The organism is Microlunatus speluncae, from assembly GCF_009299835.1.
Taxonomy (GTDB): Bacteria; Actinomycetota; Actinomycetes; order Propionibacteriales; family Propionibacteriaceae; genus Microlunatus; species Microlunatus speluncae.
In genome coordinates this window covers 115343-171381 of sequence record NZ_VKCZ01000011.1, presented here as the reverse complement: position 1 = coordinate 171381, position 56039 = coordinate 115343, and the positions used below count along the sequence as shown (strand labels likewise).

58 protein-coding genes (2 of these 58 running past the window's edge) are annotated in these 56039 nt (G+C 70.5%); 38 read left to right on the top strand and 20 right to left on the bottom strand.

Going from position 1 to position 56039, the window contains the following annotated elements; all coding sequences use genetic code 11:
- On the bottom strand, positions 1-91 hold the beginning of the coding sequence (locus FNH24_RS15215; protein WP_152363042.1) for a phosphotransferase enzyme family protein. The gene continues 932 nt to the left of window position 1, outside the view; the window shows 91 of its 1023 coding nt (coding positions 1-91); the start codon lies at positions 89-91; its stop codon lies beyond the left edge, outside the window.
- A gap of 64 nt (positions 92-155) precedes the next feature.
- A complete protein-coding gene (locus tag FNH24_RS15210) occupies positions 156-1436 on the bottom strand; it encodes a citrate synthase (protein ID WP_152363041.1) in 1281 nt (426 codons plus the stop codon).
- A gap of 339 nt (positions 1437-1775) precedes the next feature.
- Here FNH24_RS15210 and rplM point away from each other — a divergent pair, with 339 nt between their 5' ends.
- The 5 genes from rplM to FNH24_RS15185 all read left to right on the top strand — a co-directional run bounded on the left by rplM (position 1776) and on the right by FNH24_RS15185 (position 6495).
- Positions 1776-2219 (top strand): 50S ribosomal protein L13, encoded by a 444-nt coding sequence (gene rplM / locus FNH24_RS15205; protein ID WP_152363040.1) that lies wholly within the window; start codon positions 1776-1778, stop codon positions 2217-2219.
- Positions 2220-2236: 17 nt separating this feature from the next.
- Positions 2237-2755 (top strand): 30S ribosomal protein S9, encoded by a 519-nt coding sequence (gene rpsI, locus FNH24_RS15200; protein ID WP_152363039.1) that lies wholly within the window; start codon positions 2237-2239, stop codon positions 2753-2755.
- Between the two features lie 10 nt (positions 2756-2765).
- Entirely contained in the window at positions 2766-4118 is a 1353-nt protein-coding gene (gene glmM / locus FNH24_RS15195; protein WP_152363038.1) for a phosphoglucosamine mutase, read from the top strand.
- A gap of 126 nt (positions 4119-4244) precedes the next feature.
- Entirely contained in the window at positions 4245-5147 is a 903-nt protein-coding gene (locus FNH24_RS15190; RefSeq protein WP_152363037.1) for a class I SAM-dependent methyltransferase, read from the top strand.
- A gap of 73 nt (positions 5148-5220) precedes the next feature.
- Positions 5221-6495: an ankyrin repeat domain-containing protein gene (locus FNH24_RS15185; protein ID WP_152363036.1), complete on the top strand. Its 1275-nt coding sequence runs from the start codon at positions 5221-5223 to the stop codon at positions 6493-6495.
- On the opposite strand, the gene FNH24_RS15180 is transcribed toward FNH24_RS15185, so the two are convergent.
- On the bottom strand, positions 6482-7312 hold the full coding sequence (locus tag FNH24_RS15180; protein WP_217428239.1) for a MerR family transcriptional regulator: 831 nt from the start codon (positions 7310-7312) through the stop codon (positions 6482-6484). The two genes, FNH24_RS15185 and FNH24_RS15180, sit on opposite strands and share 14 nt — an antisense overlap.
- 90 nt (positions 7313-7402) lie before the next feature.
- Between FNH24_RS15180 and FNH24_RS15175 the strand changes: the two genes are divergently transcribed.
- Complete coding sequence (locus FNH24_RS15175; protein ID WP_152363035.1) at positions 7403-7852, top strand: mycothiol transferase; 450 nt, start codon at positions 7403-7405, stop codon at positions 7850-7852.
- 24 nt (positions 7853-7876) lie between these two features.
- On the opposite strand, the gene FNH24_RS15170 is transcribed toward FNH24_RS15175, so the two are convergent.
- The 6 genes from FNH24_RS15170 to coaA all read right to left on the bottom strand — a co-directional run bounded on the left by FNH24_RS15170 (position 7877) and on the right by coaA (position 14166).
- Positions 7877-9472 carry an extracellular solute-binding protein gene (locus FNH24_RS15170; RefSeq protein ID WP_152363034.1) on the bottom strand — a complete coding sequence of 532 codons (1596 nt, stop codon included), beginning with the start codon at positions 9470-9472 and terminating at the stop codon, positions 7877-7879.
- A gap of 1 nt (position 9473) precedes the next feature.
- Positions 9474-10370 (bottom strand): CBM96 family carbohydrate-binding protein, encoded by an 897-nt coding sequence (locus tag FNH24_RS15165; RefSeq protein ID WP_152363033.1) that lies wholly within the window; start codon positions 10368-10370, stop codon positions 9474-9476.
- A gap of 78 nt (positions 10371-10448) precedes the next feature.
- Positions 10449-11702, bottom strand: coding sequence for a hypothetical protein (locus FNH24_RS15160; protein WP_161606146.1), 1254 nt, complete (start codon positions 11700-11702; stop codon positions 10449-10451).
- 37 nt (positions 11703-11739) lie between these two features.
- The gene (locus FNH24_RS15155) at positions 11740-12852 is read right to left on the bottom strand and encodes a LacI family DNA-binding transcriptional regulator (RefSeq protein WP_161606145.1); all 1113 of its coding nucleotides are present in this window, start codon (positions 12850-12852) and stop codon (positions 11740-11742) included.
- A 135-nt stretch (positions 12853-12987) separates the two neighbouring features.
- Positions 12988-13176 (bottom strand): hypothetical protein, encoded by a 189-nt coding sequence (locus tag FNH24_RS15150; RefSeq protein ID WP_152363030.1) that lies wholly within the window; start codon positions 13174-13176, stop codon positions 12988-12990.
- 27 nt (positions 13177-13203) lie between these two features.
- Positions 13204-14166 (bottom strand): type I pantothenate kinase, encoded by a 963-nt coding sequence (gene coaA / locus FNH24_RS15145; protein ID WP_152363029.1) that lies wholly within the window; start codon positions 14164-14166, stop codon positions 13204-13206.
- 109 nt (positions 14167-14275) lie between these two features.
- Between coaA and glmS the strand changes: the two genes are divergently transcribed.
- Together glmS and FNH24_RS15135 are read left to right on the top strand one after the other, a co-directional pair.
- The gene (gene glmS / locus FNH24_RS15140; protein WP_152363028.1) at positions 14276-16150 is read left to right on the top strand and encodes a glutamine--fructose-6-phosphate transaminase (isomerizing); all 1875 of its coding nucleotides are present in this window, start codon (positions 14276-14278) and stop codon (positions 16148-16150) included.
- A 10-nt stretch (positions 16151-16160) separates the two neighbouring features.
- Entirely contained in the window at positions 16161-16511 is a 351-nt protein-coding gene (locus FNH24_RS15135; protein WP_152363027.1) for a holo-ACP synthase, read from the top strand.
- A gap of 99 nt (positions 16512-16610) precedes the next feature.
- Here the strand turns inward: FNH24_RS15135 and FNH24_RS15130 are convergent, their stop codons facing one another.
- A complete protein-coding gene (locus FNH24_RS15130) occupies positions 16611-17402 on the bottom strand; it encodes a hypothetical protein (RefSeq protein ID WP_152363026.1) in 792 nt (263 codons plus the stop codon).
- Positions 17399-17962, bottom strand: coding sequence for an RNA polymerase sigma factor (locus FNH24_RS15125; protein WP_152363025.1), 564 nt, complete (start codon positions 17960-17962; stop codon positions 17399-17401). Before FNH24_RS15125 ends, FNH24_RS15130 begins: the two co-directional genes overlap by 4 nt.
- A 121-nt stretch (positions 17963-18083) precedes the next feature.
- On the opposite strand from FNH24_RS15125, the gene FNH24_RS15120 reads away from it, so the two are divergent.
- Genes FNH24_RS15120 through FNH24_RS15105 form a run of 4 tightly spaced genes read left to right on the top strand, consistent with a single transcriptional unit; the run spans position 18084 to position 20864 of the window.
- Positions 18084-18353: an AbrB/MazE/SpoVT family DNA-binding domain-containing protein gene (locus tag FNH24_RS15120; protein WP_152363024.1), complete on the top strand. Its 270-nt coding sequence runs from the start codon at positions 18084-18086 to the stop codon at positions 18351-18353.
- The gene (locus FNH24_RS15115; RefSeq protein ID WP_152363023.1) at positions 18350-18751 is read left to right on the top strand and encodes a type II toxin-antitoxin system VapC family toxin; all 402 of its coding nucleotides are present in this window, start codon (positions 18350-18352) and stop codon (positions 18749-18751) included. Before FNH24_RS15120 ends, FNH24_RS15115 begins: the two co-directional genes overlap by 4 nt.
- A 23-nt stretch (positions 18752-18774) precedes the next feature.
- The gene (locus FNH24_RS15110; RefSeq protein ID WP_152363022.1) at positions 18775-20184 is read left to right on the top strand and encodes a sensor histidine kinase; all 1410 of its coding nucleotides are present in this window, start codon (positions 18775-18777) and stop codon (positions 20182-20184) included.
- The gene (locus FNH24_RS15105; protein ID WP_152363021.1) at positions 20181-20864 is read left to right on the top strand and encodes a response regulator; all 684 of its coding nucleotides are present in this window, start codon (positions 20181-20183) and stop codon (positions 20862-20864) included. The genes FNH24_RS15110 and FNH24_RS15105 overlap by 4 nt, the downstream gene beginning before the upstream one ends.
- On the opposite strand, the gene FNH24_RS15100 is transcribed toward FNH24_RS15105, so the two are convergent.
- Genes FNH24_RS15100 through FNH24_RS15090 form a run of 3 tightly spaced genes read right to left on the bottom strand, consistent with a single transcriptional unit; the run spans position 20865 to position 23826 of the window.
- A complete protein-coding gene (locus tag FNH24_RS15100; RefSeq protein WP_152363020.1) occupies positions 20865-21647 on the bottom strand; it encodes an ABC transporter permease in 783 nt (260 codons plus the stop codon). It lies immediately after the preceding gene.
- On the bottom strand, positions 21644-22579 hold the full coding sequence (locus FNH24_RS15095; RefSeq protein WP_152363019.1) for an ABC transporter ATP-binding protein: 936 nt from the start codon (positions 22577-22579) through the stop codon (positions 21644-21646). The genes FNH24_RS15100 and FNH24_RS15095 overlap by 4 nt, the downstream gene beginning before the upstream one ends.
- Entirely contained in the window at positions 22576-23826 is a 1251-nt protein-coding gene (locus FNH24_RS15090; RefSeq protein ID WP_152363018.1) for an alpha/beta hydrolase family protein, read from the bottom strand. The genes FNH24_RS15095 and FNH24_RS15090 overlap by 4 nt, the downstream gene beginning before the upstream one ends.
- Before the next feature lie 133 nt (positions 23827-23959).
- Here FNH24_RS15090 and FNH24_RS15085 point away from each other — a divergent pair, with 133 nt between their 5' ends.
- The 10 genes from FNH24_RS15085 (at position 23960) to FNH24_RS15040 (ending at position 35495) form a co-directional block, all read left to right on the top strand.
- A complete protein-coding gene (locus tag FNH24_RS15085) occupies positions 23960-24490 on the top strand; it encodes an EXLDI protein (protein ID WP_152363017.1) in 531 nt (176 codons plus the stop codon).
- A gap of 130 nt (positions 24491-24620) precedes the next feature.
- Positions 24621-25580 carry an ATP-binding cassette domain-containing protein gene (locus FNH24_RS15080; RefSeq protein ID WP_152363016.1) on the top strand — a complete coding sequence of 320 codons (960 nt, stop codon included), beginning with the start codon at positions 24621-24623 and terminating at the stop codon, positions 25578-25580.
- Positions 25577-26359: an ABC transporter permease gene (locus FNH24_RS15075; RefSeq protein WP_152363015.1), complete on the top strand. Its 783-nt coding sequence runs from the start codon at positions 25577-25579 to the stop codon at positions 26357-26359. Before FNH24_RS15080 ends, FNH24_RS15075 begins: the two co-directional genes overlap by 4 nt.
- Positions 26360-26794: 435 nt before the next feature.
- Positions 26795-28282: a bifunctional ADP-dependent NAD(P)H-hydrate dehydratase/NAD(P)H-hydrate epimerase gene (locus tag FNH24_RS15070; RefSeq protein ID WP_152363014.1), complete on the top strand. Its 1488-nt coding sequence runs from the start codon at positions 26795-26797 to the stop codon at positions 28280-28282.
- 15 nt (positions 28283-28297) lie between these two features.
- On the top strand, positions 28298-29326 hold the full coding sequence (locus tag FNH24_RS15065; RefSeq protein WP_152363013.1) for a S66 family peptidase: 1029 nt from the start codon (positions 28298-28300) through the stop codon (positions 29324-29326).
- A 9-nt stretch (positions 29327-29335) separates the two neighbouring features.
- Positions 29336-30466, top strand: coding sequence for an alanine racemase (gene alr / locus FNH24_RS15060; protein ID WP_152363012.1), 1131 nt, complete (start codon positions 29336-29338; stop codon positions 30464-30466).
- A complete protein-coding gene (locus FNH24_RS15055; protein ID WP_152363011.1) occupies positions 30466-31608 on the top strand; it encodes an alpha/beta fold hydrolase in 1143 nt (380 codons plus the stop codon). Before alr ends, FNH24_RS15055 begins: the two co-directional genes overlap by 1 nt.
- Positions 31609-31623: 15 nt before the next feature.
- Positions 31624-32691 (top strand): LacI family DNA-binding transcriptional regulator, encoded by a 1068-nt coding sequence (locus FNH24_RS15050; protein WP_152363010.1) that lies wholly within the window; start codon positions 31624-31626, stop codon positions 32689-32691.
- 113 nt (positions 32692-32804) lie between these two features.
- Positions 32805-34442: an extracellular solute-binding protein gene (locus FNH24_RS15045; RefSeq protein WP_152363009.1), complete on the top strand. Its 1638-nt coding sequence runs from the start codon at positions 32805-32807 to the stop codon at positions 34440-34442.
- Positions 34443-34490: 48 nt separating this feature from the next.
- Positions 34491-35495: a prenyltransferase/squalene oxidase repeat-containing protein gene (locus FNH24_RS15040; RefSeq protein WP_152363008.1), complete on the top strand. Its 1005-nt coding sequence runs from the start codon at positions 34491-34493 to the stop codon at positions 35493-35495.
- Between the two features lie 147 nt (positions 35496-35642).
- Here the strand turns inward: FNH24_RS15040 and FNH24_RS15035 are convergent, their stop codons facing one another.
- Together FNH24_RS15035 and FNH24_RS15030 are read right to left on the bottom strand one after the other, a co-directional pair.
- Entirely contained in the window at positions 35643-36275 is a 633-nt protein-coding gene (locus FNH24_RS15035; protein ID WP_152363007.1) for a GNAT family N-acetyltransferase, read from the bottom strand.
- Between the two features lie 565 nt (positions 36276-36840).
- Positions 36841-37689, bottom strand: a complete 849-nt coding sequence (locus tag FNH24_RS15030; RefSeq protein WP_170304505.1) for a hypothetical protein — start codon at positions 37687-37689, stop codon at positions 36841-36843.
- 105 nt (positions 37690-37794) lie between these two features.
- Between FNH24_RS15030 and FNH24_RS15025 the strand changes: the two genes are divergently transcribed.
- Positions 37795-39177: a DEAD/DEAH box helicase gene (locus tag FNH24_RS15025; RefSeq protein ID WP_170304504.1), complete on the top strand. Its 1383-nt coding sequence runs from the start codon at positions 37795-37797 to the stop codon at positions 39175-39177.
- Between the two features lie 68 nt (positions 39178-39245).
- On the opposite strand, the gene pdxR is transcribed toward FNH24_RS15025, so the two are convergent.
- Positions 39246-40640: a MocR-like pyridoxine biosynthesis transcription factor PdxR gene (gene pdxR / locus FNH24_RS15020; protein WP_152363004.1), complete on the bottom strand. Its 1395-nt coding sequence runs from the start codon at positions 40638-40640 to the stop codon at positions 39246-39248.
- A 45-nt stretch (positions 40641-40685) separates the two neighbouring features.
- On the opposite strand from pdxR, the gene FNH24_RS15015 reads away from it, so the two are divergent.
- The 10 genes from FNH24_RS15015 (at position 40686) to FNH24_RS14970 (ending at position 50518) form a co-directional block, all read left to right on the top strand.
- Positions 40686-41147, top strand: coding sequence for a carboxymuconolactone decarboxylase family protein (locus tag FNH24_RS15015; protein ID WP_152363003.1), 462 nt, complete (start codon positions 40686-40688; stop codon positions 41145-41147).
- Between the two features lie 64 nt (positions 41148-41211).
- Positions 41212-42168: a tRNA (adenosine(37)-N6)-threonylcarbamoyltransferase complex ATPase subunit type 1 TsaE gene (tsaE, locus tag FNH24_RS15010; protein ID WP_246186910.1), complete on the top strand. Its 957-nt coding sequence runs from the start codon at positions 41212-41214 to the stop codon at positions 42166-42168.
- Complete coding sequence (tsaB, locus tag FNH24_RS15005) at positions 42155-42829, top strand: tRNA (adenosine(37)-N6)-threonylcarbamoyltransferase complex dimerization subunit type 1 TsaB (RefSeq protein WP_246186909.1); 675 nt, start codon at positions 42155-42157, stop codon at positions 42827-42829. Before tsaE ends, tsaB begins: the two co-directional genes overlap by 14 nt.
- A complete protein-coding gene (locus FNH24_RS15000; RefSeq protein WP_152363002.1) occupies positions 42826-43365 on the top strand; it encodes a GNAT family N-acetyltransferase in 540 nt (179 codons plus the stop codon). Before tsaB ends, FNH24_RS15000 begins: the two co-directional genes overlap by 4 nt.
- The gene (gene tsaD, locus FNH24_RS14995; RefSeq protein ID WP_152363001.1) at positions 43362-44414 is read left to right on the top strand and encodes a tRNA (adenosine(37)-N6)-threonylcarbamoyltransferase complex transferase subunit TsaD; all 1053 of its coding nucleotides are present in this window, start codon (positions 43362-43364) and stop codon (positions 44412-44414) included. Before FNH24_RS15000 ends, tsaD begins: the two co-directional genes overlap by 4 nt.
- A 7-nt stretch (positions 44415-44421) precedes the next feature.
- Entirely contained in the window at positions 44422-45621 is a 1200-nt protein-coding gene (locus FNH24_RS14990; protein ID WP_152363000.1) for a THUMP-like domain-containing protein, read from the top strand.
- Positions 45622-45694: 73 nt separating this feature from the next.
- Positions 45695-46741: an aldo/keto reductase gene (locus FNH24_RS14985; protein ID WP_217428238.1), complete on the top strand. Its 1047-nt coding sequence runs from the start codon at positions 45695-45697 to the stop codon at positions 46739-46741.
- A 166-nt stretch (positions 46742-46907) separates the two neighbouring features.
- Positions 46908-48023 (top strand): family 43 glycosylhydrolase, encoded by a 1116-nt coding sequence (locus FNH24_RS14980; RefSeq protein ID WP_161606144.1) that lies wholly within the window; start codon positions 46908-46910, stop codon positions 48021-48023.
- Between the two features lie 40 nt (positions 48024-48063).
- Complete coding sequence (locus FNH24_RS14975; RefSeq protein WP_152362998.1) at positions 48064-49062, top strand: DUF402 domain-containing protein; 999 nt, start codon at positions 48064-48066, stop codon at positions 49060-49062.
- A gap of 343 nt (positions 49063-49405) precedes the next feature.
- Positions 49406-50518, top strand: coding sequence for a magnesium and cobalt transport protein CorA (locus FNH24_RS14970; RefSeq protein WP_343031801.1), 1113 nt, complete (start codon positions 49406-49408; stop codon positions 50516-50518).
- A gap of 36 nt (positions 50519-50554) precedes the next feature.
- Here FNH24_RS14970 and FNH24_RS14965 read toward each other — a convergent pair whose 3' ends face one another.
- Complete coding sequence (locus tag FNH24_RS14965) at positions 50555-51313, bottom strand: AraC family transcriptional regulator (RefSeq protein ID WP_161606143.1); 759 nt, start codon at positions 51311-51313, stop codon at positions 50555-50557.
- Between the two features lie 144 nt (positions 51314-51457).
- On the opposite strand from FNH24_RS14965, the gene FNH24_RS14960 reads away from it, so the two are divergent.
- The 4 genes from FNH24_RS14960 (at position 51458) to groL (ending at position 54756) form a co-directional block, all read left to right on the top strand.
- Positions 51458-52234 carry a phytanoyl-CoA dioxygenase family protein gene (locus tag FNH24_RS14960; RefSeq protein ID WP_246186908.1) on the top strand — a complete coding sequence of 259 codons (777 nt, stop codon included), beginning with the start codon at positions 51458-51460 and terminating at the stop codon, positions 52232-52234.
- Between the two features lie 71 nt (positions 52235-52305).
- Positions 52306-52674, top strand: coding sequence for a hypothetical protein (locus FNH24_RS14955; protein WP_152362996.1), 369 nt, complete (start codon positions 52306-52308; stop codon positions 52672-52674).
- 154 nt (positions 52675-52828) lie between these two features.
- Positions 52829-53125: a co-chaperone GroES gene (gene groES / locus FNH24_RS14950; RefSeq protein WP_152362995.1), complete on the top strand. Its 297-nt coding sequence runs from the start codon at positions 52829-52831 to the stop codon at positions 53123-53125.
- Positions 53126-53145: 20 nt separating this feature from the next.
- Positions 53146-54756 (top strand): chaperonin GroEL, encoded by a 1611-nt coding sequence (gene groL, locus FNH24_RS14945; protein ID WP_152362994.1) that lies wholly within the window; start codon positions 53146-53148, stop codon positions 54754-54756.
- Positions 54757-54861: 105 nt separating this feature from the next.
- On the opposite strand, the gene FNH24_RS31965 is transcribed toward groL, so the two are convergent.
- Entirely contained in the window at positions 54862-55011 is a 150-nt protein-coding gene (locus FNH24_RS31965) for an alpha-galactosidase (RefSeq protein WP_217428237.1), read from the bottom strand.
- Positions 55012-55358: 347 nt separating this feature from the next.
- Between FNH24_RS31965 and FNH24_RS14935 the strand changes: the two genes are divergently transcribed.
- Positions 55359-55841: an NUDIX hydrolase gene (locus tag FNH24_RS14935; RefSeq protein ID WP_152362993.1), complete on the top strand. Its 483-nt coding sequence runs from the start codon at positions 55359-55361 to the stop codon at positions 55839-55841.
- Between the two features lie 83 nt (positions 55842-55924).
- On the opposite strand, the gene FNH24_RS14930 is transcribed toward FNH24_RS14935, so the two are convergent.
- Positions 55925-56039 carry the 3' portion of an MFS transporter gene (locus tag FNH24_RS14930; protein ID WP_217428236.1) on the bottom strand. 1382 nt of this gene lie beyond the right edge of the window, so 115 of the gene's 1497 nt are visible here — the last part of the coding sequence; its start codon lies off the right edge, out of view; the stop codon is at positions 55925-55927.

Here is a 56039-nt window from a genome sequence, read left to right as displayed (position 1 = left end):
AGAGATCCTGCCAACCCCAGTCGGGTCCGTCGTAGTACTGCGTGCCGTCCGGCGAGATGGTCGCCCGCGGCAGGTGATCTTGATGCTCCACCCGGTCGAGCTTGTCAGGTGCACCGGGTCAACGGCCACTCGGTTGTACGGGGCCGAATTGAGCCTCAGCGCTGATTCATCGGGATGAACTCGCGCTTCCGCGGCCCGGTGTAGATCTGCTTCGGCCGGGCGATCTTCTGCTCCGGATCGGTGACCAGCTCCGACCACTGGGCCAGCCAGCCCGAGGTGCGCGGAATGGAGAACAGCACCGTGAACATCTCCGGCGGGAACTCCATCGCCTCGTAGATCAGGCCCGAGTAGAAGTCGACGTTCGGGTAGAGCTTGCGGGAGACGAAGTAGTCGTCCTCCAGCGCGATCTTCTCCAGCTCCTGGGCGATCTTGAGCAGCGGGTTGACCCCGGTCACCTCGAAGACGTCGTCGCAGGCCTTCTTGATGATCGTCGCCCGCGGGTCATAGTTCTTGTAGACCCGGTGGCCGAAGCCCATCAGCCGCTCCTTGCCCTCCTTCACCCCGGCGATGAAATCCGGGATGTTGTCGGTGGAGCCGATCCGGCGCAGCATCCGCAGCACGGCCTCGTTGGCGCCGCCGTGCAGCGGGCCGTAGAGCGCGGCGATGCCGGCGGCGACCGAGGAGTACGGGTCCACCTCGGTGGAGCCGACGGCGCGGACCGCGTTGGCCGAAGCGTTCTGTTCATGATCAGCGTGCAGGATGAACAGCACCTCGAGGGCCTTCACCAGCCGCTCGTCGGCGTGATACTCCGGCTCGCTCATCTTGAACAGCATGGCCAGGAAGTTCGCCGTATAAGAGAGTCCGTTGTCCGGGTAGACGTACGGCTTGCCCTGCTGATGCCGGAACGCGAAGGCGCCGAGGGTCGGCATCTTGGCGATCATCCGGGTGATCTGCAGCTGCCGGTTGCCGGCGTCGTCGATGTTCACGGCTTCGGGGTAGAAGGTGGACAGGGCGCTCACGCCTGCCATCAGCATCGCCATCGGGTGCGCGTCGTAGCGGAAGCCCTGGATGAACTGCTTCAGGTTCTCGTGCACGAAGGTGTGGTACGTGACCTCGTGGGTCCACTGGGCCAGCTGATCGGAGGTCGGCAGCTCACCGTTCAACAGGAGATAGGCGACCTCGAGGTAGCTGGAGGACTCGGCCAGTTGCTCGATCGGGTAACCGCGGTACTCGAGGATCCCGGCCTCACCGTCGATGTAGGTGATCGCGCTGCGGCAGGAGGCGGTGTTGACGAATCCAGGGTCGTACGTCGCCAGCCCCGGCTGCCCGTCGACGGCGATCTGCTTCAGGTCCGCGGCCCGGATGGTGCCGTCGGTGATCTCCAGCTCATAATCCTTGCCGGTGCGGTTGTCCCGTACGGTGAGCGACTCGGTCATGAGCGACAACCTACGCGGGCGTAGCGGCGAGTGGCCAGCGGGGGACGGCGGATGTGCGCTGGCTCACGCGACGCCGCTTCCCCCTCGTTCCGACGCCACTTCCCCCTCGTTCCCGACGCCGCTTCCCCCTCGTTCCCGACGCCGCTTCCCCCTCGTTCCCTGAGCCTGTCGAAGGGTGTTCCGGGGTCGTTTTGACCGGCGTTGCCCAGGGCCGGTAATCTAGCCTGCTGTTGCGCCATCGCGCGCTCAATTCCCTGCATCGAGCAACCTCGGTCCGCTGATGATGCGCGCAGGGTTTTCGTCAGCAGCACACCAGAGAGAGATTGGCAGGGCGAGGCAGTGTCCACGTACAGTCCCAAACCGGGTGAGGTCACCCGTGAATGGCATGTCATCGACGCCGATGATCTCGTGCTGGGCCGGCTCGCCGTGACGGCGGCAACGCTGCTCCGCGGGAAGCACAAGCCGACCTTCGCGCCGCACGTCGACGGGGGAGACTTCGTCGTCGTCGTGAATGCGTCCAAGATCGCGCTGACCGGTAACAAGCGCGAGGACAAGATCAGCTACCGGCACTCCGGTCGTCCGGGTGGGCTCAAGTCCATCTCGTACGGCAAGCTGCTGGACACCGATCCGCGCAAGGCGGTGGAGCAGGCCGTCTGGGGCATGCTGCCGAAGAACCGGCTGTCCCGGAAGCTGATCAAGAAGCTCAAGGTCTATTCCGGTCCGGAGCATCCGCACACGGCGCAGAAGCCGCAGCCGTTCCAGATCACCCAGATCAGCCAGTGACGACAGAAAGCTCGACCGTGTCTGAAACCGTGACCGAGACCACCGCCGACGAAGAGGTTCGCCCCTTCACCGAGGGCGACCGCGAGATCGCCTACCGCTCCGAGGCCAACCCTTCGGCTTCCGGACCGACCAGCCGTCCCGCCGTCGTGGCTCCCGGCTCGGCCACCGGCCGCCGCAAGGAGGCCATTGCCCGGGTCCGGATCGTTCCGGGCAGCGGCACCTGGACGATCAACGGCCGCACGTTGGAGGAGTACTTCCCCAACAAGGTGCACCAGCAGATCGCTTCCGAGCCGTTCGGCACGGCCGGTGTCGAGGGCTCCTACGACGTGATCGCTCGCGTTCACGGTGGCGGCATCACCGGCCAGGCCGGTGCGGTGCGGCTCGGCGTGGCCCGTTCGCTGAACGCCGTCGACGCCGAGGCCAGCCGGTCCGCGCTGAAGAAGGCCGGCATGCTGACCCGGGACGCCCGGATCAAGGAACGGAAGAAAGCCGGCCTCAAGAAGGCCCGTAAGGCTCCTCAGTACAGCAAGCGCTGAGCCTCATCGCATGGGGCGACTTTTCGGGACCGACGGGGTCCGGGGCAAGGCCAACGCGGAACTGACCGCGGAGCTGGCCCTCGACCTGTCGGTCGCCGCGGCTCATGTGCTCGCGGAGAGCGGTGCGTTCGGCGGACATCAACCGTCCGCCGTCGTCGGCCGTGATCCGCGGGCCTCGGGGGAATTCCTGGAGGCGGCCGTCGTGGCCGGCCTGGCCAGCGCCGGGGTCAACGTGCACCGGCTCGGTGTGCTGCCGACCCCCGGCGTGGCCTACCTGACCCGGGCGACCAAGGCCGATCTCGGCGTGATGCTCTCGGCCAGCCACAACCCGATGCCGGACAACGGGATCAAGTTCTTCGCCCGCGGCGGCGAGAAACTGGACGACGCGGTCGAGGACGCGATCGAGGCCCGGCTGCGGGAGACCTGGCAGCGGCCGACCGGCGCCGACGTGGGCCGGGTCGCGGACGACCCGGGTCTGACCGCGTCGTACATCTCCCATCTGGTGCAGACGGTGGACCCGGTGCGGTTCGACGGGATCAAGGTCGTCGTCGACTGCGCCAACGGCGCCGCTCACCTGGTCGGGCCTGAGGCGTTCAGCGCGCTCGGTGCGACCGTGATCCCGCTGCACGCCGAGCCCAACGGCAACAACATCAACGAGAACTGCGGTTCGACCCATCCCGAGCAGTTGCAGCGCGCGGTCGTCGAGCACGGCGCCGATCTCGGGCTCGCCCTCGACGGTGACGCTGACCGCTGCCTGGCGGTCGACGCCGACGGGGCGTTGGTCGACGGTGATCAGATCCTGGCCATCCTGGCCGTGGCGTTCGCCGAGCAGGGGCGGCTGGCCGGCAACACCGTCGTCGCCACCGTGATGAGCAATCTCGGCCTGGTGCAGGCGATGAAGGCCGCCGACATCGCCGTACAGCAGACCCGGGTCGGCGACCGCTACGTGCTGGAGGCGATGAAGGCCGGCGGCTACATCCTCGGCGGCGAACAGTCCGGACACGTGATCTTGTCCGAGCACGCCACCACCGGTGACGGGGTGCTGACCGGGTTGCAGCTGGTGCGCCGGATGGCCACCAGCGGCCATTCGCTGGCCAAGCTGACCTCGGTGATGACCCGGATGCCGCAGGTGTTGATCAACGTCCCGGGCGTGGACAAGACCCGCGCCGACACCGACCCGACCCTGAGTCGCGCCGTCGCCGACGCGACCGCCGAGCTCGGCACCACCGGCCGGGTCCTGCTCCGCCCCTCCGGCACCGAGTCCCTGGTCCGGGTGATGGTCGAAGCCGAGACCGCCGACCGCGCCAACGCCGTAGCCGAACACCTCGCCTCGGTCGTCCGCACCACCCTGACCCTCCCCTAAACCCGCCGACCCGCCACTTGTGCACGCGGTTTTGCGGCGTGTCGGAGCACAAGTGACGTCTCGACCCCGGGGGGTGGGGCCGGATATTCGCTGGAGACCGCGCCGAACCGCCGTTAGGTTCCACTCGTGGTCTACCAGCATCCGCTTGCGTACGTTCTCGGGCTCGAGGGCCTGGCCCTGCTGCGCGGCTGGGCCGGTGACTTCGACCGGGAGTTCGTCGAGGCCCGGCTGGCCGAGGTACGCCGACTGGTCGCCGACGAGGCCCTGACCGGGGACGTCGGCGTCGAGGCGGCGCTCGGGGACAGCGTGACCGGCTATCGCCAGTGGGCCGCGAGTTACGACGAGCCCGGCAACGGTTGTTTCGCCGCGGACGAGGCGGAGGTCCTCCCGTTGCTGGACGCGCTGCCCGCCGGTGTCGCCCTGGACGCGGCCTGCGGCACCGGCCGCTACGCCGGGCACCTGGCCCGGCGCCAGCATCGGGTGATCGGGGTGGACAGCTCGGCCGCGATGCTGGAGCAGGCCCGGGCGCGGCTGCCGGAGGGGGACTTCCGGCTCGGCGAGCTTGATCGACTTCCGGTCGCCGACGACAGCGTCGAGCTCGTGATCACCGCACTGGCGCTGTCGCATGTCGCCGAGCTTGGTCCGGTGCTGGCCGAGTTCGCCCGGGTGCTGCGGCCCGGCGGTCAGTTGATCATCTCCGATGTGCATCATGAGCTGGTGTTCCGCGGATCTCTCGTGCACGCGCTCGGACCCGAGGGTGAGCCCGGGCTGGTGCCGACCTATCGGCATACTCCGGGCGACTTCCTCCGGGCCGCGTTGCCGCACGGCTTTCAGGTGTTGCGCTGCGAGGAGCCGCTGATCCGGACCGGCGACGACCCGCCGCCGGCGACTCCGTCCGAGGTGATCACCGGGACCTGGGACGTGTGGCCCTGGTCCCTGATGGCGATCGTTCCCGAAGCCAGCCACGCCGCCTGGGACATCCCCGGGGTGATCATCTGGCAGTTCGAACTGGGGCGGCCACGGGGCTAGCCGCGGCGGCGGACCATGGGTTCAAGAGACACGCCCTAGCATGATCGGCAACGACCGAGTGGCGGAGGAAGCGATGAGGACCAGGGCCGAGGCCAGCATCGAGGTCGACGTCGATCCGGAGACGGCGTTTCGGATCTTCACCGAGGAGCTCGACCTGTGGTGGGTGCGCGGGCCGATCAACCACTACGACTCCTCCCGGCTGGCCGAGCTGCGGATGGAACCCGGTGTCGGTGGCCGGGTGCTCGAGGTTTACGCCGACGGCACGGTCAGCGGGCGGGAGGTGATCACTGTCTGGGAGCCCGGATCCCGGCTCTGTCTGCAGGGCCCGGACACCCAGATCGACATCCTGTTCGAGCCGATCGCCTCGGGCTGCCGGATCCAGGTCGCGCAGTATCTGCGTCCCGACGGCGACCCCTCCAAGGCCGGCTTCGGCTGGGCCAACATGCTGCGCACGTACGACGCCTGGACGCGCCGCCGTGATCATGCCCCGCGGGTGCCCCGGGAGGTCGACCGGCTCGGCTTGGCCTTGCACTACGAGGATCCCGCTGCTGCCGCCCGCTGGCTCCGCCGGGTGTTCCAGCTCGGCGACTGGGACGTCGACCGGGCGCCGGCCGAGGGCGAGTCGCCGGACTGGATCGAGTTCCATGTCGGCAATGCGTCGGTCATGCTGTTCGGTGCCGCCGGCCGTGATCACAACACCTGGGTCTACGTCGATGATCTTGCCGCGCACTACGCGCAGGCCAAGCAGCACGGGGCGAAGATCATCACCGGGCCGCGCAGCCACGGCTCGACGACGTATCAGGCCGAGGACCTGGCCGGCCACCGCTGGACCTTCGTGCAGGCGCGGCCGACGATGCGGCTCGGGCCGGGTCCGTTCGCGGAACTGGCCGAGGCGGTCACCGGGGCCGACGGCGCCGCGGCGCAGCGCCTGATCGGGCAGGTCGACCCGCGATCAACAAGTCTGCTGCTGCACCGTTTCGCTCGCGCCGGTGATGCCGCCGCGATCCGGCTGCTGCTCGAGGCCGGTGCGGAGGTGGATGGGCTCGACGACACCGGCGCCACCGCGCTGCACCTCGCCGCCGCGGCCGGTCACCTCGACTGCGCCACCGCGCTGATCGACGCCGGCGCCGAGCTGGACCTTCGTGATCATGAACACGCCTCGGCACCGGTCCGCTGGGCCAGGGATTCCGGGCAGCACGCGATGGTCCGGTTGTTGCTCGACCGGGGAGCCCGGCTCAACGCCGCCGATGCGGCGGCGCTGGGCCTCGAGCACGTGCTGGCCGGATTCGCCGCCGACGTGCCCCGCTCGAGCGCCAGCACGCGGCCGACTCCGATCAGTGGGCCGTGAGGCCGTACGCCAGCTCGATCGCGGTCGGGGTGCCGGCCTGGTCGGTCAGACCGATCTGGCGCAACAGCCCGACCTCGAGGTCGACCCCGCGCCGCTCCGCCTCCTCGAACAGGGCGACGGCCGCGGGGTGCAACGCGTCCTCGGTCGCCTCGGTGCCGTTGTGCTGCCAGGTGGCGACCAGTTCGTCGCGTTCCGGCAGGATGCCCGTCTCGACCCGGTGACCGTCCAGGGCGAAGTCGGCATCCGGTTGCCGCGCCACCGGCCAGCACAGCACCAGCTCGGCCCGTTCCGGCTCGCGGGCCGACCTGATCGTGGTCCAGAAGCTGCCGGTCGGCGGATTGCCGGTCTCGGCCAGCCGCTGCCACAGGGCGGCGAAGGCCTGGTTCGCCGCATCGTCGTCATCGCCTTCGGTCGCGTCGTCGGCGGCCAGCTCGATCAGGACCCCCGCGTACGGCTGCGGGGCCGCGGTCCGGAACTCGACCGGCACCACGACGTCCATCCCGGCCAGCACCTGCCGGGATCGGTCGGCGGCCCGGTCCTCGGCCTCCCGCGCGGCGACGACCCGTTCCCGGTGCTGTTCCAGCAGCTCGACCGCCCGATCCGGCGCGGCCACGGCCGAGGCGACCTCGGCCAGCGGCACGTCGGCATCCCGCAGCGCCTTGATCATCATCGCGTCCCGGAGCTGACTGGCGGCGTAGCGCCGGTAGCCGGAGTGCGGGTCGACCTCGGCCGGCGCCAGGATGCCGCGCTCGTCGTACAGGTGCAGGGCCTTGACGGTCAACCCGGCCCACTGGGCGAACTCGCCGATGTTCAACATGTCGTCCATCCTCTCGTTGGTGATTCGAGGATCCGGCCTCCTCCTGGAGGAGGGTCAAACCGCAGGGCTCCGACGGTACATTGAGTGATCGTGATCACCGCCGAACATCGCCTCCTGCTCGAGTATCTCCAGGCGCAGCGCGACAGCGTCCTGGCGATCGTCGCCGGGCTGGACGAGGAGGGTCGGCATCGCTCGGTGGTGCCGAGCGGCTGGACGCCGGCGAGCATGATCATGCATCTGGCGGGTGCGGAACGGTACTGGTGCGAGGGCCTGGTGGCCGGTGCCGCCGTCGGTCCCGATCCGGTCGGCGTCCCGCCGGAGCGGGTCTATCGGGAACAGTGGGTCCGGTCGGACCAGGCGCTGACCGGGTCCGTGCTCGACGACCTCCCGCGCGGCGAGGTGCCGGAGCACCACCGTGAGTTGGCGCGTACGGTCCGCACCGTGCTACTGCACCTGATCGAGGAGACGGCGCGCCATGCCGGCCACCTGGATGTGGCTCGGGAGTTGATCGACGGCCGCACCGGGCTCGGCCCGCGCTGACTCTGCGGCCCGTGCCGGCCGGGGTCAGCGTCGCTGCAGGGCCTCCTGATAGTCGCGGCGTTGTTGATCACCGGTTTCCCGGCGCCAGCGATCGACCGCGGCATCCCATTCTGACAGGGGTTTGCGGCCGATGACGATCTGCGTCTGCAGGTCGTTGATCGCTCGCCGGGCGGAGGAGCCGCTGGTCGAGGAGGTGTCGGAGAAGAGGCCCTCGGTCGGGTTCTTGACCCCGGTCGGCAGCACGGCCTTGAGATAGTCGTACTGCTGCTGCACGATCTCCCGGTCGCCCGGGGTGTAGATCACCGCCGAGGACTGCCCGCCCAGATAGTTGAGGCCGGTCGGCAGGTCGGTCTTGGCCGCGGCGGTGGCGATGGGATCGGAGCCGGTCAGCGTGTAGTGGGTGCCCTCGACGCCGTAGTTGATCAACAGCTCGCCGCTGCTGCCGAACGGCGACGCGACGAAGTCGGCGAACCGCAGGATCTCCCGGACCCGCTCGTCGCTCGCCTTCTTGATCGCGACGAACGCGGTGTAGCCGGCCACACTGAGATGCTTGGCGGCCGGCCCGCCGCCGTCCCATTTCGGCAGCGTCAGCGCCCCGAGCCGCCAGTCCGGATTGACCCGGGCGTACGTACCCCAGCCGGAGAACGACTGCAGATAGAGCGACGTCTGGCCGCCCTGCCACCAGGTGTAGTTCTCGGCCCCGGCGGAGGGGGAGTCGGGATGCACGTACTGCTTCCGGAACAGCTGCAGGGTCAGGTCGAGCGCCTGCTTCATCTGCTCGGTCTCGTAGGCATGGGTGAAGGTCTCGCCCTCCAGCGCCCAGTCGTTCGGCGCGCCGACCATCTCCAGCATCGCCGGCAGGATCCAGCCGGCCAGGTTGGCGCCGAGGGCGAAGACGGCCCGGCCGGGATCGCTCAGCTGCCGGCAGAGGTCGAGGAAGTCCTGCCCGTCGCGCAGTTCCGGGGCCGCGGTGATGCCGTGCCGCGCGAACAGGTCGCCGCGGTAGCTGCAGATCCTTCCCGCCGGCGGCCGGGGTTGCGCGATGCCCCAGAGCCGGCCGTTGACCTGGCCGATCTTCCAGGTTTCGGTGGGGATCGCGGCCAGCCCGGGATACTCCGCGATGGCGTCGCCGGCCAGAAAGTCGGTCAGGTCGGTGAAGTATTTGTCCAGGACGTTCGGCAGCCCGGGCACGCCGACGATCTGGACCAGGTCGGGCACCTCGCCACCGGCCAGCGTCACCTGGAACTTCGCCTGGTAGTCGGCCGACTGGACCGGATTGAGGGCGAAGCTGAAGCCCGACTCCCGCTCGATCCGTTGCCACCAGGGGTTGCGCTCCTTCGGGGCCACGGCGGCCGTGCCCTGCAGCAGGGTGGTGATCGGCGCCGAGGCTTCCCGGTACGGGAATCCCTTCCGGGGCTGGGGTTCGGCCGGGTAGCTGAAGTAGCCGGCCGGGACGCCTCCGGCGGCCTCCGGCAGGTCCGGCTCGCCGGCGGCGAACGGCACTCGGGTTGGCAGCTCGCCGCTGCCGCGCTCCTGCCGGACCGGCCCGGTCTGGTCGGTGCAGCCGGCCAATCCGGCGGCGGCCAGGGTGGCGCCGGCCAGGAATCCTCGCCGGTCCATCTCAGCGCCCGACCCAGATCCGGAGCCGCGGTGCCGAACCGCCGGCCGGTTGCAGCACCGAGCGCTGCCCGTCCTCGGCCGTGTCGTCGGCGCCGCGCGGCTGGTTGATCACCAGGAACGTGAGCCGGTCGCCGTCGTGCCGACGGAGCACGTCGGTGACGTCGAGCCGGGCCGGCGCGCCATCGGTGCCGGGTCTGATCGTCAGCTGGCCGACCGGGCTGACCTCGTCGCCGTCGCCGGTCAGGACCGCATCGTCGCCGCCGAGATAGGGCGCGGAGTTCCAGGTGACATCGGCGGCATCCCAGCTCAGGTCCGTGGCCGCGACCACCAGCACGGTGGTCGAGGCCGCTGCGGTCGCTGGGAACTCGAGCGTCGCCCGGCTCAGCCGGTCACGATCGACTTTCGGCCGGAACTCGAGCAGGGTCACCTCGTCCGCGCCGCCGGCCGCGGCTCCGGCCCGCTGCACGGCCAGGCCTTCATGATCACCGAGGGCGGTGTCCGCGTCGGTGCCGCCGCGGACCAGGGCGGCCTGCGTCGGCCGTACGGCCTTGAGCTCGGTGGCGTCCAGCGGCAGGGTCAGCAGCCAGACGCTGTCGACCGGCTGATCGAGCCGGAACCGGCCGGAGCCGGACAACGGGATCTGCCGGGAGATCCCACCGGCGTAGTCGGCGCTGATCTCCTCGATCGTGATCATGGTCCCGGCCGCCAGTCCGAGCGCGGTCAGGTCCAGGTCGACCGGTCCGGGCGCCGCCGGCTCGGCGGCCCGGCAGACCAGCAGCCGGAAGCAGTGTCCGGTGCGGTCCCCGGCGAGCCAGGCGCGGATGCCGGCGCCGGGATCGCCGAACTCGGCGCCGATCCGGTCGGCCGTCGCGCCGAAGGCCCGGGCGAACAGCCGCAACGCCTCGGCTCCGCGGGTCGCGCCGCGGACCTGATAGGGGGGCTCGTGCTCGACGTAGAAGAAGCCGCTCTTGTACGGCTAGCCGTCCGGGCCGAGGGTGTTCTCCAGCTTGAAGAAGATCAACGCCTGCACGCCGCCGTCGGTCAGCGTGGCCGCGGTCTCCACGTTCTCCCGGGCGACCCGCGGCGTCTCCAGTGACTCGGCGCGGCCGGCGAAGCCGGAGGTGTTGTAGCGGTTGATCTCGGTGTAGGCGACCGGGAGCTCGGACCCCGGCGCGTGTTCGTCGAGTTTGGCAAAGATCGTTTCCAGCTCCCGCGGATACCAGGACGGCGGCTGATTGTAGGAATGGGTGTCGAAGACGTCGAAGGTGGCCTCGTCGGTCGGCTCGCCGCGATAGTCGGTGTGCAGGTTGAGCAGCGCGAGCTTGCCCCAGCCGATCTCGTCGTCGCGGGTGTCGTTGCCGTAGTAGCCGGTCGTCGCCGGATTGGCCTCGAAGTTGTACGGCTGGAACAAGCCGGCCTCGTCGGGCATGGTGGAGCGGGTGATCACCGGGGCGTGCACCAGGCCGGGATGATCATCACCGGTCGCCGCGGCGGCCTTCTCACACGCTCGATGCAGCGCGTCGGAGCCGAACCGCAGTGCGCGCAGGAAATGGCCCTGGTCCGGAATCTTCTCCCGCACCCCTTTGGCGTCCGGCTCGTTGACGAAGGCGAACCGGCGCAGGCCGAAGTTCTTCGCCAGGTAGTAGGCGTGGGCGAAGTTGTACTGCCATTTGCGCCACAGCTCCGGCCAGTCGTCGGGCCAGGTGCCGGACGCGTCCATCTCCGCGATCATCTCCACCCCAAGATCATTCAGCCGGCCGAACAGATGATCGGCGTTGAGATGATTGGAGCCGCCGGTGATCACGTCGGCGTAGCGGACCTTGATCGCCGGCCAGTCCAGGAAGCGGTTGTCCTCCGGGGATCCCAGCAGTTCCGCTCGCAGTGTTTCGAAGGAGGCCAGATCCTGGCACTCCTCGCCCGGGCCGATCAGGTCGGCGGTGAGCCAGTGGTTGGGCGAGGCGAAGGTCCGGGACGCGTACGCCCGGGAGTAGCGGAACCACGCCGTGGTGTTGCTGCCGGCCACGAAGTGCGCGGTGTTGTAGCCGAACAGCGGCAGCGTCCGGCCGCCACCGGCCCCGGGATCCGGTACGGCGAGCCGGGCCGGACGCGGCCGGGCGGCGGCCGGACCGGCGCCGATCACCGGCACGGCGATCGTGACGGCGGCGGTGGACGCGAGGAACCGGCGTCGACCTGGGCTGGAAGGGGATTCTGGCGTCGGGGCGTCGATCATGGAGACTCCTTCGTCGATGATCATGACGAGCTGTTGATCAGGGGGTGCCGATCGTCGACCGGCGGATGATCAAGGTCGGGTGGACCCGGAACTCGCCGACCGCCGCGGTCCGGGGATGATTCAGCAGGTCCAGCAGCATGTCGGCGGCCAGTCGGCCGATGGCGGAGCGCTGCGGGCTGACCGACGTCATCGGGATGTCCGCGACGTCGCCGCCTTGGGCGTCGTAGGCGGCGATGGCGACGTCCCGCGGCACCCGGCGCCGGCGGTGCAGCAACTGGGTCATCGTCGCGGCGGCGAGCAGCCCGCCGCCGACGAACGCGGCATCGGCCTTCCGCTCGATCAGTTGCTCGGCGGCCATGACCCCGGTCAGTTCGGGCTCGGTGATCAACAGCGCCGGGTCGAAGGTCCGGCCGGCGGCGATCAGGGCGTTGCGGTAGCCGCGGGTCAGTTCCTCCGCGCCGGGCCGGCCGCCGACCAGGACCGCGGCGATCCGCTCCCGGCCGATCTGGATCAGGTGCTCGGTGGCCAGGAAGGAGGCCTGCTCCAGGTCGGTCAGCACCGCGGGGATCCGCGGAAACATGCCGTCCGGCAGCCGACGCTCGATCAGCACGCAGGGCACCGGCAGCTGCCGCAGCCGGTCGAAGAATTCGGGGTCGCCGGACCAGCGGGCCAGGCTGGCCGAGCAGAGGATCCCCTCGGCGCCGTCGCTGACCAACGATTCGAGTTCGTCGCACTCGCCGCGGAACTCGTAGTGGGAGCAGGTGACCATCAGCCGGCCGTCCCGCCCGGACAGGACGGATTCGACGCCGGACAGAATCTCGCCGTAGAAGGTCAGATTCGGGACCAGGGCCCCGACCAGGCGCCGGCCGGAGCTGGTCGCGACGTAGCGGTCGGAGATGCCGCGGGGAGCGGTGATCACGACCGTGCCGGAGCCCTGCCGGGTGCGCAGCACTCCCTGGCCGGCGAGTCGTTCGACGGCGGAGCGGGCGGTCTTGATGCCGACCCCACAGGCGGCGGCGATGTCGGCGATGGACGGCAGCCGGGAGCCGACCGGGACCTGCCCGGAGGCGATCTGGCCGTGGATCCAGTCGATGACCGCGAGGTAGCCGGCGCCGCGGGTCGGGCCGGCGGCGGCGTCTGGTTCTGGCAACGGTGCCTTCTCGATCATCGTCGCTGAGTCTTGCACCGCCGCCGATTGTGCCTCAAGAGTTTGCCGCGGGGCACAATTGTCGGGTCTCGATGAGGCCTGGTCGCAATTGCGCCGGCTCGACGGTGGCGACCCGGATCAGCGCGGGAAGGGCAGGATCGGCGCGCTGCCGAGCAGGAACAGGATCAGGCTGATCACGACCATGATCAGCGAGATGATCAACGAGAACAGCACGACGCCGAAGGCCGCGAAGAAGCCGAACTTGATCGCGGTGCCCGCGCCGATCGTCACCTTCACCTCGGACGGTTCCTGATAGGGGTTGCTCATGGCCGGTCACGCTATCGCGCCGGAACCTCAGACCTTGCGGATGCGCACCCATTTCACGCGGTGATCGGAATCCTTGCGCAGGATCGCGGTGGCCCGGCCGCGGGTCGGCCGGATGTTGGTCCACAGGTTGGGGCCGTTGATCGAATCCCAGATCCGGCCGGCCTCGGCCACCGCTTCGGACTCGGAAAGCCTGGCGTACTTGGTGAAGTAGGAGCGCGGGTCCTGGAAGGCGGTGTCGCGCAGCGACTGGAACCGCTGGATGTACCAGTCCCGGACGTCGACCGGGTCGGCGTCGACATAGACGGAGAAGTCGAAGAAGTCACTCACCGCGAGCCCGGTGGTGCCGTCGGCGCGGACCCGGGCCGGCTGCAGCACGTTCAGACCCTCGATGATCATGATGTCCGGCCGGCGGACCACCGCCTCCTGGCCCGGCACGATGTCGTAGCTCAGGTGGGAGTAGACCGGCGCGGTCACCTCCTCCTTGCCCGACTTCACGTCCATCACGAACCGGAGCAACGCCCGGCGGTCGTACGACTCCGGGAAGCCCTTGCGGTGCAGCAGCCCGCGTCGCTCCAGCTCGGCGTTCGGCAGCAGGAACCCGTCGGTGGTGATCAGCGTGACCCGCGGATGCTCTGGCCAGCCGGCCAGCAGTTCGCGAAGCAGCCGGGCCATCGTCGACTTGCCGACCGCGACCGAGCCGGCGACGCCGATCACGAACGGGGTCCGGTCCACCGACAGGCGGAGGAACTCGTTGGTCGAGCGATAGAGGTTGCCGGTATGCCGGACGTACTCGCTGAGCAGCCGGGTCAGTGGCAGGTAGACCTCGCGGACGTCGATCAGCCGGGTCGGGTCGCGCAGACCGCGCAGTTTCTCCAGCGTCTGGGCGTCCAGGGTGAGCGGGGTCGAGGCCGCCAGCTCCGCCCAGTCGGCCCGATCCCGCTCGACATAGGGCCCGATCCCGTTCCCGTTTCCGTTGAACCGCTGAACCACGGGGACATTCTGCCCACTCCGGCCGACTTGTCAGAACCGGGCTCCGGCAAGCTAGCGCCCGGTCGGTAGAAGTCGGCTGAAGCGGGGCGGTCACGCTAGCCTGTCGGACATGTGTGGAATCGTCGGATACGTCGGAGCCAAGCCCGCCGGCACGGTGGTGGTCGAGGGCCTGCGACGGCTGGAATATCGCGGGTACGACTCCGCCGGGGTGGCCGTCGTCGGCTCGCTCGGTGGGGCCCGGTCCGGTGCGGACGGGCGCTCGATCACCGCCGTCAAGAAGGCCGGGAAGATCGCCAACCTGGACAAGGAGCTGGCCGAGCATCCGCTGCCGGCGACCGGGCAAGGCATCGGGCACACCCGGTGGGCGACCCACGGCGCGCCCAACGATGTCAACGCGCACCCGCACCTGTCGGCCGACGGCCGGGTGGCGGTCGTGCACAACGGCATCATCGAGAACTTCGCCGCGCTCCGCGCCGAACTGATCGCCGCCGGGGTCCCGCTGGCCTCCGACACCGACACCGAGACCGTCGCCCACCTGATCAGCGCCCTGCTGGACCAGGGGATCGACCTGGCCACCGCGATGCGCCGGGTCTGCAACCGGCTGGACGGGGCGTTCACCCTGGTCGCGGTCGACCGGGACACGCCCGATCTGGTGGTCGGCGCGCGGCGCAACTCGCCGCTGGTGGTCGGGGTCGGCGACGGCGAGAACTTCCTCGCCTCCGACGTGGCGGCGTTCATCGAGCACACCCGGGACGCGATCGAGCTGGGTCAGGACCAGGTCGTGCAGATCACCGCCGCCGGGGTCACCGTGACCGACTTCGAGGGGCGGCCGGCCGACGTCCGGCCGTACCACGTCGACTGGGATCTGACCGCCGCGCAGAAGGACGGCTACGACTGGTTCATGCGCAAGGAGATCTACGAGCAGCCCGACGCGGTCGCCAACACGTTGCTCGGCCGGCACTCCAAGGAGGGCAAGCTGATCTTGGACGAGCTGCGGATGTCCGAGGAGGACCTGCGCCAGATCGACAAGATCATCATCGTCGCCTGCGGCACCGCCTTCTATGCCGGGCTGGTGGCCAAGTACGCGATCGAGCACTGGACCCGGCTGCCCTGCGAGGTCGAGCTGGCGCACGAGTTCCGCTACCGCGATCCGATCGTCGGGCCGTCCACCCTGGTGGTCTGCATCTCGCAGTCGGGGGAGACCGCCGATTCGTTGATGGCGGTCCGGCACGCGAGCGAGCAGAAGGCGCGGGTGCTGGCGATCTGCAACACCAACGGCTCGACCATCCCGCGCGAGTCGGACGCCGTGATCTACACCCACGCCGGTCCGGAGATCGGCGTCGCCTCGACCAAGGGCTTCATGACCCAGCTGGTCGCCTGCTATCTGCTCGGGCTCTATCTGGCCCAGGTGCGGGGGACCAAGTTCGACGACGAGATCGCCGCGACGGTCGCCGAGCTGGAGGGCATGCCGGCAGCGATCCGGTCCGTGCTGGACGACATCGAGCCGGTGATCAACCTTGCCGAGGCGTTCGCCGACGAGCCGTCGGTGCTCTTCCTCGGCCGGCACGTCGGCTATCCGGTGGCGCTGGAGGGTGCGCTGAAGCTCAAGGAGCTGGCCTACATCCACGCCGAGGGCTTCGCCGCCGGTGAGCTGAAGCACGGCCCGATCGCGCTGATCGATGATCAACTGCCGGTCTTCGTGGTGGTGCCGCCGCGCGGTCGTGATCAACTGCACGACAAGGTGGTCTCCAACATCCAGGAGATCCGGGCCCGCGGCGCGCGGACCATCGTGCTGGCCGAGACCGACGACACGACGGTCGAGCCGTACGCGGACACCATGATCAAACTGCCGAAGGTGTCCACCCTGCTGCAGCCGATGCTGGCCGTGGTGCCGCTGCAGGTGTTCGCCTGCGAGCTGGCCACCCGCAAGGGCCATGACGTCGACCAGCCGCGCAACCTGGCCAAGTCCGTCACCGTCGAATGAGATCGCCGGAATGATCATCGGGATCGGGATCGACGTCTGCGACGTCTCCCGGTTCGCCGAGACGATCGAGCGACGGCCGGGGCTGGTCCAGCGGCTGTTCACCCCGGCCGAGGCCAAGAAGTCGACCGCTTCGCTGGCCGCCCGGTTCGCCGCCAAGGAGGCGCTGGCCAAGGCCCTCGGTGCACCCAGCGGTCTGAGCTGGACCGACGCCGAGGTGATCACCGACGGAGAGGGCCGGCCGTCCTTCCTGATCATCGGCACCGTCGCCCAGCGGGCCGAAGAGCTGGGCGTGGGCACGATTCATCTGTCGATCTCCCACGACGCCGGCATCGCGTCGGCCATGGTGATCTGCGAGGAATGATCGGCCGAGCAGTTGCTGTCCTGATGGACCGACCTGGCTTCTGGGGAAGCTGCCGCCGGGTAGTCCCGGCGAGATCCTCCCCGGAACTCCCGTTCGAGGTCAGAGCGCCACGGTGACGGTCGCGGTGCTGCCGTCGTGGTACGTCACCCGGAGCGGGACGCCCCGACGACTCGCCCCGGCCAGGTCGTCGCCGGGGAGCCAGAGGGCGAACTGGCCGTCGGTGACGCTGGCCAGGACCCGGCCCCGGCTCGGGCTGGTGTAGCTGACTTCCGCCACCTCCGCACCGGCGAGGCCGACGGCGACCGACAGTTCGTGGTTGTCGATCGCGCCGGTGCCGAGACTGGTCGCGGTCAGTTCGCGGGGTCCTGGCCGGTCGGCCGACCGGGTGGCACCGATGGAGCCGAAGAAGGCATCGAACAGCGGTCGGGGCCGGTCCGCGACGCACAGCGCGGAGAAGCCGTCGGCACCGGCGAGGACGACCAGGGACCAGTTGCCGCGCCGTTCCGCGATCGCCGGGGTCGCGGCGGCCAACTCATCGCGGTAGTCCGGGCTGCCCGACCGGTGCTCCTCCCGGCAGGCTTCCGCGGCCTTGGCGCGGTCGGCCGTCGACATCGCCGTCGGCCGGGCGGTCCAGGTGGCGAAGGCCGGATCACCGCCGATCGCCGCCGGGACCACGATCGCCGCCGCGGTGCCGGCCGCGACCAGGCCGGTGGCCGCCGCGATCCGGCCGGCGACCCGGCGGCGGTGTGGGCGAGCCCGCACGGCCGGGGCGGCGGGCTCGGTGGCCAGGATCCGGTGCAGGCCGGCCCGGGCCCGCGGGTGGTGCGGATCGGGAGCCTGGTCGGCCGGGTCCAGGGTCTTCAGCAGGTGGAGTTCGTCGAGCTTCGTCATCGGGACTGCCTTTCGGGAATCCCGGCCGGCGTGCGGGCCGGCCGGGGATCGCGGTGGTCGAGCAGCGACCGCAGCGCCCGCCGGGCGCGGCTGAGGCGGAGCCGGAACGCGACCGGCGTGATGCCCAGGACGGCCGCGGCCCGTGGCGCGGTGAGGTCGTCCAGGACGGTCAGCGCCAGCGCTTCCTGCTGGCGGGCGGGAAGCCGGCCCCAGGCCGCGGTCAGGTCGACCTGCTGGGCGATCAGGTCGGCGTCGCCGTCGGTCGCGGTCGTGGTGACGTCCGCGAGCCGGATCGCCAGCGCGTCCCGCCGTCTGGAGCCCCGCCGAGCATTGAGGATGACGTTCCGGGCGATGCCGAAGAGCCAGGCCCGGGCGTCACCCAGCTGGGTCGGCACCTCGCCGATCCGCCGCCAGGCGACCAGGAAGGACTCGGCCACGACGTCCTCGGCCCGGCCCGGATCGACCCGCCGCTGGGCGAACCGGATCAGCTCCGGATAGCCCGCCTCGTACAGGGCCGTGAACCGTGCCTCCCGGTCGGGAGTCCGCGAATCGCTGCTCATGACCCGTACCTGTCCAGCACGGCCCCAGTGTGTCGCCCGTCCGGCCAGAAAACTGCTCCGGATCCGCTGACCTTACACGTACAATTGGGTAAGGATCTTGATTTAACGTAAGGAATCGGTGATGACGACGGCGACGATGACCAGCAAGGGCCAGATCACGGTGCCCCGGGATGTGCGCGAAGACCTCGGATTGGTGGCGGGTTCGAAGGTGATGTTCGTGAAACTCGGTCCGCGCGACTATCGGATCGTTGCTCGGACCGGGCGGATCGAGGACCTGTTCGGGATCCTCCATCGGCCCGGCCAGCGGCCGCTCACGATCGAGGAGATGAACGAAGGCATCGCCGAGGCCGCGGCCGAGAGCGGGATGCGTGGCGTACGGAACGAGCCGTGATCGCGGTCGACACCAACATTCTGGCCCGGGCCATCGCGGAGGAGGACGACACCGTCTCGGCCGAGCTGGCCCGATCCTTCCTCAGTGGCCTGACCGCCGAGAGGCCGGGCTTCATCACTCAGGTCGTGATGGCTGAGTTCTATTGGGTGATCTCGCGTAGCTACCGGTTCGACCGGCAGTCCTGCCTGCAGGTGATCCGCGGACTGGTCGAGACGCCGACGCTCGAGTTCGACGACGGCGAAGGCGTGATCCGCGCGCTGATGCTGGCCGAGGACACCGGAGCCGACTTCGCCGACGCCCTGATCCAGGGTGCCGTCGAACTGTTCGGCGTCGACGAGGTCGTGACCTTCGACCGGGCGGCGGCCAACCGGCTGGGCTGGCGGCTCCTGTCCGAGTGATCACGCCTCACTAGACTCGCGGGATGCGGCTGATGCGTCGGAGTTGGGCCGAGCCGGGTTGGGCGGTCGCCCTGCTGGCGGCCGGCGCCCTCGCCGCGATCAGCCTGATCGGGTCGTCCGCGGTGCTGGTGCTGCCCGTCGGCGTCACCCTGGCCTGGCTGGCCGGCCGCTGGTCGAGGTCGCTGCCGGTGGCCGTGGTGATCATGATCGGCAGCGCCGGCGCCGCGTTGATCATCGAGACGGTACGGGACCCGGCCGGCTTCGGGTCCCGGGTGTTGTCGATCCCGTTGATCATGCTGCTGGCCGTGGTCCTGCCGTGGTGGCTCGGTCGGAGCCGGCGGCAGCGGCTGGAGCAGCGGGCCCGGGAGCAGCGGCTGATCGACCGGCAGGCCCGGCAGAACGAGCGGGCCCGGATCGCCCGGGACATGCACGACTCACTCGGTCACGAGCTGGCCCTGATCGCGCTGCACTCCGGAGCCCTGGAGCTCGCCGCCGACAGCTCGGCGGAGCACCGGGCCGCGGCCGCCGCGGTCCGCCAGGGAGCGACCGCGGCCACCGAACGGCTGCACGCGATCCTCGGCCTGCTCGGTGACGGACCGGAGGCGGCCGATCCGGGCGCGCCGGTCGAGATCCCCGAGCTGGTCCGGCGGGCCCGCGAAGCCGGGGTCATGATCGACTTCAGCGGAACAGCCGACGCCGTCGCGGGCTGGTCGGCCGATGTCGTCCGGACCGCCGGACGGGTCGTGCAGGAGGCGATCACCAACGCCGTCAAGCACGCGCCCGGCAGCCGGATCGAGGTGCGGATCGACGACACGGACCCGATCCGGATCGAGATGATCAACTCTGCCGGTACGAGCCGCCCCGGCCCGGCGGCCGCCGAGGTCGACGGTCCGGCCGGTCAGGGGTTGATCGGGCTGGACGAGCGGCTCCGGCTGATCGGGGGCCGGCTGCTCGCGGACCGGGACGGGGACGGATTTCGGGTGACGGCGACGATCCCGCGGGGCGGTCGGCCCGGTCGTCCCGGCGAGCTGCCGGAGGCATCACCGCTGCTGGCGGAGAGTCGTCGCCGGCACCGGCGGCGCCGGATCGTGACCGCACTGTTGCCGGCCGTGCTGGGCGTCGGATTGGCGGCCACCCTGTTCGGCGTGCACGCCGTCACGGTCGCCCAGACCGCGCTGGCGCCGCAGCGGTTCGGCGAGCTCGAGCTGGGCCGGTCGCGGGCCGAGCTGGCGGCGATCCTGCCTGAGCGGAGCCAGCCGGGGCCGCCGCCGATCCTGGCCGTGCCGCCGGCCCCGGCCGAAAGCCGGTGCGAGTTCTATCAGGCCCGCTCGTCGGTGTTCGACTTCAGCGCGGCGATGTTTCGGCTCTGCTTCGCCGGTGGTGACGAACGGCTCGCGGCCAAGGACCACCTGCTCCCGGCGGCAGCCCGATGATCGGCGCCGATCAGGTCGCTGACGCCGGCCGGGTCCGGGTGCTGATCGCGGACGACGAGGCGTTGATCCGGGCCGGTGTCCGGGCTGTGCTGGACACCGATCCGCGGATCGCGGTGGTGGCGGAGGTGGCGGACGGCCACGGAGCGATCGAGCAGACCCGGCGGCACCGGCCGCAGGTGTTGCTGCTGGATCTGCAGTTGCCCGACCTGGACGGGATCTCGGCCGCCGTCGAGATCGCCCGGCAGGTGCCGGAGACCAAGATCGTCGTGCTGACCACCTTCGGCGCCGACGACAACATCCGTCGGGCGTTGACCGCGGGCGTCGTCGGCTTCGTGCTCAAGGCGTCCGACCCGCGGGAGTTGATCATGGCCGTGCACGCTGCCGCCGACGGGGCGGCCTACCTGTCGCCGCGGGTCGCCGAGCGGGTGATCGCCCGATTCCGGAGCACGGCCGGGGATGGCCGGGCGGCCGCGGACCGGGTGGGCCGGCTGACCCGCCGGGAGCGGGAGGTGCTGGCCCTGCTCAGCGACGGGTCGTCCAACGCCGAGATCGGCCGGCGGCTGCACCTGGTCGAGGGCACGGTCAAGGCCCACGTCAGCGCGATCCTGATCAAGCTCGAGGTGGCCAACCGGGTCCAGGCCGCCCTGCTCGGCTACGAGGCCGGGCTGACCCGCCGATGATCAGGCATCCCGGAGCCAGAGCAGGACGTAGCCGCCGAGCTGGGCCAGCGCGGCCCAGACCGCCAGGATCGCCACCGCCACCCCGGCTCCGTAATCGCCGCCGTCCGGGCTCATCATGATCGCGCCCGCCGTGCTCGGCAGATACGTCCGCACCGTCTGCAGCCAGTCCGCGGCGGAGACCTGGGTCAGCACCGGCACCGCGAGCAGCAGCAACAGCGCCACCAGGATGGAGACGATCGTGCTCCGCGTGATCGCGCCCACGCCCACCATCAGGATGCCGACCAGCGCCAGATAGCCGCCGATGCCGAGCGCCGAGCGGACCACCTCGCCGGCGGTCGCGGTGTTGGTGCCGCCGAGGATCGCGGTCGCGGTGATCATCCCGGCCGCGGCGAGCAGCACCCCGGTGACGAAGGCGACGACCGCCGTGACCGCGGTCTTGGCCAGCAGCAGCTGACCGCGCAGCGGCGTGCCGCGCAGCGTCAGCCGGATCGCCTGGCTGCCGTATTCGGTGGTGATCACGGTGATCGTGATCATCAGCAGCGGCAGCTGGCCGACCGTCGTCGCGCTGGCCGCGATGCTCGCGGCCGAGGCGGTGATGTCGTACCCGTTGGCCGCGCTGGCGGCGATCGAGGCGGACAGGGCCATCGAGAACAAGATCATCAATAGGATCGAGGCGAGCACCGCGAACCGGGTGAAGCGGAGGCTGCGCAGCTTGATCCATTCGGCCCGGCCGGCGGCGACGACCTGCGGTCCGGCTGCTCGAAGGGAAGTGATCATGGTCATCGGCGTGGCTCCTGCTCGGACGAGGGGACGGGTTCGGCGCGGTAGTCGACGGAGTCGCCGGTGAGCTCGAGATAGGCCTCCTCGAGCGAGGCGGACCGGGTCGCCAGCTCGTGCAGCCGGACCTGGTGCCGGAACGCGAGGTCGCCCAGCTCGACCAGCGTGGCGCCGCTGATCAGCAGCTCGTGGTCCGACCTGATCTCGACCGCCCAGCCGGTGTCCCGCAGCGCGGCGGCGAACCGCCCGGGCTCCGGCGTCCGGACCCGGATCGCGTTCCGCGAGGCGGCCGCGATCACCGCCGGCAGCGGCGCGTCGGCGATCAGCCGGCCGCGGCCGAGCACGATCAGCTGATCGGCCGTGTCCTCCATCTCGCTCATCAGGTGACTGGAGACCAGCACCGTCCGGCCCTCGGCCGCCAGCGACCTGATCAGGCCGCGGATCCAGCGCACCCCGTCCGGATCGAGGCCGTTCACCGGCTCGTCGAAGAGCAGCACCGGCGGGTCGCCGAGCAGCGCCGCGGCGATGCCCAGCCGCTGGGTCATCCCGAGCGAGAAGTCGCGGGTCCGTCGGCCGGCGACCGCGGTCAGGCCGACCAGTTCCAGCACCTCCGCGACCCGCCGTCGCGGGATCCGGCCGGCCGCGGCGATCGCGGCCAGATGCGCCGTGGCGGTGCGGCCCGGATGGGCCACGGTCGTGTCCAGCAGGGCGCCGACCTCGCGCAACGGATCCCGGAGCGCGGGGTACGGGCGGCCGTCGATCAACGCCGTGCCGGCCGTCGGCCGATCCAGGCCGACGATCATCCGCATCGTGGTGGACTTCCCGGCTCCGTTCGGCCCGAGGAAGCCGGTGACGACGCCGGGACGAACGCTCACCGTCAGCTCGTCGACCGCCGTCGTCCGGCCGTACCGCTTGGTCAGTCCGGTCAAGGTGATCATGAGATCAGCTCCGCGATCCGGTGCTCGGCGGGGACGGTGTCCAGGATCGGCTGCGGCCGATCGTTCAGGTGCTGATCGAAGAACGCCGCCAGATAGGCCCGCTGGACCGCGAGCCCGGCGGCCGGGTCGACCGTCCCGATCGCTGCCCGTACCGCTTCCTGATCAAGGTCGAGCTCGGTGCCCACCTCCGGCAGCAGGGTCTGCAGGTCGGTGAAGCTCATGTGCTCCGCGGCCGGTAGGTAGAGATCACGCTTCCAGCCGGTGAACCGGCCCCAGTAGTCAGCCCAGTCCGGCGCGCCGCGATGGGTGTGCGGGCGGTCCGACTCGCCGTCGGTGCCGCCGCCCATCAACAGGAACGGCCGGTCCAGGGTCGCGTCCGGCCGGCCCTGATACTTCCGGCCCATGCTGCCGTCCAGGTTGACTCCGGCGTCGATCCGGTCGTCGGTGATCATGGTCTCGGCCGCGGCGAAGCCGCCCATCGAGTGGCCGAACATGCCGACCCGGGACAGGTCGAGCGTCGCCCCGATCCCGGCCGGCAGGTCTCGGCCGTCGACATCGGGATTCGCGCCGGCCTGCAGCAACTCCAGTTGATCAAGGACGAAGCTGAGGTCGCGGACCCGTTCGGCCAGGGCCTGCTTCAGGTCGACCCCGCGGGCCGGCATCGTCAACCCGTCCGGGAACTCCACCGGGGCCTGATAGGTGCTGTCCACGGTGACCACGACATAGCCCCGGCTGACCAGGTCCTCGACCTGTTGGGTGCCGAGGAAGCGGGGCCGGCCGCCGCCGGGGGAGTAGAGGACGACCGGGCGCGGCTCGGCGCCGGCGACCGCGGCCCGGGTCTGGGCGTGCGTGGTCGCGCCGGCGAAGTCGACCGCGTCCTTGACGATGCCGAGCTCGGCGCTGGTCTGGTTGTAGAAGGACGCGACCCGGGCGGGCAGGTACGGGGTCGGCGGCGCGGCCGGGTCGTGCCGGGCCGGATACCAGAGGCTGATCATCAACTCCCGCGGCCCGCCGCCGTCGGCCCAGGGGTCAGGTCGTTCGGTGTCGATCAGGTGCAGCTCGAAGGTCCCGATCTGCTCCGGGCCGGTCGGCGCGGCCAGGGTGAACGGCACCGGGTCGCCGGGACCGGCGGCGGAACTCTCGGCCACGGCCGGCGGCAGCGTGATCGCGGCCGTCAGCAGGACCGCGACCGCGAGCGCGAGGCCGGTCCAGACCCGGGCCATCGGGTGGGGATAGGTGGAGGACATGAATCGAGAATGGCGGCCCGGCCGGGGACGGCACATCTGTCGAACGGCAGCCGTACCCCTGACGAAAGTCAAGGATTCGCCCGGCTTCCCGGACCTGTTGCAGGTACGCATATGTATATGTATAGTTCTGCGTATGCCGAACAAGACGATCTACGTGTCCGACAGCGATCAGGAACTGTTCGCCAAGGCTCAGGAGCTGGCCGGGGGCAGTTTGTCCGCGGCGATCACCACCGCCCTCCGACAGTACGTCGAGCTGGAGGAGGGGCGCCAGGAGGGCTTCGAGGAGATCGTCGTCAAGGTCGGCGTCGGGGTCGGCCGTAAGGTCCGGTTCTCCGGCGTGCTGCTGGCCGAGTGGGCCAACACGACGATGAGCCGGATGGAGACGTACCGGATCTATCGCAGCCGCACCGGCAAGTTCGTGCTGCACGTCGACCGCTCGCCGGAATGGAAGGACCAGTCGGACAACGCCGAGAAATGGAGCCAGGGCTGGCGCGCCTGGGTCGGCAACCTCAGCGCCAACCAGAGCTGGAGCTACACCCAGGGCGAGGCGACGCTCGACGTCGTCGATCATGTCGAGGACCTCAAGGACAAGGTCCCGCCCAAGCTGTACGAGTTGATCAAGAACGCGGATCAGGAGCCACTGGTCGAGGACCTCGACATCTGACTCCGCCGCTGAGCTAGCCGGCACACCAACACCAACCGAGCCGAGGGACCGTGGGCGCCCTCCGGTCTGTCGAGCCTGCCCACCCAGCGTCACCCAACACCACACCACCTCTCCAGGGAAAGGGACAGCCATGTCCATGGCCATCGAGGCCGTCGGCCTCCGCCGCAGTTACGGCGACCAGGTCGTGCTCGACGGCGTCGACCTCCGGGTCGCCACCGGCACGATCTTCGCCCTGCTCGGGCCGAACGGCGCGGGCAAGACCACCACCGTCAACATCCTGTCCACCTTGATCACGGCCGACGCCGGCCGGGTCCGGGTGGCCGGGCACGACAGTCACGAGGATCCTGACGCGGTCCGCGCCGCGATCGGCGTCACCGGTCAGTTCTCCGCCGTCGACGGCCTGCTCACCGGCGCGGAGAATCTGAGCCTGATGGGCCGGCTGCACCACCTGAGCCGGGCCGAGAACGAGCAGCGGGTGGCCCGGCTGCTGGAGCAGTTCGACCTGGTCGAGGCCGGCAAGAAGCTGGCCGCGACCTACTCCGGTGGGATGCGGCGCCGGCTGGATCTCGCGATGACCCTGGTCGGTGATCCCAAGATCATCTTCCTGGACGAGCCGACCACCGGCCTCGATCCGCGCAGCCGCCGGACCATGTGGCAGATCATCCGCGAGCTGGTCGCCGGCGGCGTGACGATCTTGCTCACCACGCAGTATCTGGAGGAGGCCGACGAGCTGGCCGACCGGATCGCCGTCCTTGATCATGGCCGGTTGATCGCGGAGGGCACCGCCGCCGAACTGAAGCGCCGGGTGTCCGGCGGTCACCTCAACCTGCGGTTCCACGACGCCGAAGCCCTCGGCGCGGCCACGGTCGCGCTGGCCGGCTCGGTGCCGAACCTCGAGGCGTTGACCCTCCAGGTGCCCAGCGACGGCGGGGTCTCCTCGCTGCGCTCGGTGATCGAGCGGCTGGACCGGGAGGCGATCGAGGTCGCCGAGCTGACCGTACACACGCCTGACCTGGACGACGTCTTCCTGGCCCTGACGGGCCAACCTCACGAATCCATGATCACGACCGAGAAGGAACCAGTGCGATGAGTACGCTCCGCTATGCAGCCGCCGACACCCTGTCCCTGGCCCGGCGCAAACTGCTGCACATCCTCCGCTATCCGGGCATGACCCTGATCCTGGTCGGAATGCCGATCATCTTCATGCTGCTCTTCGTGTACGTCTTCGGCGGCACCCTGGGCGCCGGCATCGGCGGCAGCCGTGCCGACTACATCAACTACGTGGTCCCCGGGATCCTGGTGATGGGGGTCGCCGCCAGTGCCAATGGGGTCGCGGTGTCGGCCGCGATGGACATGACCGAAGGCATCATCGCCCGGTTCCGGACGATGGCGATCTTCCGCCCCTCGGTGCTCGCCTCGCACGTCATCGGCGGCGTCGTCCAGACTCTGTTGATCACCGCCGTGGTGATCGGCGTGGCCCTGCTGATCGGCTTCCGGTCCTCGGCCGGACCGCTGCAGTGGCTCGGCGTCGTCGGCGTGATCGTCATGATCGGCTTCGCCCTGACCTGGCTCTGCGTCGCCCTCGGCCTGGTCGCCAAGACCGTCGAGTCGGCCAGCAACCTGCCGATGCCGCTGACCCTGCTGCCGTTCCTGGGCAGCGGCTTCGTGCCGACCGACTCGATGCCGTTCGCGCTCAAGGTGTTCGCCGACTACCAGCCGTTCACGCCGATCATGGAGACCCTCCGCGGCCTGCTCTTCGGCACCCCGATCGGGCTCAACGGCATGCTGGCGGTCGCCTGGTGCCTGCTCATCTCGATCGTCGGCTTCGTCTGGTCCCGCCACCTCTACCGCCGGGACCCGACCCGGTGACCGCCACCCTGTCGCTGCCGTGACCCCTGCCACCCGACCCGCTCCAGCGGGCCGGGTGCCAGGCGTTTCAGTGCCGCAGGGCGGCCCCTCCAGCCGGCCGGCCGGTGCATTTCTCTACCTGTGTCGACTTTCGCGCGGCCCGGTCGCGGGTTGGGCGTGCGTTTCTCTACCTGTGTCGACTTTCGTACGGCCGGTCGCGGGTTGGGCGTGCGTTTCTCTACCTGTGTCGACTTTCGTACGCTTCCGGTCGGGATTCGGGGGGATTTCTCTACCAGTGTCGAGTTCGGACGCCTCAGCGGGAGGGTGCTCCACGAGCCGTCGCGTGCGGAGAATGACGCAGCTGCCGGCCGTCGCCCCTCCCCTCGGAGGGGCGGGACCGGTGGCGGCGAGGTGGGGTGCTCGTGGGCGGCTCGGGGTGGGGCTAGCCTGCTGATCATGGAGCAACGCGCCTACCGCACCGCGACGGTCCGCGAGGTCGAGGATGCGGAGATCGCCCGGATCGGTGCCGAGCCGCTGATGCGGCGGGCGGCGGCCGGAGTGGCGGCGGTCGCGCGACGGGAGTTGATCAAGCTCCGGGACCGGGCGTACGGCGGCTCGGTGTTGATCTTGGTCGGCGGCGGCAACAACGGCGGTGATGCCCTGTACGCCGGAGCCGGGCTGGCTCGCCGCGGCGTCCGGGTGCTCGCCGTCCGGTGTCTCGGCACGCCGCATCCGGCCGGCCTGGCGGCGCTGGAGTCGGCCGGCGGTCGGCTGGTCGGCCTGGAAGATCAGATCCTGGCCGGCTCCGACCAACGCTGGGATCTGGTGATCGACGGCATCCTCGGCATCGGCGGCCGGCCGGGGCTGCCCGCTCCGGTGGCCGAGCTGGCCGGCCGGCTGACCGGCGCCGGCGTCCCGGTGATCGCCGTCGACCTGCCGTCCGGCCACGACACCGACACCGGCGCGGCCGGCGACTGGGCGATCCAGGCCCGGCACACGGTCACCTTCGGCGCGCCGAAACCGTGTCACCTGATCGAGCCCGGTCGATCGGCCTCGGGCGAAGTCACGGTGATCGACATCGGGCTCGACTTCCGTTCGGCCCGGCCGGAGCTGAGCGCGCTCGACGTCGCCGGGCTCGCCGCCCTGTGGCCGTACCCGGGACGGCTGGTGGACAAGTACGCCCGCGGCGTCGTCGGCCTGGACACCGGCTCGGACCGCTATCCCGGCGCCGGGCTGCTGTCCACGCTGGGCGCCGTGTATTCGGGTGCCGGGATGATCCGCTACCTCGGCCAGGACAAGCCGACCGAGCTGATCGCCGCCCAGCTGCCGAACGTCGTCTTCGCCCCGGGCCGGGTGCAGGCACACGTGTTCGGCTCCGGCTGGGGCCGGCGCGAGGGCGGCGAACGGCTGATCCGGGACGCGCTCGACGCCGGCACTCCGGCGGTGGTGGACGCCGACGGGCTGCGCTGCCTGCCCGACCGGCTTCCGTCGAGCTGGCTGCTCACCCCGCACGCCGGCGAACTGGCCCGGCTGCTCGAGGTCGACCGGGCCGAGGTCGAGGCCGACCCGATCCGCGCGGTCCGGGCCGGCGCCGACCGGACCGGCGCGACCGTACTGCTCAAGGGCGCCACCCAACTGGTCGCCTCCCCCGACGTCACGCCGGTCCTGGTCGCGGTCCCCGGCCCGTCCTGGACCGCGCAGGCCGGCTCCGGCGACGTGCTCGCCGGGATCGCCGGCACCCTGCTCGCGGCCGGCCAGCCCGCCTTCCGGGCCGGCCAGCTCGCCGCCTCACTGCAGGCCTACACCGCGACCCGCCACCCGGGCCCGCTGCCACCCCAGGACCTCGCCCGCCACCTCCCGGAGACCATCGCCCACCTCGCCGACCCGTCAGTTATGCACGACCTTTCGCGGCGTGTCGGTGCAGAAGTGACGGCTCGTCGATAGTCGGAGAGGAATCAGATGGCGCTCAAGCCGGGTCGGCTGCGGGAAGGTGACACGGTCGCGGTGGTGGCGACCTCGGCCGGCTTGGCGGTCCCGTTTCCGCGGGTGTATCAACGCGGCCTCGCCGTCTTGCGCGAGGAGTACGGTCTCGAGGTCCGGGAATACCCGACGACCCGGCTGGGATCCGACCAGCTCTGGCGCGACCCGGCCGAGCGGGCCGCTGACCTGAACGAGGCGTTCGCCGACCCGGAGATCGCGGCGATCATCACCACCATCGGCGGCAGCGATTCGATCCGGATCCTGCCTCATCTCGATCCCGAGGTGGCTCGCCGGAACCCGAAGATCATGCTCGGCTATTCCGACACCTCGACCCAGTTGATCTTCTATCAGCAGCTCGGGTTGATCACGTTTCTCGGGCCTTCGGTGATGGCGGGTTTCGCCCAGCAGCATCACTTCCCGGAGGCGCGTGATCATGTCCGGGCGCTGCTGTTCGACAGCAAACCGGAGTACCGCTACCGCCCGTACCCGCGTTGGTCCTCGGCTGACTGGGACGGCGGGGAGCGGGGCGATGAGATCGGCCCTGTTCATGATCACGACGGCTGGCACTGGCTCCAGGGCGGCAACCCTGCCAGGGGCCGCCTTTTCGGCGGCTGCTTCGAGACCCTGGAGCAAATCAAGGGCACGCAGTTCTGGCCGGCACCGAGCTTCTGGGACGACCGGATCCTTGCCCTCGAGACCTCGGAGGAGGCGCCATCCCCGGACCAGGTCGCTCGCTGGCTGCGGAACTACGGCATGCAGGGTGTCTTCGATCGCGCCGCGGCGATCCTGATCGGCCGCGCCTGCGGTTACGCCGACGACCAGAAGCGCGAACTCGACCAGGCAGTGCTCCGCGTCATCGGCGACGAGTTCGGCGCTCGTGAGTTGCCGGTGGTAACCAATCTCGACTTCGGCCACACCGACCCACAATGGATTCTGCCGCTCGGCTGCCTGGCCGAGGTCGACCCGGCGGCCGGGGAGATCCGACTGGCCGAGTCACCACTGCGGTAGAAAGGACCCGTGCATCAGCAGACCGCGAGCGCCGACATCGATCTGGCGGCGATCCGGTCCAACGTCGCCATCCTCCGGGAGCTGGTGGCGCCGGCCGCGGTGATGGTCGTGGTCAAGGCCGACGGGTACGGGCACGGGATGGTGCCGGTGGCGCGCGCGGCTCGGGCGGCGGGGGCCGACTGGCTCGGCGCCGCGTTCCTGGACGAGGCTCTGCGACTGCGCGAATCCGGCGATCAGGGCCGGGTGCTGTGTTGGCTGTACGGGCCCGAGGAGGACCTGACGCCCCTGGTCGCGGCCGATATCGACGTGTCGATCCAGTCGGTCGGGCAGCTGGCCCGGGTGCAGGCCGCGGCGGCCGAGAGCGGGCGGACCGCGCGGATCCATCTCAAGATCGACACCGGGTTGTCCCGCAACGGCTGCGATGCCGCCGACTGGCCCGCGCTCTGCGCCGACGCGGCGGCGGCCGAGCGGACCGGCACGGTCGAGGTGGTCGCGGTCTGGTCCCACCTGGCCGCGGCGGACGAGCCCGGGCATCCGTCGGTGCCGATCCAGCAGAAGGCCTTCGACGTCGCGTACGAGCAGGCCGAGTTGGCCGGGCTTCGGCCGCAGCGGCATCTGGCCAATTCCGCGGCCGCGATGATCCTGCCCAACGCCCGGTTCGACCTGGTCCGGATCGGCATCGCCGCGTACGGCATCGAGCCCGCCCCCGGACTGGCCGAGCGGGCCGGGATCGCGCTCACCCCGGCGATGACCCTGCGCGCCCAACTGGCAGCAGTGCACGCGATCGAGCCCGGCACCTCGGTCTCCTACGGCTGCCGCTGGACCGCCACCGAGGCGACCGTGGTCGGGCTGGTGCCGCTGGGCTACGGCGACGGGGTGCCGCGGCACGGCACCAACCGGGTCGAGGTCGGCCTGGCCGGTCGGCGCGCGCCGAACCGGGGCACCATCTGCATGGACCAGTTCGTCGTCGACCTCGGCGCGACCGGCGGGGCGATCGGTGACGAGGCGGTGCTCTTCGGCCCCGGGTTCGACGGCGAACCGACGGCCGCCGACTGGGCCGACTGGTGCGGCACCATCGGCTACGAGATCGTCACCCGGATCGGGGCGCGGGTGCCGCGCCGCTATCGGGGTGAGGCCTGATGGCGCCGCCGCGTCGCCGCCCACCGCGGGAGCCGGCGAAGCCCGAGCGGGTCACTCCGCCGCGGGCCGAGCTCGAGGCCCGGGCCAAGCCGGGCCGGATCAGCGTCGGTGAGGGGCTCGGGCTGCTGGCCGGCTTCGCCGCCCTGGCCGCCGGCGGGATCGCGGCCGGGCTGGAGCTGGAGCGCCGCTTCGTCACCAAGCGGATCTATCACCGTGCCGAGCGGGACGAGGAGGACTTCTTCGGGCTGCGGTCCGACGGGCCGATCCTGACCACCGCCGACGGCGTCCTGCTGCACACCGAGGTCGACGAGCCCGAGACCGACGATCCGGATCGGCCGACGCTGGTCTTCGTTCACGGGTACGCGCTCAGCCTCGACTGCTGGCATTTCCAGCGGAAGTATTTCCGCGGCCGCTTTCGCCAGGTGTTCTACGACCAGCGATCGCACGGCCGTTCGGGCCGATCGGATCCGGACTGGTGCCGGATCCCGCGGCTCGCCGATGATCTTGCCCAGGTGTTGGACGAGCTGACCGGGGATCGGCCGGTGATCTTGATCGGGCACTCGATGGGCGCGATGACGATCATGCACCTGGCCGGGGAGCATCCGGAATGGTTCGGCTCGCGGGTCCGTGGTGTCGCGCTGTTTTCCACCTCGGCCGGGGAGATGGCCGACCACTCGCCGATCCGGGCGCTGCCCGGGCGGGCGTTCTCCCGGATCGCGCAGCCGCTGATGGCCAGCCTGAACCGGATCCCCGAACTGGTGGAGAAGGGCCGCAAGGCCGGCTCCGACATCGGCTACGTGGTGACCCGCCGGATGGCGTTCGGCTCGCCCGATGCGCCGGTCTCCTGGGTCGAGTTCGTCAGCGAGATGCTCGGCCGGACGCCGCTGGAGGTGGTGGCCGACTTCTATCCGGCCTTCGCCGAGTTGGACGAGTACGAGGCGTTCAAGGTGCTGCGGCAGATCCCGACGGCCGTGATCTGCGGGATCGACGATGTGATCACGCCGATCGAGCACACCGACCGGATCATCGCGCTGCTGCCGGACGCGGAGTCGCTCCGGCTCGAGCGCTGCGGTCACCTGGGCATCATCGAGCGGCACAGCGAGTTCAACCAGGTGCTCGACCGGTTGATCGCCCGCTCCTGACCCGGCCCGCCCCTGATGAGCCTCGCCGAGGATCGCCGGGCCCGCCTGTTGCGCAGCCTGACCCGGACCGGGACGGCCCGGCTGGCCGACCTCGCGGCCGAGCTCGACGTCTCCATCGCCACGGTCCGGCGGGACGCGGAGACGCTGCACCGGCGCGGCCGGCTGGTCCGGCGGCACGGCGCGGTCGAGTTGCTGCCGCAGTCGGCCGGTCGGCGGTCGCCGCGGCCGGCGACGATCGGCATGATGCACTCCGACAACCGCTATCTGGCCCTGATCGCCCACGCGGCCCGGCGCGAGGCGGAGCGGCGTGATCATCGGTTCCTGATCGAGCCGGTGGAGAGCCAGGACGACGCGGCGCGGGCCGCAGAGCGGCTGGTCGCCGCGGGCTGTATCGGAATGATCTACGCGCCGCAGTGGCGGAGTGAGGCCGAGACCGCCGAGCCGACGCCGTGGCTGGACCGGCTGGAGCTGCCGGTGGTGCTGGGCGGTCGCGACGTCGACGCTGATCATCATCTGTTCCGGTTGGACTCGGTGATCGCCGATCATGCCTACGGGATGCGCCTCGGTCTTGATCATCTGCAGTCCCTCGGGCATCGCCGGATCGTGGCCACCATCCACGACGAATCGCCGCCCGGTCGGCTGTTGCGGACGTACTTCGTTGATCAACTCCGGCGGCGTGACCTACCGCAGCTGACCCCGCCGCTGCTGACCCCGCCGGAACGCACCGCGGCGGCGTTGGCTCCGATCGTCGACGCGATGATCACCACCCGGGCGACCGCGATCGTCGTGCACACCGACTCGACCGCGCAGGCCCTGGTGCCGCGGCTGCGCGCGGCCGGGCTGCGGGTGCCGGCGGACGTGTCGGTGGTCGCCTACGACGACATCGTCGCCCCGGAAGTCGATCTTGCCCTGACCTCGATCTCGCCGGCCAAGCACGAGCTGGGGATCGAGGCGGTGTCGCTGTTGCTGCGCCGGCACCGGCTGACCCGGGCCGGTCTCGACCCGCCGCCGGTCGCGCACGTCCGGCTGCTGCCGGTGTTGGTGGTCCGCACCTCGACCGGGCCGGCCGGGCGTCTTCGCTGAGCGATTTGAGCGATTTCGCTGCCCGGAGCGCCGACTTGCTTCCTACTGTCGGTTCCGACAGTGGACCGGCCTGACGCCAGCGGCCGCCACGACTCACCGACGAGGGGGAACCGATGACATCCGGTGCACCGATCTCGCGCCGTTCGCTGCTCGGCGCCGCCTCCGGGCTGGCCGCGGCCGGTCTGACCGCGACCGCGTTGGCCGGCTGCGGCTCCGGCGTCGACAGCGGCCCGGGGACGGCGTCCAGCCCGGTGGCGCTGCCGGCTCAGCTCCCGTACGACGGCGCCACCCCGGACCTCAAGGGCACCGCGGCCGGTGTCCCCGACGCCTACTTCGGCTATCCGGCAGACCCGGTCGCCTCGGTGACCGGGCCGCCGGGCTCGGGGGCCGCGGTGACGGCCCTGCTCAGCAGCTACGCCGTGTCGCCGACCCCCGCCCCGGCGAACACGTACCTGGTCGAGCTGAACCGTCAGCTGAACGTCGACCTCCAGCTGCAGGTCACGCCGGCGGCCGACTACGCGGCCAAGCTGTCGACCACGGTCAGCGGCGGCAAGCTGCCGGACCTGATCGAGATGCTGCCGTCGCAGCCACAGCTGCCGCAGTTGCTCGGCGCGGTCGCGGCCGACCTCACGCCGCACCTGGCCGGCGAGGCGATCAAGGACTATCCCAATCTCGCCACGTTCAGCGCCGACATGTGGCGGACCACGATCTTCGACAACCGGATCCACGGTCTGCCGGTGCCGCGACCGATCCAGTCCGGCGTGCCGTTCATCCGGAGCGACCTGTTCCGGCAACGCGGGCTCGACCCGGATCCGAAGAGCTGGGAGGAGTTCCGCGAGCTCTGTGCCGCGCTGACCGCGCCGAAGGAGTCCCGCTACGCGCTGAGCATGCCGCCGATCGCCTATCTCAACGGGGCGCTGGGCGGGCTGAACGAGTGGGGCGAGCTCGACGGCACGCTGGTCCGCTGGCAGGAGACCGAGCAATATCAGCAGGCGCTGAGCTGGACCGCGGAGCTGGCCAAGGCCGGCTTCCTGCATCCGGACGCGTTCGCCGCCAACGCCACCGTGCTCGGCAAGCAGCGGCTGGTCGGCGGCCAGATCGGCATCCATCCCGACGGCTACTCGGCCTGGGGATCGCTGGCCCGCTTCCTGCCCGAGGGTGAGCAGGAGGTGATCGGCGGCCTCACCGTCCGCGGCTTCGCCGGCGCCACGCCGACGTACGCGATCGGGGCCGGATCGACCAATTTCACCGTGCTGGCCAAGGCCGACGAGGCCCGGATCGTCGAGCTGCTGAAGATCTTGAACTTCCTGGCCGCACCGTTCGGCTCGGCCGAGTTCCTGTTCCGCAAGTACGGCAGCGCCGGCGAGCAGCATTCGGTCGAGGGTGACAACCCGGTGCTGTCCAAGCGCGGCACCGACGAGATCACGCCGGTGACCGAGGCGCTGGACTACCACCTGGTGGACGGGGTCAAGGTCGCCTACGAGGGGTCGCTGACCAAGATCACCCAGGCCAAGCACGACTTCGCCGTCCAGGCCGAGCCCGGCTACGCCCGGAGTGCGGTGATCGGGCTCTACTCCGAGACCAACGCCCGCACCGGCAATCAGTTCAACCGCACCTTGACCGATCTGCAGAACGGCGTGATCACCGGCCGGAAGACCGTCGAGGATCTTGCGGCGGCCTTGCAGAGCTGGAATTCCGGCGACGGACAGAAGATCAAGGCCGAGTTCGCCGCGGCGCGGGACAAGCAGTAGCCAACCCAAGATCACGAGCAAGATCACGACGAGAGGATCTCCATCCGCATGCCCCGGTATCGGCACGACCTGACCGAGTTCGTCGACTTCCTCCGCGACTGGCTGGCCGGCTACAACCTGGGGGAGCCGGGGCGCTACACCCGCCATCTGCGCCGGGACGGCTACGACAGCGGTGAGCCCGACGCCTACGGGTGCGCCGACGCGGCCAACATCCTGGCGATGTTGGGGGAATTGCCGTACGACCCGGAGGCGCGGGCCGCCTGGGTGCGCAACCTGCAGAGCTTCCAGCAGCCCGACGGAGTCTTCGTCAACGCCAGCCATTCCCGCTATCACACGACGGCGCATGTGACCGCGGCGCTGGAACTGTTCGACGCCCGGCCGGTGCACCGGCTCGCGTTCCTGGCCGAGCTGGCCGACCATGATCGACTTCGCCGGTTCCTGGACGAGCTGGACTGGGACCGGCCGTGGCCGGCGTCGCACGACGCGGCCGGTGCGGCGTCGGCGCTGGCGATCACCGGCGAGGTCGGCCCGGACTGGTTCGCCGCCTACTTCGACTGGTTCGACGCCGAGGTCGACCCGGCGACCGGGCTGTGGCGGCGGGACCGGATGCTGCCGGCCGACGAGTGGCCCGGCTTCTTCGCCAACCTGGGCGGCTCGTTCCACTATCACTTCGTCTACGACTATCTGCGGCAGCCGTGGCCGGCGGTGGACCGGTTGATCGACAGTTGTTTGATCCTGCTCTACGAGTCGGCCGGTCGGTTCGCGCTGGACACGGTCGGCTTCGCCGAGATCGACTTGATCTTCTGTCTCAGCCGGGCCCGGCGGCAGACCGCGTACCGGTTCGACGAGGTCGGCACGGCGCTGGACGTCCTGCTGGAGCGCGTTGTCGCCAAGCTGACCGACGACGACTACCGGTCTTCGGCCGCCTTCGACGACGTGCACTCGACCTTCGGCGCGGTCTGCGCCCTGGCCGAACTGCAACGCGCCTTGCCGGGCTCGATCATGACCCCGACCCCACTCCGCCTGGTCCTCGACCGCCGCCCCTTCATCTGAAACCCCGACTTGTCAGAACTAGGGGACGTCAGAGCGTCCCCTAGTTCTGACAAGTCGGGGTTGGGGTGGGGGCGCTCCGCAGGCTTGGTTCGTTCCCTGAGCCTGTCGAAGGGCAGACCAGACGCAGCGCACCCCCCGAAAGCCGGCTCAAACCTCCGGCCGGTAGTAGGCCCCGACCAACCCGCTGAGTTCCCGCCAGCCGAGCCGGCGATACAGGGCCCGGCCGCCCTCGGTGGCGGAAAGCACGGCGGTCCGGGCGCCGGCGGCCCGGGCCTGCCTCTGTAGTTCGCGCATCACCGCGCGGCCCAGCCCGCGCCGCTGATGGTCCGGCTCGGTGATGATCTTGTCCGGCACCGCATGATCACCGGCGAGGCCGCACTGCCCGGACGCGGCAAGATCACCATCGGCGGTGACGATTCGAATCATGATCAACTCCGGCTCGGTGATCACCTCGAGTCGATACCCATCGGGCACCGCGGCCGGCGCAGTCGGTTCGAGGTCGAGCGCCATGAACCAGCCGAGCTCGTCCTCGTCCCAGCCCGGCCCGAAGCGCGGCATCCACTCCCGCGGCTCCCCGGCGAACTTCACACAACCGGTCGCCGGCACCGGCCCGGCCAGGATCTCGGCCAGCCGTTCCGTCGTCGGCCGGGTCAGCACCCACCGGCACGCCTCCTTCGCCGACCCGGTCCGGATGAACCACCCGTCCTCGATCGCCTGCATCGCCTCCGGCCGCCGCGACCGTACCCAACCCTCGACCCACGCCTCCACAAACCACGCCACCCCCAAATCCTGCCGATCCGTCACATCGGCGGCGATTTCTGCGGCGTGTCGCAGCCGATGTGACGGATCGGCGCGTCACGGAGACGGGTCACACGGTCCGAAACGAGGGGAGTGCTGGCAGGACCTGGGGCCGCGGATTCGTGCTCGGGGCCGCCCGGTTGATAGTCTGAGGGCCTCCCCGGGACGATTTCCGCTCTCGGGCCATGAGTCCGCGACGCGGACCAACCGGTTCTCTCTTCTTCGCACCCGGCGATCGGGTCCGTTTCGAGTTAGCGAGCGAACCGAGACGATCGCCCTTATCGGGCAGAGAAGTGAGCATTTTCAGATGCCGAAGAACGCCGCGGGTTCCCGCGCGCGCCCTAATTCAGCCACCGGAAGCAAGAAGGCCCGCTGGACCGCCAAGGAAAGGGCCGATCGCGGCCGCCGCCCCGCCCGTCGTCCGAGTCAGGACCAGAACGGCACCGACACCCGCCGTCCGTCCGGCCGCTCAACCAACGACCGCCGCTACGACGCCGACCGCCGCAGCGATTCCAACCGCCGTGACGACTCCGACCGCCGGTTCAGTTCAGACCGCCGCGACGATTCCAACCGTCGTGAAGATTCCAACCGTCGTGAAGATTCCAATCGTCGTGAAGATTCCAATCGTCGTGACGATTCCGACCGCCGCTTCAATTCCGACCGCCGCTTCAATTCCGACCGCCGCTTCAACTCCGATCGCCGTAACGATTCCGATCGCCGCAGCAACTCCAATCGCAGCGACTACAACCGTGGCGATTCCAACCGCCGTGGCGACACCGACCGTCGATTCGACACCAACCGTCGCAACGAGTCCGCCGGCCGGTACGACTCCGGCCGGCGCTCCGACACCGACCGCCCGTACGACTCCGACCGCCGGGACGGCTCGCGGGACGGCCGCCGGTTCACGAAGGGCGGCGGCCGGTCCGACGATCGCCGTACCCAGGAGGATCGCCGTCCCTGGCAGGATCGCAACTCCCGCGACGACCGGCGCCCCACCTTCGACCGCTCCGACCGGCCGCGGCAGGATCGCGCCGGCGACCGGTTCGGCCGGGACCGGTCCCGCGATGACCGGTCCGGCAAGGACCGCTTCGGCGCCGATCGGTCGCGCGACGATCAGTTCGGCAACGATCGATCGCGTCGGGACGGCTCCGGCTACGACCGGCACCGGGACGATCGCCGCCGCGACGACCGGGCCACCGCGCCGGCGGCCGACGACCGCCCCCGCACCGAGCGCCCGCGTCAGGATCGGCGTGACGATCTCCCCGGCAGCGCCTGGAATCGGTCGATGACCGCCGGCGACAAGTCCCGCGACGATCGCTCCCGTGACGATCGCTCTCGGGGCGACAGCTTCCGTGACGACCGGCGCAGCGACGACCGGCGCCCGGACAACCGACACGACAACGACCGGCGCGGGGACGACCGGCGCGGAGCGGGCGACCGGACCCGACCCAGCCGTCCGTACGACCGCTCGGAGGCCGACGAGACCGAGGATCAGGACCTGATGTCCTGGGCCGGCGACGAGGCCGAGGCCGTCGAGGGCGATGCCACCGACTCCGGCTTCGCCGCGTTCGGCCTGCCCGAGCCGCTGCTCGGTGCCCTGGCCGGCTCCGGGATCACCCAGCCGTTCCCGATCCAGGCCGCGACGATCCCCGACGCGCTGGCCGGCCGGGATGTGCTCGGCCGGGCTCAGACCGGCTCCGGCAAGACCCTCGGCTTCGGCCTGCCGCTGCTGGCCCGGCTCTCGGGCACGAAGTCGCCGCTGCCGCGTGGCCTGGTCGTGGTGCCGACCCGCGAACTCGCCGTCCAGGTCGCCGACGCGCTCGCGCCGCTGGCCCGTACGGTCGGCCTCTCGGTGACCCTGGTCGCCGGCGGAATGCCGTACGGCCCGCAGCGCCGGGCGTTCGAGCGGGGCGTCGACATCGTCGTGGCCACACCGGGCCGGATGATCGACCTGCTCGACCAGGGCGCCTGCGACCTGACCGCGGTCGAGACCATCGTGCTGGACGAGGCCGACCACATGGCCGACCTCGGCTTCCTGCCCGATGTGAAGACCCTGCTCGACGCGATCCCGGCCGACGGCCAGCGGCTGCTGTTCTCGGCCACCCTGGATTCCGGCGTCGACCGGTTGGTCAAGACCTATCTGTCCGATCCGGTGACCCATCAGGTCGACTCGGACCGGGCCAGCGTGACCACGATGAGCCATCACGTGGTGCACGTCCAGCCGCGGGACAAGACCGTGCTGACCGCCGAGTTGGCTTCGCGTGAGGGGCGGACCGTGGTCTTCGTTCGCACCCAGCGCGCCGCCGACCGGATCGCCGAGCAGTTGCGCGCCGAGGGTGTCCTCGCCGGGGCGCTGCACGGCGGGCTGTCCCAGGGTGCGCGGAGCCGGATCCTGGCCGCGTTCAAGGACGGCCGGATCCCCGCGCTGGTCGCGACCGATGTCGCGGCCCGCGGCATCCACGTCGACGAGGTCGGTCTGGTGCTCCAGGTCGATCCGCCGGCCGGGCCGAAGGAGTATCTGCACCGCGCCGGGCGGACCGCCCGGGCGGGCGGCAGCGGTGCCGTTGTCACGCTCGTGCTGCCGCATCAGCGGCGCGAGCTCGACCGGCTGACCCGGCAGGCCGGCGTCCAGGCCACCTCGATCGCCGGCACCCCCGGTGATCAGGAGCTGGCCGAGGCGACCGGAGCCCGGACGCCGAGTGGCGCCCCGGTGAGTGAGGCGGACTACAAGCAGCTGATCAGCCCGCCGCCGGCCAAGCGACGCGGTGGCTCCGGCTCCCGCCCGTTCCGCGGCCGTCGTACGGACTCGGATCGTCGCCCGTCCCGCAACCCCCGGCAACAGGGCCGCTCCGCTCGCCCCGACCGCGCCCAAACCTGGAGCTGAAACCTCGATCCACACCGACTTGTCAGAACTGAGTTGTGTCCTGGCACAACTCAGTTCTGACAACTCGGCTAGAAGAGGTCGGTGAGAGAGCGGTCGAGGGCTCGGAGGGCGGGGCCGAAGGCGTGGCCCGCGGGGGCGCCGTAGCCGATGATCAGTCCGGTCGGCCGCGGCTCCGGTGAGCCCGGCAGCCAGTGTCGGTCCAGGGTCTGCACGGCCAGGTCGTGCCGGGCGCAGGTCGCCCGCAACTCGGCCTCGGTCGGTCCGCCGGGCGGCAGCCGGAGCACCAGGTGCAGTCCGGCGGCGATTCCCGCCACCGTGACCGGGTCGCCGCGCCGACGGACCAGCTCCAGCACCCGGTCCCGCCGGGCCCGATAGACCGCCCGCATCCGGCGCACCTGCCGGTCGTAGCCGCCGCTGCGGATCAGCTCGGCCAGCGTCAGCTGATCCAGCACCGAGACCCGGCTCTCCGCCCGGCGCAGCAGCGCCGACATCGGCCCGACCAGGCTCGGCGGCAGCACCAGCCAGCCGAGCCTCAGCCCGGGGGCCAGGGTCTTGCTGCTCGTCCCCGCGTACACCACCCGGTCCGGAGCCAGCGCCTGCAGCGCGCCGACCGGCCGCCGGTCGTACCGGAACTCCCCGTCGTAGTCGTCCTCGATCACTACCGCCGGTCCGCCCGCGGCCAGCGCCGCCCGCCGCTCGGGCGACAGTGTGTGGCCGAGCGGATACTGATGCGCCGGCGTGACCACCACGACCCCGGCCGCGCTGCCGCTGACCTGCGCGCCGTCCCGGTCGACCGGCAGCCCGACCACCCGGACCCCGGCACCGGTGACGATCCGCCGGTGCAACTGCAGCGACGGGTCCTCGAAGCCGAACGGCCCGCGTTGCGCCAGCAGCTGCGCCAGCAGGGACAACCCGTGCGCGTAACCGGCACAGATCACCGTCCGGCTCGGATCGGCCAGCACGCCACGGGTCCGGCCGAGATAGTCGGCCAGCACCGCCCGCAGTCGCGGCTGGCCGAGCGGATCGCTGCCGTGACCCAGCGCGTCGGCCGGCAGTTCGGCCAGGGCCCGCCGGCCCGCCGCCAGCCAGTCCAGCCGCGGAAAGGCGCTGACGTCCGGCAGCCCCGGCTCCAGGCTCCACCGCAGCGTCGTCGGTACGACAGCGGAGCGACCCGCCCCCGCCGGATCCGGTACGGGAACCCGGGCCGCGACCGTCGTCGCCGCGCCCTGCCGACTCTGCAGGAACCCCTCGATCCGCAGCTGCTCGTACACCCGGGTGACCGTGCCGCGGGCGATGCCGAGGTCCGCCGCCAGCGCCCGGGTCGACGGCACCGACTGCCCGGCGGCCAGTCGCCCGGCCCGGATCGCGCCCCGCAACGCCTCCGCCAGAGCCGGACCGGACCGGGGCTGCTCCGGATCGAGCTCGAGGTGCAGGTCGGTCCCACTGGACCACTGAACTGTCACAGCACTGGACCATAGTCTGGTCCAGCGGCTGCCTACGGTGGAGGCGTGACGAACTCGCACCGCATTCAACTCAGCGACGCCCTGCCCGAGGCTCGGAAGCACCTGGTCCGGGTCACCGAGGCGGCGTCGAAGGCCGCGTCCGACGCCGGGCTGAGCCGGGCCGTGACCGATCTGGTCCGGATCCGGGTGTCCCAGGTCAACGGCTGTGCCTACTGCACCGACACCCACTCCGCCGAGGCGATCGAGGCCGGCGAGCAACCGCGCCGGATCTTCGTCCTCCCGGTCTGGCGGGAGACCGAGCTGTTCACCGAACAGGAGCGGGCCGCGCTCGAGCTGGCCGAGGCGATGACCGAGCTCCCCGAGCACCGCGAGGTGTCCGACGAGGTCTACCTGCGGGCCACCAAGGTGCTCGGCGAGGACGCCTACGTCGCCGTGGCCTGGGTCGCGACCGCGATGAACGCGCTGAACCGGCTCGGCGTGACCAGCCGCAAGCCGCTGCCGGCCTGATCCGAAATCTCGCGCCTGGGTCGGAGCAGCGCGAGTCCGGCCGGCGCGACTACCATGACCGCTGGTGAACGCATCCGTACCCGAACTCGACCTCCGGCCGGCGTCCCCCGAGGATGCCGCCGGCATGGTCGAGGTCATCCACGCAGCCTTCGGCGCCCGGCCGCCGCTCGACCCTCCGTCGACGGCGATCGACGAGACCCCGGAGTCGGTGGCGGGCGCCTTGCGCCAGGGGTACGGGGTGTACGCGACGGTCGCGCAGAAGCCGGCCGGGGCGATCTTGGTCGGCCACGGCGGCGCCGACGCGATCGAGGGCCGGGCCGCCTTCCAGCGGGTCTCGGTGCATCCGGCGTTCCAGCGGCACGGGGTCGCGTCGGCGATGGTCCTGGCGGCGGAGGAGCTGGCCGCGCTGGACGGTCATCGTGAGGTCGAGCTGTTCGCCCGGTCCGAGTTCCCGGAACTGGTCGAGTTCTGGCAGCACCGGGGTTATCGGGTCGACCGGGCCGCGCCACACGGCGTCTATCTGGTCAAGCGGCTGCCGACGGTGATCATGGTCGACGACGCCCCGGCGATGCAGCGACTGGGTGAGCGGCTGGCCGCGGTGCTCCGGGCCGGTGACGTGATCATCGCGACCGGCGAGCTCGGCGCCGGCAAGACCACCCTGAGCCAGGGGATCGGCAGGGGCCTGGAGAGCACCGGGCCGATCATCTCGCCGACGTTCGTGATCTCTCGGATCCATCCGTCGGCCGCCGGCCGGCCCGACCTGGTGCACGTCGACGCGTACCGGATCGGTGGTGAGGACGAGCTCGATGATCTTGATCTCGACTCCCGGGTCGGCGACTCGATCACGGTCGTCGAGTGGGGCGAGGGACTGGCCGAGCGGCTGTCCACCGAACGCCTGGAGATCGGCATCCACCGGCCGCCCGGCACCGACACCCGGACCGTGGTGCTGCGCGGCATCGGGTCGCGCTGGTCCACGGTCGACTTGGGCGAGTTGGGCGGATTGGGTGATGATCATGAGTGAGTCCGTGGTGCTGGCCCTGGACACGTCGACCGTCGCCGCGGTCGGGGTCGCGGTGGGCGGCCGGGCCGTGGCCCGGGCGGTCGCGCCGGACCCGATGCGGCACGCCGAGCAGCTGATCGTCCTGGTCGACCAAGCCTGCGCCGAGGCCCGGGTCGAGTTGCGGGACGCCGGCCGGGAGCGGTCGATCATCGCCGGCGTCGGGCCGGGCCCGTACACCGGTCTGCGGGTGGGCATCGTCACCGCCCGGACCCTCGGCGTCGCGCTCGGCCTCGAGGTCCGCGGCGTCTGCAGCCTGGACGCGATCGCCGTCCAGGCGGTCGAGCTGGCCCGGCCGGACACCGAGTTCGTGATCGCCACCGACGCCCGCCGGCGCGAGGTCTACTGGGCCCGCTACGACGCCGCCGGCCGGCGGGTCGGTGACCCCGAGGTTGGTTCGCCGGACACGGTGCCCCGGCTGCCGACCTTCGGCCCGGCGACCGGGCTGTATCCGGACCGGCTGCAGGTCGCCGGCCAGGAGTTGATCTTGGACGCCGGAGTGCTGGCGGCGGCCGGCCCCGGGCTGCCCGATGTCGGGCTGGAGCCGCTCTATCTGCGTCGCCCGGACGCGATCGAGCCGTCCCGGCCCAAGTCGGTGCTGGCAACCGTCCGGCGCGCGCGATGATGATCACGATCACCCCGGCCGGCCCGGCCGACCTGCCGGCGATCATGGCCCTGGAGCAGGCCGGCTTCGCCGCCGCCGAACGCTGGTCCGAAATCTCCTGGCGCGACGAGCTAACCGCCCCCGGCCGGATCACCCTCGCAGCCGTTATCCACAGCCCAACCGCCGAGTTGTCAGAAATGAGTAGCCCCCCGGCACAACTCAGTTCTGACAAGTCGGAGGTTTTGGGGGTGGTGGTGATGCGGGTGACCGGGGAGGTGGCGGATCTGCACCGGATCGTGGTTGCGGCCGACCAGCGGCGGCTCGGGGTCGGGCGGCGGTTGCTGGCGGCGGGGATGGAGGCCGTCCGCGAGGCCGGGGTCCGGTCGATCCTGGCCGAGGTCCGCTTCGACAACGAGGCGGCGATCGAGCTCTATCAGCGGGCCGGGTTCGAGCAACTCGGCGCCCGGAACGACTATTACGGGCCGGGGAAGCACGCGTTGATCTTGAAGCTGTACGACCTCGACCTGCGCCCCGCTGCGGCCGGGAAGGAATCATGAGCGAGCCGTTGATCCTCGGCATCGAGACCTCCTGCGACGAGACCGGGGTCGGCATCGTCCGCGGCCACGACCTGCTGGCCAACGAGGTCGCCTCCAGCGTCGAGGAGCACGTCCGCTTCGGCGGCGTGGTGCCGGAGGTGGCCAGCCGGGCCCATCTCGAAGCGATGTTGCCGACGTTGCAGCGGGCCTGCGCCACCGCCGACATCGACCTGACCGAGATCGACGCGATCGCGGTCACGGCCGGGCCGGGGCTGGTCGGTGCGCTGGTGGTCGGCCTGGCGTCGGCCAAGGCGCTGGCGTACGCGCTGAACAAGCCGCTCTACGGGGTCAACCACCTGGCCGGCCACGTCGCGGTCGACCTTCTTGATCATGGTCCGCTGCCCAGCCCGTGCGTGGCGCTGCTGGTGTCCGGCGGGCACACCTCGCTGCTCACCGTCGAGGACATGGCGAGCAAGATCACGGAGCTGGGCTCGACCATCGACGACGCGGCCGGCGAGGCCTACGACAAGGTGGCCCGGCTGATCGGCCTGCCCTATCCGGGCGGACCGCACATCGACCGCGCCGCCGGCGCCGGGGATCCGAAGGCGATCGCCTTCCCGCGCGGGCTGAGCACGAACAAGGATCTGATCAAGCACCGCTTCGACTTCTCCTTCTCCGGGCTGAAGACCGCGGTGGCACGCTGGGTCGAGGAGCGCCGGTTGGACGGTCTGGACGTGCCGGTCGCCGACGTCTCGGCCAGCTTCCAGGAGGCGGTCTGTGACGTGCTCAGCGCCAAGGCGATGGATGCCTGCGCCGCGACCGGCGCGACCGACCTGCTGATCGGCGGCGGGGTGGCGGCCAACGGTCGGCTGCGGGCCCTGCTGGCCGAGCGGGCGGCCGAGAACAAGATCACGTTGCGGACCCCGCGACCGGCACTGTGCACCGACAACGGCGCGATGATCGCCGCCCTCGGAGCCGAAGTCGTACGCCGCGGGCTCAAGCCGTCCGGCCTCGACATCGGCGCCGATCCCGGCCTGCCGGTGTCGACCATCACCGTGCCGTGTCACTAGTTTGATCATGGAACCGGCCACGGCTGAGGCGCTGACCACGGCCGAGGGCACCGCCGCGATCGAGCTCGCGCTGGCCCAGCCCGATCCCGACGGCCTGGCTGCGGCTGCGGCTCTTCGGCGGAGCTTCCCGCCCGAACTGGCCGCCGCCGCGCTGACCCAGGCCGGCTTGTGGCGGACCGCCCGGGGAAAGTTCGGCGACCTGCTGGATCGGCTCCCCGGGACACCGTTGCTCACGCCGGCAGGGCTGCAGCAGGCGACCCGGGCCGAGGTCGCGGCCCACCATGCCGCGCGGTTCGAGCTCGCGGGAGCGACCCGGGTGTTCGACCTGGGTTGCGGCATCGGCGCCGACGCGATGGCGTTCGCGCTGGCCGGGCTGGCGGTGACCGCGGTCGAGCGCGACCCGGCGACCGCGGTCCTGGCCCGGCACAATCTTGATCTTGCTCGCCGGGCCGCCGGTCCCGGTGCGTCCGAGGCCGAAGTGATCATCGCCGACCTCGCCGACGATCCCGTCCACCTAGGAGTCGGCGACGGGGTCTACCTCGATCCGGCCCGGCGTTCCTCGGCCGGCCGGACCTGGCGCCCGGAGGACTTCAGCCCGCCCTGGAGCCGGGTCCAGTCCCTGCTGCGCCGAGCCGGCCCGACCGCGATCAAGCTCGGACCAGGCTTGCCGCACGAGTTGATCGAGGACGACGTCGAGGCCGAGTGGATCAGCGCGGGGGGAGACGCGGTCGAGGTCGGCCTGTGGTCCGGCACCGGCGCCGCTCCGGGGCGCTGGTCGGCGTTGATCATGCCCGATCTGCGGATCGTCGCCGAGCCGGTCGAGCTGCCGGTGTCGCCGCCGCTGCGCTACGTCTACGAGCCGCTCGGGGCGGTGATCAGAGCGCGCGCCATCGGCACGCTGGGCCGGCAACTCGACGCCTCCCTGCTGGACGAGAAGCTGGCGTACCTGACCTCCGACCGGCTCACCGCCACCCCGGCCGCGACCGCCTTCGAGGTGATCGACGTGCTGCCGTACACCGAGAAGGTCCTTCGGGCCTGGGTCCGGGAGCACCGGATCGGCAGCCTGGAGATCAAGCAACGCGGCATCGATCTGGATCCGGCGCTGCTGCGGCGCAAGCTCAAGCCGCGCGGGCCGGAAGCGGCGACGATCTTGATCACCCGGACCCCGACCGGGGCCCGGACCCTGGTGGTCCGGCGGATCCCCTGACCAGGATTGGTCTGGGATCACTTGGCCGGATCGGCCCGTGACTCCAGACCATCAGGCTGCCTAACCTGCAGGTGTGAAAACCCGAATCCTGCACAGCGGGGGCCGCACCCTGGAGGTGACCGCCCTCTGTCTCGGCGTGATGTACCTCGGAGTTCGCGAGGACGAACGCACGTCGTACGAAGTCCTTGATCGTTTCTACGAGCACGGCGGCCGTTTCTTCGACACCGCCAACAACTACGGCGGTTGGACCGAAGCCAGCCACGGTTCGACCTCGGGCGACAGCGAACGGCTGCTGGGCCGCTGGATCGCCGATCGCGGCGTGGCCGGCGAGATCGTCGTGTCGACCAAGTGCGGCGCCGGCAAGCGTGATCCGGAGCGCACCCTGTCGATGGAGTTGCCGACCAACTTCGAGGGGTTGTCGGCCGAGGTGGTCCGCAGCGAGCTGAAGGGCAGCCTGGAGCGGCTCGGCCTGGACCGGGTGGGCGTCTACATCGGCCACGTCGACGACCGCGATCTCGACGCCACCGAGATCGCCGACACCTTCTCCGCCCTGGCCGACGAAGGCCTGATCACCGTGCCCGGCCTCTCCAACACGGCGACCTGGCGGCTGGCCCTGGCCCGCCGGCACAGCGGTGATCATGGTCGGCCGGAGTTCGGCGTCTGGCAGCAGCACCACTCCCTCTACTGGCCGGTCCCGGGCGTGGACGAGAGCACCCGGGTCACGCCCGAGGCGGTCGACTACGCGGCCGATCAGCCGGAGTTGACGATCATGACCTACTCGCCGCAACAGGGCGGCCAGCTGGCCCGCCCCTGGATGCCCATCCAGGACTGCTACAACCATCCCGGCAGCGAGCAACGACTGCGCCGCGCGCACCAGATCGCGCACGAGCTGGGAGCGACGGTCAACCAGGTGGTGATGGCCTGGCACCTGGCCGGCGTCCGGAGCTCCCTGCACTACGTCCCCGGCAGCCACAGCTCCCCGGCCGACGCCCTGCCGGCACGGCGGGCCGCGATGATCCCGGTCTTCAGCGCCAGCTCGGCCGCCCAGGTCGACGAGGCCGTAGGCGCCGTCACCCTCGACCTCCCACCCGACCACCTGTCCGCCCTAGACACCCCCTAAGACCGCCGACCCGTCCATCCGCGGCCGTTTTCGCGGCGTGTCGCAGCGGATGTGACGGCTCGGCGAATCGGGGTGGAGGGAGATCTTCGGCGAGGCTCACTCGGTCGGGCTCGCCTGGACGAGGGGTGGCGCCCGGCCGATGTCGCGGGCTAAGGTTCTCTGCTACGTGGCAGAGAAGCCTGAGGGGGAGCGGATGCAGCGGAAGATCCACCGAATCGGATGGTTGGCCGGAGCGGCGACGGCGGTGGTGATCGCGCTCGGCCTGACGGCCGCGCCGGCGGTCGCGACTCCGACCCCACCGGATCCGGTGTACGCCGCGACCGCGGCCGCCGACCCGGGCGTGATCTTCGCCGAGGGCCGCTACTACGCCTTCACCACCGGCACCCGCGCACCGTTCCTCAGCGCCGACGATCCGGCCGGGCCGTGGACGGCCGAAGGGCCGGCGCTGACCGGCACCGGGGGTTGGGCGCTCGACGCCCCGATCTGGGCTCCCGACGCGGTGCACGTCGGCGGCAGCACGTACGCGCTCTACTACGCGGCCCGGGTCGACGGGCTCGGTGATCTTCAGCGCTGCATCGGCGTCGCGATCTCCGAGACCGGCCCGGCCGGGCCGTACGAGCCCACCGACAAGCCGGTCAGCTGCCCGGCCGGCGCCCGGCGGCACGACAGCGGCGAGTTGATCAACGCCAGTGATCAACCGCCGACTCCCAACCCCGGCGACGGCTTGATCGACGCCTCGCCGTTGCTGACCGAGGACGGCCGGCGATTCATGATGTACAAGACGCAGCGGCCGAATCCGATCACCACACTGCGGATCGTCGAGGTCGACCCGACCTGGACCACTGCCATCGCGCCGAGCGTCGAACTGGCCCGGTCGGAGGGCCAGATCGAGAACCCGGTGATGGTGCAGCGCGGCTCGAAGTTCGTCCTGTTCGCCTCCAAGTACAACTACCTGAGTTGCGACTACGCAACGGTCTGGTGGCGCTCCGATTCACCGACCGGCGACTTCGGCCCGAGCCGGCCCAAGACCCTGCTCACCACCGAGCGCACCGGCATCTGTGGTCCGGGCGGTGCCGACCCGACGCCGACGGCCGAGCCGGGGGAGTGGCGGATGATCTTGCACGGTTGGGTCTGTCCCGCGGCCTCGAGCACACCGTGCGCCGGCTTCCCGCTGCCCGCCGACAAGCGCCGGGTGCTCTACGCCGGCCGGTTGGACTGGGGTGCCGACGGCGCGACCCCGCACCTCCGGCACTTCCTCGAGACGCCCACCCTCACCTCCTGAGCTGATAAGTCGGTAGGGAGGGGCATGGCAGGCTGAGGGGATGAATCCGATGGGTCTGGCGATCACGGTCCGCAAGATCAAGTTGGACGGTGTCCGGAGCGAGCACACAGCGACGTTGATCGAATCCAACGCCGAGGGCCGCTGGCTGTTCAGCCCGGCCGGCACCGTCGTGACCAGATCGGACGCAGAGCCGTACCGGCAGCCGGCCGACGGGGTGCAGTTCTTCCCGCACGGGCAGTGGTTCGCCGCCTGGCACTTCGCTCCCGCGATGACCCCGACGGACCCGATCTGGACCCGGCCCTGGCTGGCCATCGACATCAACGAGCCGGCCCGCTTCGACGATGAGTCCGGTGGGATCACGTTCCTCGATCTCGAGCTCGACCTGTGGTGCGCCGCGGACGGCGCGGAGATCGTTGATCAAGAAGACCTGGCTGAGGTTGAGCGGCGCGGCTTGATCACGACGGAGACCGCGGCCCGGGTCCGGCGAACTGCCGCGAATCTCGCCGCCGCCCTGCATCAGGACTACCGGTCGGCGTTCGACGGCGTGGGCTGGCGGCTGCTGGAGCAGGCCCGGGACCCGATCCCGGGCGGACCGGGCTGGCAGCACAACGCCCTCACCCTGCGTCCGGTGATCACCGACATCGACGACTTCCGAGCCGAGTTCACCGCCGACCCGTGCGCGGACGCGATCGAGGCGCTGTGGTCGGGTCGTCCGGCCGAGGCCGCCGCTCACCTCGACGCGATGTTGATCACCGATCCGGGCTCGGTCCGGCTGCGCGCGCTGCGGGCCGACTGTGATCGTGATCTTGGTCGGGTCGATGCGGCGATCGAGACGTACCGTCAGCTCCTCGCGGAGACGACCGGCACTCCGCGCGAGGGGACCGTCCACCAGCATCTCGGCAAGGCCCTGTTCGCGGCCGGTCGTTACGGCGAAGCCGCGGAGTGCTTCGACCGGGCGGCGACGTCGCGCCGCGGCGGTGATCCCGCTTCGCTCACTTCGGCTCTGCGCTCCCGCGACCGGGCCCGCCAATTGGGCTAGAGCTGCCCTGCAGCACGGCAGGTCGCACCTCAGTTCTCCGCGCCGACCCGTCACTTGTGCGCCGACACGCCGCAAAAATGGCCGCGGATGTGACGGGTCGGCGGGGTTCGGGGTGTCCGGGTCGTGGCATGGGTTGGTGCGGTTTCCCTTGCGGGGCTACCCTTGCTGAGGTTGCGATCTGCGCCCGCGTGCGCCCGGAGTCGAGGAGGTGAGGACTATGAGTCCTGGTCAAAGTACCCAGCTCCGTCCTCAATCCAGCTCGAATCCGGACGTCGTTCCGGGCGACTGAGCGGTCGCCCGATGACGATTGCGCGGGTTCGCCGACGTAGCGGGAGCAACCCCCATGTCGATCCTTCGGCTCTTCCGGGTCTCCAAGACCCTCAATCACCATGACGGCACACTGATGCCCGACCTGCCCACCACCGACGAACGACGCGGCGGTGTCATCGACAACGCGATCTACGTCGACGGCGTCCGGACCAGCAGTCCGGCCAGCCTCGACGAGACGTACGAACTGCTCCGCGAGCGGCGTGGTCTGGCCTGGATCGGTCTGTATCGGCCGACCGAGGACGAGATCAACTCGGTCGCGAACGAGTTCGAGCTGCATGATCTTGCGGTCGAGGACGCCATCTCGGCGCATCAGCGGCCGAAGCTGGAGCGCTACGGGCACACGCTGTTCGCGGTGCTCCGGCCGGCCCGCTACCTGGACGACGTCGAGCGGGTCGAGTTCGGCGAGCTGCACGTCTTCATCGGGCCCGAGTTCGTGGTCACCGTCCGGCATGCCGAGTCGCCCGACCTGGCCCACGTCCGGCGGCGCCTGGAGGAGAACCCGGATCTGCTCTGTCGCGGCCCCGAGGCGATCTTGTACGCGATCCTGGATCAGGTGGTCGATGAGTACGGCCCGGTGGTCGCCGGGCTGGAGAACGACATCGACGAGATCGAAGATCAACTCTTCAACACCGGTGACGACACCGTGTCCCGGCGGATCTACGAGCTGTCCCGTGAGGTGATGGAGTTCCAGCGCACGACCAAGCCGCTGCTGGACATCCTGACCGCTCTGGAACGCGGCTTCGAGAAATACCGGGTCGACGTCGAGCTGCAGCGCAACCTGCGCGACGTCCATGATCACGTGATCCGGATCGTGGAGCGCGCCGACTCCTACCGCGCCCTGCTGCAGAACGCGCTCACCGTGCACGCGACCATGGTCGGCCAGCGGCAGAACGCCGAGATGCAGCAACTGACCGAGTCCAGCCTGGCCCAGAACGAAGAGGTCAAGAAGATCTCGGCCTGGGCGGCGATCCTGTTCGCCCCAACCCTGGTCGGCACGATTTACGGGATGAACTTCGACTACCTGCCGGGCTCGGACTGGATCCTGGGCTTCCCCGTCGCGATCCTCGCCACCGTCACCACCGGCCTGATCCTCTACCTGGTCTTCAAACGCCGCCGCTGGCTCTGAGTCGCGCGGCGTCGGCCGCCCCGGTGTCGATCATGGTCACGGCGGGCCGCGCAGGGCGCCGGGTCTGGAGCCGGTCTCGGCGGCAATCACCCGGCTCAGATGGCTCGCCGAGGCGAAGCCGCAACGATCGGCGATGGCAGCCTGGGTGAGGTCGGACCGGCGCAACAGCCCCAGCGCGTGGCGGACCCGGACGGCCCGCAACGCCGCCTGTGGGGTCATTCCACGGTGCAGGCCGAAGAACTGCCGCAGGCTCGAGGTCGAGACGCCGACCTCGGCCGCGCTGCCGGCGATGCTGATCGGCCCGGCGAAGTGCTCCTCGAAGAACTGCTCCACCGCGCGGACGATCTCCTCCGCCCGGTCCGGCCGCTCGCTCGGATGATGTCGTTGCAGCGTGAGGTCGATCGCGGTGATCATGGCCGAGATCAGTCGCGGGTCCCGGCGGGCGCCCAGGCCGTCCTCGCGGAGCAGGACGCTCAGGAAGGTGCCGAGATCGCGGGCCGCCGGACCGTCGCATCGCTCGGGCCAGGGGTGGTCGGGCGGAGCCCGCAACACCAGGTAGTAGTTCGCGTACGCGGTGTGGGCGATCTCGGCATGGGCCGCCCCGGGCCGGAGCACCAGGACGGTCCCCGGTGACACGTCGTGCCGCCTCCCATCGACGATCGAATCGATCCGTCCGGACCGGTGATAGGCGACCTTCCAGCCCGCGTGCCGATGTGGTGCCGCGTGCTGGCCGGCACGGGCGGAGTGGGCGCCGACGGTCAGCATCGTGATCTCGGGGCTCGGCGTTCGGTGCATGATCAATCCTCCCATGATCTCGCTGTCTTGAAGAGACTGAGCCACTGGTTGTTGATCCATGCATCTTCGTCCGGCTTGGGTGTATTGGCTCGGCGAGGCCCCGACTGATCGGCTGGGTCCATCTCGACGACCAAGGAGAGCATCGTGACCGACCACCCCGTGACCAGCACCAGCGCCGCCCTGGCCGACCTCGGAGTCACCGACGACAGCCTGTCGCCCGAGCAGCGTGCCCAGCTCGACCAGGACGGCTTCGTGATCCTCGTCGGGCACATCCCCGATGATCTGCTCGCCGCCTTCCGGTCCCGCACCGACGAGTTGCTGGAGCAAGAGGGCGCCGCCGCCGGGCATGAGGTGCCGCAGGGCGGCGGCGTCGCGGCGCTGGCGGACCTGCTGAACAAGGGCGAGATCTTCGAGCGCTGCTACACCGATCCCGCGGTGCTGGCCGCCGCCAGACAGGTGATCGGGGAGGAGTTTCGGGTCAACTCCCTGAACTACCGTGCCTCGCTGCCCGGCCAGGGGCACCAGGGTCTGCACGGGGACTGGGACGGCGCGGTCCCCGACGGGGATTTCCACATCCTCAACTCCATGTGGGTGCTGGACGACTTCACGGAAGACAACGGCGCCACCCGGCTCGTGCCCGGCAGTCACCGGTCGGGGCGGTGGCCGGCCGACGAGCTCGAGCAGACCACCGACGACCATCCCGATCAGATCTACGCCACCGCTCCGGCGGGGTCGGTGATCATCTTCAACGCCCACGTCTGGCACGGGGGCACGCTGAACCGGACGCAGCGCCGCCGCCGCGGCATGACGATGTCCTTCCGGCGTCGCGACGAGCCGCAGCAGCTCGATCAGGCCCACTACATCCGCAAGGCCGTCTACGACCGGATCTCACCGGCCCAGCGTTTCCTGCTCGACGTGTGAGTCGTCTCTATCTGGTCTTCAAGCGCCGCCGCCGGCTCTGACCCGGCGGGCCATCGCGTACGCTGACCGCCGTGTCGCCGCTCAATGTGCTGCTCGTCGTGCTGTACGTGGCGGCCGGCGTCGCGGCGGCGTGGGAGGCCCGGCGGAAGGGCTACCACGACCTCATCTTCACCGTCCTCGGTGTGCTGCTCGGCCCGATCCTGTTGTTGATCATGCTGTTCCTGCCGCCCCGGCCGCTGAAGATCGGCCAGACGGTCCGCCCGGCGGCACCGATCGCGCTGGAGGACGGGCGCCGGATCAAGCCGAACCACGTCACGGTGGTCCGGGCGATCAAGCAGGTCGATGGTGAGCTGGTCTGCCTGATCACGTCGCCCGAGGGGACCCGCCACTGGGTCGCTCAGGAGGCGCTGTCGCGGGTCGGCGGGTCACCGAAGCGCTGACCGTACGGTCCGCTGGCACTCGCTGAGGGGGAGTGCTAATCTCGGGTTGGCACTCTCTACCCGAGTGTGCCAACTCGACCGGGACGGCACCGCGACGACGGCTCGGCTGAGCATCCCATGCACATACACCATCACCTGTGAAAGGGGTTTGAACGTGGCAGTCACGATCAAGCCGCTCGAGGACCGCATCCTCATCGAGCCGCTCGAGGCCGAGCAGACCACGGCATCCGGACTGGTCATTCCGGACACCGCGAAGGAGAAGCCGCAGGAAGGCAAGGTCCTCTCCACCGGACCGGGCCGGATCGACGACAACGGCAACCGGGTTCCGCTGGACGTCGCCGAGGGTGACGTCGTCATCTTCAGCAAGTACGGCGGCACCGAGGTCAAGTACGACGGCAAGGACCTGCTGCTGCTCAACGCGCGGGACATCCTCGCCGTCGTCACCAAGTGATCCGGTAAGGGGACTCATCTATGCCAAAGATCCTTCAATTTGACGAGGAGGCCCGTCGCTCCCTGGAGCGCGGTGTCGACATCCTCGCCAACACCGTGAAGGTCACCCTCGGCCCCAAGGGACGCTACGTCGTCCTGGACAAGAAGTGGGGCGCGCCGACGATCACGAACGACGGTGTCACCGTCGCTCGCGAGGTCGAGCTCGAGGATCCGTACGAGAACCTCGGCGCTCAGCTGGCCAAGGAAGTCGCGACCAAGACCAACGACATCGCCGGTGACGGCACCACCACGGCCACCGTGTTGGCGCAGGCTCTGGTGCACGAAGGTCTGAAGGCCGTCGCCTCCGGCGCCAGCCCGGTCGGGCTGAAGCGTGGGATCGACGCCGCCGTGGCCGCGGTGGAAGCGCGTCTCCGGGAGAACTCCCGCGAGGTGCAGACCACTCAGGACATGGCCTCCGTCGCGACCATCTCCGCCCGCGATCCGCAGATCGGCGAGTTGATCGCCGAGGCGTTCGACAAGGTCGGCAAGGACGGTGTGATCACCGTTGACGAGTCGCAGACCATGGGCACCGAGCTCGAGTTCACCGAAGGCATGCAGTTCGACAAGGGTTACCTGTCGCAGTACTTCGTGACCGACGCCGAGCGGATGGAAGCGGTCCTGGACGACCCGTACATCCTGATCCACTCCGGCAAGATCAGCTCGATGAGCGAGCTGCTGCCGCTGCTGGAGAAGGTCATCGGAGCTTCCGGCACCCTGTTCATCGTGGCCGAGGACGTCGAGGGCGAAGCCCTGTCGACCCTGGTCGTGAACAAGATCAAGGGCACCTTCACCTCGGCCGCCGTCAAGGCTCCGGCCTTCGGTGACCGGCGCAAGGCCATGCTGGAGGACATCGCGACGCTGACCGGTGGTCAGGTCGTGACTCCGGATGTCGGCCTCAAGCTCGACCAGGTCGGGCTCGAGGTGCTGGGCCGCGCTCGCCGTGTGGTGATCACCAAGGACAACACCACGGTGGTCGACGGCGCCGGCTCCTCCGACGAGGTGCAGGCCCGGGTGAAGCAGTTGCAGGCCGAGATCGAGCGGACCGATTCCGATTGGGATCGCGAGAAGCTGCAGGAGCGGGTGGCCAAGCTGGCCGGCGGCGTCTGCGTGATCAAGGTCGGCGCGGCCACCGAGGTCGAGCTCAAGGAGAAGAAGCACCGGATCGAGGACGCCGTCTCCGCGACGCGCGCCGCGATCGAGGAGGGCATCGTCGCCGGTGGCGGCTCCGCCCTGGTGCACGCCTCCCAGGCGCTCGACGGCGGGCTGGACCTGGCCGGCGACGAGAAGGTCGGTGTCGCCATCGTCCGCAAGTCGCTGGTCGAGCCGCTCCGCTGGATCGCCGAGAACGGTGGCCAGCAGGGCTACGTCATCGCCTACAAGGTGGCGGAGCTCGAGGTCGGCCACGGCTACAACGCCGCGACCGACGAGTACGGCGACCTGGTGGCCGCCGGCGTGATCGACCCGGTCAAGGTGACCCGGTCCGCGCTGGCCAACGCCGCTTCGATCGCCTCGCTGCTGCTCACCACCGAGACCCTCGTGGTGGACAAGCCGGAGGAAGAGGACGCACCGGCAGCCGCCGGTCACGCCCACTGACCCAACGGTCAACGGCAAGACCTAGCTAGACAACGGGCCTCGGGCCCTCCCCGACGATCACGTCCGGGAGGCGCCCGGGGCCTATATCTTTTCCAGGTCCGTCGGTCAGCCGAGGATCAGCGGGAGCCTCGGGGCCAGGTCGCCCAGGGCGGTCCGCTCCGCGTCGGTCGGGCGGCGTCGGCCGGTGCCGATCAACAACGCGTCCGGATCGGACCACGTCCCCGGGAACGCGGCGCCGGCGATCTCCTCGAGCATCCTGCGGGACCGGGCCAAGGGATTCGGTCGGCGGTGCGGTCGCGCCGGGCCGGTGCGCGATCAGGTCGAGATGGTGCAGGGTCCACTCCAGCACGTACGCGGAGAGATAGTCGCCGGCGGTGAGCACCTGGTCCTGGGTGCGAACCCGGAGGTCAGGGTCGGCCAGCTCGGCGGCGCGTCCGGCCGCGGCGCCGACATCGTCGAGGTGGTACGTGAGCAACGCCGGGTCCTGATACGCCGCGGAAGAGTTCCACAGCGACACCCTCTCTAGACCCCGACATGTCAGACTCTGGGCACGCTATAGCGTGCCCAGAGTCTGACAAGTCGGGGTTGGTTAGGCTGCGGCGGTGATCGAGGAGAGGGTGCGGCGCAGCGCAAGGGTCCTGTTGGCGGACCCGGCCGATCGGTTTCTGCTCTTCTCCGTCACCGATGACGGCGCGACCCGGTGGTTCGCCCCGGGCGGCGGGCTGGCCGACGGCGAGACGTACGCGGAGGCCGCGGTACGCGAGCTGTGGGAGGAGACCGGGCTGACCGTCGAGCCGGCCGAGCTCGGCCCGGAAGTGTGGCACGGCACCCCGTGGGCCTCTGTCCGGGACGGTGTCACCTTCCGCAACCTGCAGCGCTACTTCTTCCTCCGCGTCCCCGGCTTCGAGATCGACACCTCTCGGTTCGAGCCGCTGGAACGGGCCGCGATCGACGGCCACCGCTGGTGGACCATCCCGGAGCTGCGCGCCACCGCCGACTGCCTCCGCCCCGCCGGCCTGCCTGACCTCCTGGCCCGTCTCCTGCTCACCGGTCCGCCCACGGAACCGATCCTCGTCGCCGGCTGACCCGAACCAACCGATGCCGAGACGTCACATCCGCTGCGACACGCCGACAGAACGGCCGCGGATGTGACGTCTCGGCGGGTTGGTCAGACGCCGGCGGGGATGCGTTCGGGTTCGGGTTCTGATTCCGGGTCGGGGGTCGGATCCGGTACGACCTCGCGGGCCGATCGCTTGGGCAGCAGGGCGACCACCAGGCCGGCT

Excerpts from the sequence above, each read along its gene's own strand:
- FNH24_RS15210 (WP_152363041.1), bottom strand. The coding sequence starts at position 1,436 with ATGACCGAGTCGCTCACCGTACGGGACAACCGCACCGGCAAGGATTAT.
- glmM (WP_152363038.1), top strand. The coding sequence starts at position 2,766 with ATGGGGCGACTTTTCGGGACCGACGGGGTCCGGGGCAAGGCCAACGCG.
- FNH24_RS15185 (WP_152363036.1), top strand. The coding sequence starts at position 5,221 with ATGAGGACCAGGGCCGAGGCCAGCATCGAGGTCGACGTCGATCCGGAG.
- FNH24_RS15180 (WP_217428239.1), bottom strand. The coding sequence starts at position 7,312 with ATGTTGAACATCGGCGAGTTCGCCCAGTGGGCCGGGTTGACCGTCAAG.
- FNH24_RS15170 (WP_152363034.1), bottom strand. The coding sequence starts at position 9,472 with ATGGACCGGCGAGGATTCCTGGCCGGCGCCACCCTGGCCGCCGCCGGA.
- FNH24_RS15160 (WP_161606146.1), bottom strand. The coding sequence starts at position 11,702 with ATGATCGACGCCCCGACGCCAGAATCCCCTTCCAGCCCAGGTCGACGC.
- FNH24_RS15150 (WP_152363030.1), bottom strand. The coding sequence starts at position 13,176 with ATGAGCAACCCCTATCAGGAACCGTCCGAGGTGAAGGTGACGATCGGC.
- glmS (WP_152363028.1), top strand. The coding sequence starts at position 14,276 with ATGTGTGGAATCGTCGGATACGTCGGAGCCAAGCCCGCCGGCACGGTG.
- FNH24_RS15135 (WP_152363027.1), top strand. The coding sequence starts at position 16,161 with ATGATCATCGGGATCGGGATCGACGTCTGCGACGTCTCCCGGTTCGCC.
- FNH24_RS15130 (WP_152363026.1), bottom strand. The coding sequence starts at position 17,402 with ATGACGAAGCTCGACGAACTCCACCTGCTGAAGACCCTGGACCCGGCC.
- FNH24_RS15125 (WP_152363025.1), bottom strand. The coding sequence starts at position 17,962 with ATGAGCAGCGATTCGCGGACTCCCGACCGGGAGGCACGGTTCACGGCC.
- FNH24_RS15120 (WP_152363024.1), top strand. The coding sequence starts at position 18,084 with ATGACGACGGCGACGATGACCAGCAAGGGCCAGATCACGGTGCCCCGG.
- FNH24_RS15110 (WP_152363022.1), top strand. The coding sequence starts at position 18,775 with ATGCGGCTGATGCGTCGGAGTTGGGCCGAGCCGGGTTGGGCGGTCGCC.
- FNH24_RS15105 (WP_152363021.1), top strand. The coding sequence starts at position 20,181 with ATGATCGGCGCCGATCAGGTCGCTGACGCCGGCCGGGTCCGGGTGCTG.
- FNH24_RS15100 (WP_152363020.1), bottom strand. The coding sequence starts at position 21,647 with ATGACCATGATCACTTCCCTTCGAGCAGCCGGACCGCAGGTCGTCGCC.
- FNH24_RS15095 (WP_152363019.1), bottom strand. The coding sequence starts at position 22,579 with ATGATCACCTTGACCGGACTGACCAAGCGGTACGGCCGGACGACGGCG.
- FNH24_RS15090 (WP_152363018.1), bottom strand. The coding sequence starts at position 23,826 with ATGTCCTCCACCTATCCCCACCCGATGGCCCGGGTCTGGACCGGCCTC.
- FNH24_RS15085 (WP_152363017.1), top strand. The coding sequence starts at position 23,960 with ATGCCGAACAAGACGATCTACGTGTCCGACAGCGATCAGGAACTGTTC.
- FNH24_RS15080 (WP_152363016.1), top strand. The coding sequence starts at position 24,621 with ATGTCCATGGCCATCGAGGCCGTCGGCCTCCGCCGCAGTTACGGCGAC.
- FNH24_RS15075 (WP_152363015.1), top strand. The coding sequence starts at position 25,577 with ATGAGTACGCTCCGCTATGCAGCCGCCGACACCCTGTCCCTGGCCCGG.
- FNH24_RS15070 (WP_152363014.1), top strand. The coding sequence starts at position 26,795 with ATGGAGCAACGCGCCTACCGCACCGCGACGGTCCGCGAGGTCGAGGAT.
- FNH24_RS15065 (WP_152363013.1), top strand. The coding sequence starts at position 28,298 with ATGGCGCTCAAGCCGGGTCGGCTGCGGGAAGGTGACACGGTCGCGGTG.
- FNH24_RS15055 (WP_152363011.1), top strand. The coding sequence starts at position 30,466 with ATGGCGCCGCCGCGTCGCCGCCCACCGCGGGAGCCGGCGAAGCCCGAG.
- FNH24_RS15050 (WP_152363010.1), top strand. The coding sequence starts at position 31,624 with ATGAGCCTCGCCGAGGATCGCCGGGCCCGCCTGTTGCGCAGCCTGACC.
- FNH24_RS15045 (WP_152363009.1), top strand. The coding sequence starts at position 32,805 with ATGACATCCGGTGCACCGATCTCGCGCCGTTCGCTGCTCGGCGCCGCC.
- FNH24_RS15040 (WP_152363008.1), top strand. The coding sequence starts at position 34,491 with ATGCCCCGGTATCGGCACGACCTGACCGAGTTCGTCGACTTCCTCCGC.
- FNH24_RS15025 (WP_170304504.1), top strand. The coding sequence starts at position 37,795 with ATGTCCTGGGCCGGCGACGAGGCCGAGGCCGTCGAGGGCGATGCCACC.
- tsaB (WP_246186909.1), top strand. The coding sequence starts at position 42,155 with ATGATCATGAGTGAGTCCGTGGTGCTGGCCCTGGACACGTCGACCGTC.
- FNH24_RS15000 (WP_152363002.1), top strand. The coding sequence starts at position 42,826 with ATGATGATCACGATCACCCCGGCCGGCCCGGCCGACCTGCCGGCGATC.
- tsaD (WP_152363001.1), top strand. The coding sequence starts at position 43,362 with ATGAGCGAGCCGTTGATCCTCGGCATCGAGACCTCCTGCGACGAGACC.
- FNH24_RS14990 (WP_152363000.1), top strand. The coding sequence starts at position 44,422 with ATGGAACCGGCCACGGCTGAGGCGCTGACCACGGCCGAGGGCACCGCC.
- FNH24_RS14975 (WP_152362998.1), top strand. The coding sequence starts at position 48,064 with ATGAATCCGATGGGTCTGGCGATCACGGTCCGCAAGATCAAGTTGGAC.
- FNH24_RS14970 (WP_343031801.1), top strand. The coding sequence starts at position 49,406 with ATGTCGATCCTTCGGCTCTTCCGGGTCTCCAAGACCCTCAATCACCAT.
- FNH24_RS14965 (WP_161606143.1), bottom strand. The coding sequence starts at position 51,313 with ATGCACCGAACGCCGAGCCCCGAGATCACGATGCTGACCGTCGGCGCC.
- groL (WP_152362994.1), top strand. The coding sequence starts at position 53,146 with ATGCCAAAGATCCTTCAATTTGACGAGGAGGCCCGTCGCTCCCTGGAG.
- FNH24_RS31965 (WP_217428237.1), bottom strand. The coding sequence starts at position 55,011 with ATGCTCGAGGAGATCGCCGGCGCCGCGTTCCCGGGGACGTGGTCCGAT.